We start from the raw sequence: 57,255 nt of genomic DNA on the forward strand, positions 1-57,255 counted from the left end.
TTCTTGGTCGGGTCCAGCTCGAAGCGGTCGATCAGCTCGGCGCGGCGCCGGGCGTCGAGTCCTCCGCGCAGGCGGCCGTAGAGGTCGATGACCTCGCCGCCGGAGAGGTTGCGCCACAGGGTCACGTCGCCGGGCACGTAGGCGATCCTGCGGTGCACCTCCACCGCGTCCCGCCACGGGTCGTGGCCCAGCACCTGGGCGGCGCCCGTGTCGGCGCGCAGCAGCCCGAGCAGCACCCGGATCGTGGTCGACTTGCCGGCGCCGTTCGGGCCGAGGAAGCCGTGCACCTCACCGGCCTCGACGTCCAGGTCGAGGCCGTCCAGCGCGTGGGTACGGCCGAAGGACTTGTGAAGCCCGGAGACCGTGATTGCCTTCGTCATGGCTCCGAACGTACGCTTCTTTCAGAAATTTGTGAAGTTAAGGAAGTGTGGAAACCCTCGGTTAGGGTGAGGGGCATGACGGAGTCGAGTACAGGAACGCCGGAGCGGGACCCGCAGTCGGTCTCGCGGTTCGTGGAGCACTTCGCGGCACAGCTGGTCGAGGCGGGCGTACCGCGCATGCCGGCCCGCGTCTTCGCCGCGCTCCTCGCCTCCGACACCGGCACCCTGACCTCCGCCGAGCTGGGGGAGCGACTGCGGATCAGTCCCGCCGCGGTGTCCGGCGCGGTCCGCTATCTCGCCCAGGTCCACCTGGTCTCCCGCGAACGCGAGCCGGGCTCACGCCGGGAGCGGTACCGGGTGCACAGCGACCAGTGGTACGAGGCGCTCACCAACCGCGAGGCGATCATCAAGCGCTGGGAGGAGGCCCTGCGGGAAGGTGTCTCCAGCCTCGGAGCCGACACCCCCGCGGGACGCCGGCTCGCCGAGACGCTGGACTTCTTCGAGTTCGTGGAGAGGGACGTGGCCCAGATGATGGAACGCTGGCGGGTGTACCGGGAGCGCAAGTACGGCCGCTGAACGCGGCGATCACGTGCTCGCCCTCACCGCGCGGGTCATGAAGGCAGCACCAGCCCCCAGGCCCCCTCCACCACCCGCCACGTCCTCCTCCGTACCGGCCCCGTCACCGCCGCGTCCGCCCGGTACCGGAAGTCCGCGCCGACCACCGTCACGGTCCGCCCGGCAGTCCGCAGCGGTGTCGCCTCCGCCCCGACCGACAGGGGCCGTACCTCCACCCGCGCCAACCCGCCCGGGCCCGGTGCGACCGTCACGGCCTCCACGGGCTGGCCGAGGTCGACCACCGTCTCCCCGTCGACCTCGACCCGGAACCGGGAGGGGCCCGGTGCCGGCACGGCGGCCAGCCGGGGCGGGCGAGGGGCGAGGGTGCGGACCAGGGAGCGGTACCAGGCCCGCCCGGCGGCGACCGGCACCGGCTCGGCGGCCGCCGCCCGCACCACCGGCTCCGGAGGAATGCCCAGCCCGCTCAGCACGACCCCGTCGCTGTCGTCGACCAGCAGGTCCAGGCGCCGCTCGGCCCCGTCCAGCACGGCGCGCGCCGCCGCCACCGCGCCGCCGGGCACGCCCAGCGACTCCGCGAGGCCGGTGTCACCCACCGGGACCACCGACAGTGCGCATCCGGCCAGCTCCCGCGCCCGGTGCAGCAGGGTCACGGCCCGCATCAGAGCGTGACCGTCGCCCACCACGACCGGCCGCCTCGAACCCCGCCGGTCCAGCGCGCGGGCGAATTCCTCCGGCCCGTCCGGCAGGCACACCTTGGCCGCCGCACCCGCGCTGAGCACGTCTTTCGCGATCCGTACGGACTCCCCGTCCGTCTGCCGTGCCGCCGGATCGATGATCACCAGCAGCTGTTCGGACATCGCGAAGGTCGCCACCTCGGTCCTGCCTCGCTTCCTCGGGTAGCATCTTTGTGCAAGAGCCCCTTGCGCTATTGCGCCAGGGGCTTCGTCTATTCCGGGGCATCCGGTCCGACGGTTGGCGACCAACGGCGGTCGCTGTGGTACGCGGCGGTGAACCTTACGCCCACGCCCCCGACCTTGGACATGCCCCGCCCGGAAGGGGTGTACGCGCGTGCCCGCACTTGTGCTGCTCGGTGCTCAGTGGGGTGACGAAGGCAAGGGAAAGGCGACCGACCTGCTCGGTGGCTCGGTGGACTATGTAGTGCGGTACCAGGGCGGCAACAACGCCGGCCACACGGTCGTCGTCGGCGACCAGAAGTACGCCCTCCACCTCCTCCCTTCCGGAATCCTGTCTCCCGGATGTACTCCGGTCATCGGTAACGGCGTCGTCGTCGACCCGTCGGTCCTGCTCTCCGAGCTGAGCGGTCTGAACGAGCGTGGCGTCGACACGTCCAAGCTCCTGATCAGCGGTAACGCGCACATCATCACGCCGTACAACGTGACCGTCGACAAGGTCACGGAGCGCTTCCTCGGAAAGCGGAAGATCGGTACGACGGGGCGCGGTATCGGCCCGACCTACGCCGACAAGATCAACCGTGTCGGCATCCGGGTCCAGGACCTGTACGACGAGTCGATCCTGACCCAGAAGGTCGAGGCGGCCCTCGACGTCAAGAACCAGATCCTCACCAAGCTCTACAACCGGCGCGCGATCGCCGTGAGCCAGGTGGTCGAGGAGCTGCTGGGCTACGCCGAGCAGATCAGGCCGTACGTCGCCGACACGGTGCTCGTCCTCAACCAGGCGCTGGAGCAGGACAAGGTCGTGCTCTTCGAGGGCGGCCAGGGCACGCTGCTGGACATCGACCACGGCACGTACCCCTTCGTCACCTCCTCGAACCCGACCGCCGGCGGCGCCTGCACCGGCGCCGGCGTGGGCCCCACGAAGATCAGCCGGGTCATCGGCATCCTCAAGGCCTACACGACCCGTGTCGGCGCCGGTCCCTTCCCGACCGAGCTGTTCGACGAGGACGGCGAGGCGCTGCGCCGGATCGGCGGCGAGCGGGGCGTGACGACGGGCCGTGACCGGCGCTGCGGCTGGTTCGACGCCGTCATCGCCCGGTACGCCACCCGCGTCAACGGCCTGACCGACTTCTTCCTCACCAAGCTGGACGTCCTCACCGGCTGGGAGCAGATCCCGGTCTGCGTGGCGTACGAGATCGACGGCAAGCGCGTCGAGGAACTGCCGTACTCCCAGACCGACTTCCACCACGCGAAGCCGGTCTACGAGACCCTGCCCGGCTGGTCCGAGGACATCACCAAGGCGAAGTCCTTCTCCGACCTGCCGAAGAACGCCCAGAACTACGTCAAGGCGCTGGAGGAGATGTCCGGCGCCCCGATCTCCGCGATCGGCGTGGGCCCGGGCCGGGACGAGACGATCGAGATCAACTCGTTCCTCTGAGCATCTCTTTCCCGAGGCCCGGGGATCTGATGGTATGGCCGGTGCGGTGAACCCGACCGGCCATCCCATCGTCTACAGCGCCGAGCGGGACGGGGAGACGACCACTGTGTCCGTCATAAAGGAAACGGGATGCTGCTGAGATTCCGAGTGGCCAACGTCCGGTCCCTGCGCGATGAGCAGGAACTGTCGTTCGTCGCGCCTGAGGACGACGAGACCGAGCGGGCCACGGCGCGCGAGACGGAACTCTCCGACGGCAGGCGGCTCCCGGTCCACACCGTCCTCGGCGTCTTCGGCGCCAACGCCTCCGGCAAGTCGAACGTGATCGCCGCCCTGCGGAACATGCGCCACTGCGTACTGCGGTCCTATGCCGACTGGACCTCGTACGACGGCATCCCCCGCGACGAGTTCGCCTTGGACCCCAAGGCGGCCGCCGAGACCTCGCTGTACGAGGCCGACTTCGTCCTTGCCGACGGGGTGCGCTGGACGTACGGCTTCGAACTCGGGCAGCGACGCGTGGAGGCCGAGTGGCTCTACGCCTACCCCAAAGGCCGCCGTCAGGTGTGGTTCGAGCGAGACGCCACCCGCGAGAAGGAATTCGACTTCCGCGGCGAGCGGCTCCGCGACCGCACTCGCCTGGCCCGCACCACCCGCCCGGACGCCCTGCTGCTGACCCGCGCCGCGAACGACGGACACGACCAGCTCACACCCGTCTTCGACTGGTTCAAGAACAACCTCTGGGACGTCACTCCCGAGACCGAGCGGAGCCAGCGCGAGGACTACACGGCTTTGAAGCTGCTGCGTGACGACGGCTTCCGGAAGCGTGCCGAGGAGCTGTTGAAGGTGGCCGATCTGGGCATCGCCGGAGTGGAGGTCGAGCAGACGTCCTCCGGCAGGCCTCTGGTACGGCTCGTCCACGAGGGCGGCGGCGAGAGGATCGCGCTCGACTGGGACGCCGAGTCCTGGGGGACCCGCTCCTGGTTTGCCCTGATCGGCCCACTTCTGCTCGCCCTCGACACCGGAGCGGTCCTCCTCGTCGACGAACTCGACGCCAGCCTGCACTCACGCTTCGCAGCCGAGGTCGTGCGCCTCTTCCAGGCTCCCTGGCTCAACCGCAAGGGCGCGCAACTCGTCTTCACCGCTCATGACCTCTCCCTCCTGCGGACCCCGGGCGGCGGCCGGCTGCTGCACCCGGGTCAGATCTGGCTCACCGAGAAGGACGAGCGGGGCGCCACCAGCCTGACCCCGGTCGCCGACTGGGAGCCGACGGCGGAGGAGGACCTGATGACGTCCTACCTGGCCGGATCCTTCGGGGCCGTGCCGAGGATGTCGGAGGGCCAGGTCGGCCGACGGCTGCTGCGCACGGAGGAGACGGCCGCGCTGGACGCCGAAAGAGCGGACAACGACGTACGGACGGGGACGGAAGGGCTCTGATGGCGAGGGCACGGGGAGGGGACAGCGTCTCCCGCAGGAAGGGCGGCGGCGCGAAGGGCCGGGCCGGCCGCGCACGTCAGGTGTACGTCTACACCGAGGGCGAGGTGACTGAGCCCGAGTACATCGACATCATCGTCCGCAGTGGCACGTGGGCTGAACCGGGTCGCACGGTGCAGCACCACATCGCAAACCCCAACGCCGAGGGCAAGCACCGCAAGCCGTTACGGATGGTCCAGGAGGCCGTCCGCACCCTGCGCAAGGTTGAGCGCGAGGCCAAGGACGCCGGGCTCAGGCGCGACAGGGACTGGAACTGGCCCCAGGTGTGGGTCCTCTTCGACCGCGACGACCACCAGGGCATCCGTGAGGCCCTGAGCCTCGCAGAGAAGGAGGGGGTCCGCGTCGCCTACTCGCACCCGTGCTTCGAGCTGTGGCGACTGCTGCACTACACCAACTACACGGCGACGTTCGGCGGGGTCTGCGGCGACGCCAACAGCCGTCTGCGCTCCCGCCCCGGCTTCGCCGCGACGTACGGACGCGGTGTGCGGACGGTCACCGAGCAGCAGTCGAAGCACGTTCGTGAGGGACAGGTACTGACCCCTGCCGCCGATGATGACCTCAGCCGTTACAGGACGGCCAAGAAGCACGCCCAGAAGATCAACGATGGTCATGCCACGGCCAATCCCAACGACTGGGACCCCTACACGGACATGTGGCGTTTCGTGGAAGATGGACTGCTTCTCAGCGGCTACTAGGCTGCACTGATGTATGCGCGGCGGACCGACGGTACCACCCGTCGGCCGCAGCCGCCCCCACCGCTCGTCACACGTGAACAGGGAGCCGGAACGTGGCCAGGATCACGCTCGAACAACTGGAGCGTCACCTCTTCGCCGCCGCGGACATCCTCCGCGGCACCATGGACGCCGCCGAATACCGCGACTTCCTGCTCGTCCTGCTCTTCCTCAAGCGGGCCAACGACGAGTTCGAGGCAGTCTGGGAGAAGATCGTCGCCGAGGAGATGGCGGCGGGCGCCACGCGCGAGGAGGCGGAGGAGGAGGCCGACGAGCCGGCCAAGTACACGGCCCGCAACGTGATGTACGTTCCCAAGGCCGCCCGCTGGGCGCGGCTGGCGGGTGCGGTGGACGACGTGGCGACGAAGCACCTCCAGCCCGCGCTCGACGCGATGGAGGCCGACAATCCCCGGCTGCGCCACCTCTTCGACCACGTAAACTTCAACCGCATCGGTGGCGGCGGAGGCACCGGCACGGCGGCGGCCAAGCTCGCCGACAAGCGGCTCCAAGGCCTTATCGAGCACTTCGGCAGCATGCGGCTGCGCGGTGAGGACTTCGAGTTCCCGGATGTCATCGGCGCCGCGTACGAGTACCTGCTGAAGGACTTCGCCGACTCGGCCGGCGCCAAGGGTGGTGAGTTCTACACCCCGCGTGCGGTAGTGCGGATGATGGTTGAGCTGGCGCGGCCCCGCGCGGGACAGCGGGTGTACGACCCTTGCGTCGGCTCGGGCGGCATGCTGATCCACGCCAAGGAGTACATCGAGGAGCACGGCGGCGACACCGAGGACCTGGCGCTCGCCGGCCAGGACGCCAACAACGGCTCCTGGGTCATGGCCACCATGAACATGCTGTTCCACGGTGCCGCCGACTTCAGCCTGCGCATCGGGGACACCCTGACCAGCCCCGCGCACCTGGACGAGTCGTACGACATCGTGCTCAGCAACCCGCCCTTCTCCATGGACTACAAGGCGGACCAGATCTCCGACATCGAGGAGCGGATGCCGTACGGCCAGACGTCCGAGAAGGGCAAGGCCGACCTGATGTTCCTCCAGCACATGCTGCACATGGTGGAGCGTCGGGGTGGCTCGGTCTTCACGGTCATGCCGCACGGTGTACTGTTCCGCGGCGGCGCGGAGGAGAGGATCCGCGCGAAGCTCATCGAGGCCGATCTGCTGGAGGCGGTCATCGGCCTGCCGTCGAACATCTTCTACGGCACCGGTATCCCGGCGTGCGTCCTGGTGCTGCGCTCGCGCGGCCGCAAGCGGGCGGGGCGCGACGACAAGGTCCTCTTCATCAACGCCGACCGCGAGTTCCACGCCGAGCGTGCGCAGAACATCCTGCTGCCGGAGCACGTGGAGAAGATCGTCTCTACCTTCCACAGCGGCGAGGAGGTGCCGCGCTTCGCGCGTTGGGTGAAGCGGCAGGAGCTGCAGGACAACGCCTACAACCTCAACATCCGCCGGTACGTGGACAACACCCCGCCGCCCGAGCCGCAGGACGTACGAGCCCACGTGGTGGGTGGGGTGCCGCGCGCGGAGATCGAGGCGGAGGACAAGAAGCAGCTGCTGGAGGCGTACGGCATCCAGATGACTGACCTGTTCGCCGAGCGTCCGGACGACCCCGCGTACGTGGACTTCCTGCCGGAGGAGCAGCGGCCGGATGCCGACCGCCTGACCACATTGGCCAGGGGCCGTGAGCAGGATCTGTGGCAAGCCTTCGACAAGTGGTGGGCGACGGAGACCGAGAAGATCGCCGCGCTGGCTCCCTGCAAGGGCGACGACCGGACCGAGTTCGAGAAGCGGGCGCAACTGGCCCGGCTGCGGGCCGATCTGATCGATTCCTTCCGTGAGACGCTGCTCGGCGTCGGCGTGCTGGACCGGTTCGCGCTCGCGGGGGCGGTCGCCGGCTGGTGGCAGGACGCGAAGAACGAGCTGAAGGCGCTGGCGGGGAACGGCTTCCGCGGAGTCGTCGACGGCTGGGTCGAGACGGTCGAGACCCTGCTGGAACCGGAGCCCGATCCTTGGACCGGTGGCGCGCGCAAGCGCTCGGCGGCGGAGCGACGCCAGGCGTACGCGCACAAGGTGGTCGCCCGTCTCGTCCCCGACTTCCTGAAGGAACTCGCGGAGGCGGACAAGCGGAAGGCCGATCTGGACGCCAAGGTGAAGGCAGCGGAGGAGGCAGAGGCCGCGCGGGCGGCTGTGGCGGCGCGGGTGTCGGAAGACGGCGAGCTGCCCGACGGCGCCGAGGCAGACGGCGACGGCGAGGGCCCGGCCCTCGACCCGGCGATCGTAGAGGCGCTGCTGAGCGAGGCGGACCTGAAGAAGCTGAAGCGGGAACGCACGGCGGCGAACAAGGCGGTGAAGACGCTGGAGGAGGACTTCTATCCCTTCGACGGGATGGGAGGTGCGTCGGTGGTTACCACGAAGAAGAAGCCCAAGGCGGCGGAGAGTTCTTCGGGACAGACGGAGTTGGCTGTGGCAGTGGAGGACGAGCCTGCACACCGCTCGACGCCTCGCCTGCACGAGGCCCGGAAGAACCTGAGCGACGACCGAGCCCGCGAGATCGTGCTGGGCATTCTCCGGGACGACCTGGCGTCCAAGCTGGAGGGGCATGTGGTGAGTCAGCGTCGAGACTTGATCGACGCATACCTGGGCTGGGAGCGGAAGTACCTGGTGTCATTGCGTGACATCAAGAAGCGCCGTGCGTCGGCGGAGGAGCGACTGGACAGCTTTTTGAAGGAATTGCGATATGCCATCTGAACTTCCTGCGGGTTGGATCAAGCGCAGACTCACCGACGTCGTAAGGTTCCCGGCAGGACAGGTTGACCCTCGTGAGTTGCCTTATAGGGAACAGCCGCTCCTTGCTCCGGATCACGTTGAATCTGGGACTGGAAGGGTTATTTCCCTTAGAACGGCACAGTCACAGGGGGCAACGAGCGGTAAATATATCGTCACCCCAGGCGATGTTGTCCTCAGTAAGATTCGGCCGGCTTTGAGGAAGGTTGCACTTGCAGAATTCACGGGTACATGTTCGGCGGACATGTACCCGTTGCGTTCGTGCCCCGACGTCTTGCCGGAATTTTTGCAAGCCGTCTTGTTGAGCGATCACTTTTCCTTGTTTGCGGGGAGTCTTTCCGGCAGGACTGGGATCCCCAAGGTGAATCGGGCGGACTTGGCGTCATACGAGATGCTAATTCCCCCAAAATCGGAGCAGCTGAAGATTGTCGATGTGTATGGCTCGCTAACCGAAGTGGAGCGGTCTACAGAGGTGACAATCGAAAAGCTGCAGGCGTTGCGGGCGGCTTTTCTTGAGCAGTTGCTGAGTGTCGGCCATCGTCCTCTTTCTGAGGTCATCGTCTCGGGCCCTCAGAATGGGTTGTATAAGCCTGCCGAATCATACGGGCAGACGGGCACTCCGATTGTTCGGATTAACAGCTTCTCTGGTGGGCCATCAGACCTCACTCGTGATCTATTGCGTGTCTCTGCATCGCCCGACGAAGTTCGTCGCTACCAGATTTCTGTTGGCGACCTGCTGGTAAATCGCGTGAACACGCAGGAGTTGGTCGGACGGTCAACGGTGGTTTCCCGGCTTGTTGAGCCGACAGTGTTTGAGTCGAACATTATGCGCTGTAAAATCGCGATCGGCGAGGTGAATCCAAGGTTTCTTGAAGCGTGGATGTCTACGTCGGCGGTCAAGGCGCACTTCTTGCGTCGCGCGAAACCTGCTGTTTCTCAAGCCAGTATCAATCGGTCAGACGTCTACTCTTGTCCGATCCCAAAGCTCGGAATCGATGAGCAAAATTCCTTTCTTTTGCGTCTGGATGCTCTCTCTGAGGAAGTCGTGGAGGAGCGTGTGAAGCTTGAAAAGCTGCACAGGTTGAAGCAAGGGTTGGTTGATGATCTGCTAAGTGGTCGAGCGATTAGCTCAACACAGTGATCAGTATTTATAGACTTACCAGCGCGTTCGCGATGCGAAGGATGGGAGGGAGATCTCATGCCCGTCAGGAAGCCGTCCACAGAGCGGCAGCGGCGCCTCGGAGCGGAGTTGCGCAGGATGCGCGAGCACATCGGCATGACGATCAACGAGGCCGCCACCATGCATCGCACCGATCGAACCACGGTGAGCAACACGGAGTCGGCTCGTTCGGGAGTGAGTAGCGACCGAGTCCGGGTGTGGGCCGCCAACTACCTGTGCCCGGACGTCGCGTACATCGACGCGCTCGCCGAGATGGCCAGGGAGCGGGGGCCGCACTGGTGGGACGAGTACCGGGACGTGCTGCCTGCCGGGCTGCTGGACATCGCCGAAATGGAGCACTACGCGACGGCGCTGCGTTCCGCCCAGATCATGCACATGCCTGGCCTGCTTCAATTGCCTGACTACATGCGAGGCATCTTCGCGGAAGCGGTTCCGACCATGTCGCCGGCTGATCTGGAACACCATGTCGCCTTCCGGTCGAGAAGGGCGGAGATCCTCGACCGCCCAGATCCGCCGCCGTGCGAGTTCCTGGTCCACGAATCAGCGCTGCGGATGCGGTTCGGAGACCGTCGGATCCTTCTACGGCAGATCATGCACCTGCTCAACCAGGCCGAGCGACCCAACGTCGCGGTACGGGTGGTCCCGTTCAGCGCCGGAGGCTTCGCCAACGCGGGAAGCTCGACGCTCTATGCCTGCGGCCCCGTGCCTGAGTTGGACACGGTGCAAATCGACGTGCCCACCGGTGTCACGTTCCTGCACGCCGAGACCTACTTGGTCAACTACCGTTCCGTACTCGACCGGATGCGTGAACGAGCCCTGGGTCCAGGCGAGTCCATCGACTTCATCCGGCAAGTTGCAGAAGAGATCTGAGGCAGGGATCGGTGGAACTTCACTGGCGCAAGTCGTCATTCTCGGCTGACACCGGGAGTTGTATAGAGGTCGCGGAACAGGACGGGTGGATCTTCCTGCGTGAGGGAGATGACCCGGATGTGGTGGTGCGGACTACGCGCCGGAAGTTGCGAGCCTTCCTGGAAGGAGCGAAGGCCGGCGAGTTCGACTGCTTCGTGTCGTAGCGCTTGAGGGAGCGGCATATGCCACTTCAGCAGCTTCGTGCAACATGTTGTGTCACGCATCATCGTGCGCGTACTGTGTGTAGTGCTCGACATCCGGTCTGTCACTGTCGGGCAAGGGTATGAACATATAAAGTGCCCCGGCGGTGAGCCACCACCCCGGGGCAGGCCAACGCTGCATAGGAGCGTCAGCATGTCCAAGCCTATCCGGCATGCCCTCGAACGAACACTTGCCCTCGTCCTCGCCCTCCTCCTTCCCGCGACCGGTCGGCGCCGGTGTCCGGGTCGGCCGAGGTGCGCCCACGCGGCCCCGCGCACTCTCTCCGGCCTGCGGTTGTTCGTCCACCGCGCCGCCGCACCCACCCTGAGCGGAGCCCTGCTGGTGAGGGTGAAGTCCCGCACCGCCAAGCGGACCCAACTCGCCACCCCCCTCCACGACACCGGCCCCCTCGTCCGCCCATACCTCCTCGCCCACGAACGACAGCAGCAGCAGACCGAACGCCGTGCCGCCCTCGTCCTCGCCCTCGAAGGGATCGACGTCGGGCCGTGGGTCATCCACGGACACCGCATCGGCAGCCCCGCCGTGTCCCTGGGGGTGGCGGCCTGATGAGTGCGACGCCGAACGCGCGGGTCCAGGTGAGCCGCGTGCCCAGCAAGCCCGTCCGGCGGCAGGACGACAAAACCCTGGCCATCGACCTCTGGCTGTCCCGTGACGGAGCCTTCGACTCGGACGCGGCACTGCGCCTGACCCCCGCTGAAGCCGAGATCCTGCACGCCCAACTCTGCTACGCCCTCGACGATGACACCGCCGCCCTCGGATGCGGCCACCGGCCGCAGGCGCCTGTAGGGACCCATAGGTCCCGAACCTGGCTGAAACACCCACGCTCCCCGAGCGCTCCGCTGGCCGAAACCCGTGCGTCAACCTCCCCCGGCGCACGGGCTTCTGGGCGTGCGCGCCACCAGTGGTCACAATGGTCTTCTACGGATCACCGTGACACTGGGGAGGCGCGGGGCATGGCTGCCGGAGCGATTGGGGGAACGGCCGAGAAGGACGAGGCCGAACGGCCGCTGCTGGAGCACCTCAAGGCGATGGGGTGGCAGCACATCGAGGGCGCGCGGCTCCAAGACGAGGGCAAACGGGCCGACTTCCGCGCCGTGCTGCTGGAGAAGCGGCTGAGCGCTGCCGTACGGCGCAACTCCCCCTGGATGACCAGTGACATACCGGCCGAACAAGCCGTCGCCCGGCTGCGTGCCGCCGCCCGACATGTGACCGCCGGATCGCTGGCCCAGGCCAACCGGGACGCCACCACGCTCCTCCTGCACGGCGTCCTGCAACCCGGACCGGGGGACAAGGACGTCAAGACGACGTTCGTGGACTGGTCGCAGGAGGCGATGGAGGGGAGCCGGGAGGAGATTCTCGCCCGCAACGACTACCTCGTCGTCGACCAGTTGCGGGTGCACGACGCCGACGGCAGGCCGGCGGTGCTGGACCTCGTTCTTTTCGTCAACGGCATCCCGCTGGTCGTGGTGGAGTGCAAGTCCCCGTACGTCCGTGATCCGATCGGCCGGGCCATCCGGGACCTGCGCGCCTACACCGGGCGGCCCCTGGACGACGACACCCGGCAGGGCATCGGTGCCCCGCGCGGCGTGCCGCACCTGTTCGCGCCGGTGCAGTTGCTCGTGGCCGCCGATGGGAAGGACGCTGCGCTCGGCACGTACTCCTCCTCTGAGGAGCACTACGCGCTGTGGCGCAGCCTGGCCCCCGACTACTCCGACCCGGACGTACCTGGTGATGACGGGACGGAGGCGCTGCGGCGCGAGCTGCGCGGCTGGGGCCTGCTTGGGCCGGAGGAGCAGCCCACGCTTCAGCACCGCCTGACGGCCATGGTGCTCCGACCCGGCAATCTGCTGAACATCGTGCGGCACTACGTGTTCGAGAAGCCGCTCAACGACGACGACGGACAGGACGGCGGCCAGGCCGGGAAGAAGGCGCAGCGGAAGTCCGGGACGGCGAAGGTCGTCTGCCGCCACCAGCAGTACCGGGCTACCGAGAAGATCGTCCACCGGCTGCGCACCCGCCCCAGCCGACGCGTCACCGGCCGCGACCCCGACAGGCGGGGCGGAGTCGTCTGGCACACTCAGGGCGCCGGCAAGAGCTTCACCATGCAGTTCCTCGCCCGTCGCCTGCACATGAGCGAGGACCCGGCGCTCAACGGCATCACGCTGGTCGCCGTCACCGACCGCACCGACCTGCAGCGGCAGTTGCGCAAGGCTGTGGAACTGAGTGACACCAGGGTGGTGCAGGCCAGGTCCCGTACCGATCTGGAGCGCCTGCTGACCAAGGCGGGCAAGCCCGGCGGCCGGATGGTGGTCTTCGCCACGATCCAGAAGTTCCTCGGCGATCTGGCGCCCGGCTCCGGCGACGGAGCGGGTGACACGGCCGACGGGGAGGACCGGGCGCTGACCGAGGACTTTGAGAAGGCACGGGAGCGCGTTGCGGCGGGGGAGGACGCCGAGGAGGTCGCCGACCCGAGCCCGGACGAGCGGACGCTGCGCCGGGCGGAACGGATCTTCCCTGAGTGCAGTGACGAGGACCGTGTCGTCGTCCTGGTCGACGAGGCCCACCGGTCCCACACCTCCGTCCTCCACGCCTGCCTGCGCAAGGCTCTTCCCAACGCCGCCCGGATCGGTTTCACCGGCACCCCGCTGATGCGGGGACGGCTCGACGACACTGGGCGCATCTTCGGGCTGGAACCCAGTAGCCGGCCCGGTGGGGGCCCCGAGTACCTCGACACGTACCGCATGGCCGAGGCCGAGCGCGACAGGGTCGTCGTCCCCGTGCGCTACGAGGGGCGGGCCACCACCGCCGAAGTGCGAGACCGGGAGCACATGGACGAGTGCTTCGAAGACCTGATCGAGCCGCTGGACGACGCCGAGCGCGAGCGGGTGCGCAAAAAGTACGGCACGCCGTCCGCGCGGGCCGTAGCCGAGTCCGTGCCGCTCATCCGCCGCAAGGCCGCCGACATGCTGGAGCACTACGTCATCGGGCCGCTGACCGGCGGATTCAAGGCGCAGGTGGCCGCTGTCAGCAGGCGTGCCGCGGTGCTGTACCGGGAGGCGCTGCGGGACGCGCGGGCCGACCTGCTGCACCGGGTGGCGGAGTTCGACGACAGCGGCCGACGGGAAGGCTTGCGCGAGCGGGCGCCGGAGACGTACACCCGGGACGAGACGCTGCTGCTGCGGGCCTGGCAGTACCAGGAGCTGCTGCGCCGCATCGACTTCGTGCCCGTGATCTCCGCCGGTTCCGAGCAGAAGGACGGACTGTGGCGGGAGTGGACCGACGAGGACCGGCAGCGGGACCACATCGCACGCTTCCTGGCGCCCTTCCCCGAGCTGCCGCCGGACAACCCGTGGGTCACCAAGCCGGTCACCGAGCCCGATCCCGTCCCCGCCGGGTCGGTGGGCGGGATGAACCCGTGGAGCGACCTCGTGTGGAGCGGGAACAAACCGGCCGAGCAGCCGCCGATCGCCTTCCTCATCGTGAAGTCCATGCTCCTCACCGGCTTCGACGCACCCATCGAGCAAGCCCTGTACCTGGACCGGCCAATCCGCGACGCGGAACTGCTCCAGGCCATCGCCCGTGTCAACCGCACCGCCCGCCGCAAGACCGAGGGCCTGGTGGTCGACTATTACGGCGTGCTCAACAACCTGGGCGTCACCCTGGCCGCGTACCGGGGTAACCCGCCCGCCCTGGACTCGCTGCACAGCATGGAGGAAGAGGTCCCCACGCTGAAGCGGACGGCGAAGGAGTTCCGGGCACTCCTCGGTCGGCTGGGCATCGACCCGGACGGCCTCACCACCCCCGCCGCCCTCGCCCGCGCCGTACTGGCCCTGGAGGACCCGGAACAGCGTGCCGGCTTCGACGCCTCCCTCGGTGAGTTCCTGGACGCCGTGAACCGCGTCCTGCCGCACCAGGACGCCCTGGAGTACCTGCCGGATCTGAGGGCGTGGAGCGTGCTGCAGATGCGGGTCCGTCGCCACTACCGGGACGACACCGGCGGCGGCTTCGCGATGCGCGGCTACGGTCGGAAGGTGCGGGCGCTGATCGCCGACCACCTTGAGGCCCAGGAGGTGGTCCAGAAGATCCCTCCGGTATCGATCCTTGCCCCCGACTTCGACGAGGTCGTCGGAACCCTCCCGGTACGCGAGGCCGCCGCAGAGCAGGTGCAGGCACTCCGCTACCACCTGGAGGAACGGCGCGCGGTGGAGGACCGGCCCGTCTACACCCAGCTCTCGAAGGAGCTGGAGCGGGTGCTGGAGGAGTTCGCCGGGCGCTGGGACGAGATCAGCACCAGGATCGGTCCGCTGGTCGAGCGGGCCCGGCAGGCGGAGCGGAGCGATCCCGCCGTGGCCGACCTGAGCCCCATGGAACGGCGGCTGTACGTACTGCTCGGCGAGAAGCTGACGGAGAGCGAGATCTTGGACAACCCCACCCCGGAGGATCTGCGCCGGCTCGTGGCCGAGGTGCATGACGAGATCACCGGCCAGGTCCGGCTGGCGTCCTTCGGCGGCGGCGAGGCGCACGTGACGAAGCTGGAGGCACGCCTGTACGAGCGCCTCCGCGCGGCCGGGTACCGGCTCGGCGGCGAGGGCCGCCAGGAGGTCAAGCGACTGGCCTCGACACTCGCGGGCTACGCCGTGGACCACCTGGACGAGTTCCGGGCGGAGGACCGGCGAGAATAGACCCGTGCCAGAGCATCCCGAGCCGTTGGAGAACCGCCCCGGCGAGCCGGTCCTCACCGAGGATGGCTCCCTGGTGGTGGACGGGTGCGAGCTGCGCGTGCGGATCAGTGCAAGGCGCCGCCGCATCGGCCTGACCGTGGAGCGCGACAGGACCCTCACCCTGCACGTTCCCCGAGGATGCGAACTCCGGCGGGTCAGGGAGTTCGTACGCGGAAGCAGCACCTGGATCGACGACAAGACGCGGCTCAGCGAGGAGCGTCGCCAGCTGCACCCGGTCCGCACCCTCCAGGACGGTGAGATCCACCGGTACCTCGGGCGGGACTATCGGCTGCTCATCACCGACGGGGAGCGGTCGGCCGGAAGGGAGCCGTCGAGACGGGGGAGCGGAGCCGAGGCGCCCACCGTGCGACTGGTCGCGGGACGGTTGCACGTCGACGGCTCGGTCGCCGAGTATCCGACACTCGTCCGTGCGGCTCTCGCGGACTGGTACACCCGGGCCGGGCAGCGATGGACGCGAGGTCGCCTTCAGCCATGGGCCGCGCGGATGGATGTCCCTGAGCCGGAGGTCCGTGTGCGCGATCTCGGCCACCGGTGGGGGAGCTTCCGTGCCGGACCGGGAAACGGGGTCATTTCTCTGCACTGGGCAACCTTCCAGCTGCCCATCCACCTGGTCGACTACGTGATCGCGCATGAGCTCGCCCACGTGAAGGTGTCCGGCCATGGCCCCAACTACTGGCGACTGCTGGGCCGGGCGTTGCCCGAGTGCCGACAGATCAAGGCGGAGCTGGACGAGCTGGGGCGGCGCGTCTGGATGGGCGATCTCTAGCGCTGACCTGCACCTTCCCTGCGGGTGCCCGGTGTCTCCCCGCCATAGGATCGGCGGGCGCTTCCTTCGTGCTGCGCGGTGCACAATCGGAATATGAGCACGCACCGGGACATGCGGTGCCGGGGACCGTACGGTGGCGAGGGCGACGACGCCGAGGGCACGGACTGCTCCGACCCCGCGATCTTCGAGGTCGCCCGGTACCACCGGCCCCCGCTTCATGTGTGCCCGGTGCACCTCGGCCCCTCCCTGCTGATGGCGAGCGGGGTGCTGTGGCCGCCGCAGATCAGGCTGGTCGGCCGTATCTGATCCCGGCGATTCCCGGTCGCGCCGCGGGCGTCCGGCAACGGCAATCAGCTCTGGCGGTACGTCGGTTGAGAGCGGGTGAACAGAGCCGGGCCGGTCATGGACATGAACTTCCTTGACCGGCCCTTGGGTTGTTCGTGGTTCTCAGCGGAACCGGAGTGAGGCAAGCATCTACGCGGGTAGTCCCGCACGTCTCGCGCACGCAATCTCCTCACCCCAGCCCTCTCCAGGAGCCTCGAATGCCCCTCAGTCCCATGAACCGCCGGGAGTTCGTGAAGAAGTCGGCCGTCACCGGGGCGGCGGTGGCCGCCGCCGGGACCGTCGGCACCGGCACCGCGCAGGCGGCCGAGGCCGGTCACCGTCCCGAAAAGACGCCGCGGACCTGGTCGTTCTCCATCCTCGGCACGACCGACCTGCACAGCCACGTCTTCGACTGGGACTACTACAAGGACGCCGCCTACACCGACAAGGCGGGCAACTCCGTGGGCGTGGCGCGCGTGGCCACCCTCATCAAGCAGCAGCGCGAGACGAAGGGCGAGGACCACGTCCTCCTCGTCGACGCCGGCGACATCATCCAGGGCACCTCCCTGGCCTACTACTTCGCGCGCATCGACCCGATCACGGGCACCGACGGCAAGAAGGGCCCCAAGCACCCGATGGCCGTGGCCATGAACCACATGCGCTACGACGCCGCCGCCCTCGGCAACCACGAGTTCAACTACGGCATCGAGGTACTGCGCAAGTTCGAGAGCCAGTGCCACTTCCCGCTGCTCGGCGCCAACGCCCTCGACGCGACGACCCTGCGCCCGGCCTTCGCCCCGTACACCGTGAAGCGTATCTGCGTGCCGGGCGCCCCGGACATCAAGGTCGGCATCCTCGGCCTGACCAACCCCGGCATCGCGCTGTGGGACAAGGACAACGTCAGCGGCAAGATGGTGTTCCCGGGCCTGGTGGAGCAGGCGAAGAAGTACGTGCCGAGGCTGCGCGCGCTGGGCTGCGACGTCGTCTTCCTGACGGACCACTCGGGCCTCGACGGCTCCTCGTCGTACGGCGATGAACTCCCGTACGTCGAGAACGCGTCGAACCTGGTGGCCGAGCAGGTGCCGGGCATCGACGCGATCCTGGTGGGCCACACGCACGTGGAGGTCCCGTCCTACACGGTGAAGAACGCGGAGACCGGCGAGGAAGTGCTCCTCTCGGAGCCGTACTGCTGGGGCTACCGGCTCAGCGTCTTCGACTTCGAGCTCGAACTGCACCACGGCCAGTGGAAGGTGACGAGCAAGAAGGCGCAGACCCTCAACCCCAACACCGTGGACGAGGACCCGGAGATCAAGAAGCTCCTGGAGGCCGACCACGAGCTGGTGGTCAAGTACGTCAACACGGCGGTCGGCACCTGCACGCAGGACCTCTCGGCGGCGGAGTCCTGCTGGAAGGACGTGCCGATCATGGACTTCATCCACAAGGTCCAGATGGAGAGCGTGAAGGCGGGCCTGTCCGCGTCCGACGCCGCGCTCCCCCTGATCTCGGTCGCGGCCCCCTTCTCCCGCACGGCCGACATCCCCCAGGGCAGCGTCACCATCAAGGACATCGCCGGCCTCTACATCTACGACAACACCCTGTACGGCAAGAAGCTGACGGGCGCCCAGCTCAAGGCGTACCTGGAGTACGCGGCGAAGTACTACCACCAGGTCCCGGCCGGCACGAAGGTCGACACCGCGACGCTGACCAACGCCAACAACTTCTGGGACTACATGTACGACACGGCGGCGGGCGTCGACTACGAGATCGACATCGCGCAGCCGGAGGGGTCGAGGATCAAGAACCTGACCTACAACGGCGCGCCGGTCGCCGACGACCAGGTGTTCGTCGTGGCGGTGAACAACTACCGCGCCAACGGCGGTTCGGGCTACCCCCACATCGCGTCCGCCCCCATCGCCTACAGCTCGACGAACGAGATCCGCCAGCTGATGATCGACTACGTGACCGCGAAGAAGAGCCTCGACCCCGCCGACTTCGCCGTCACCAACTGGAAGCTGACGCAGGCCGGTACGCCGGTCTTCTGAGAGCGGCGTCCTTGACGATGGGGGAGCGATGAGCACGGTGGACGACGACAAGAAGGTGGTCCGGGGCTTCTTCGAGGCGGTGAGCGAGGGCCGCCTCGAGGATCTGCCGCGGTACATGGCGGCGGACGTCGTGGACCACAACAAGATCATCCACGGTGAGGCGGACGAGCCGGGGGCGGCGTTCGAGGGCCTGCGCCGGCAGTCGGAGGCCCTCGCACCGCTCACGGTCCAGGTGGACGAGCTGATCGGCGAGGGCGGCCGGGTGGTGGCCCGCGTGACCCAGCGGGGCGTGCACAGCGCGGCCCACCCGCGCATGCCCGAGCCGACCGGCCGGTCCTTCGACATCGAGGCGATCTGGATCTTCACGCTGCGGGAGGGCAAGATCGCGGAGATCCGCGCGGTGAGCGACCGCCTCGGTCTGTTCGCACAGCTCGGCTGGCCGTTGCCGGTGGCCGACTGACCGCACGGCACCGAACCGGCCACCGGCCGGGGAGAGGGCGGGGACCGTCCCCTCCCCGGCCGGTGCCGTGTGTGCGCTGCGGATGATCACCCGGTGGTGAAGGGGGCGTACCCGGTCGGCACCTCGCTCACCCGCAGGTCCGAGAAGAGCAGGGTGAGCCGCTGTGCGCTGGTCTCGATCCGCACCTCATGAAAGTCGACCCCGACGGCTCGCGCCCACCGACGAGCCGCCTCCGACTCGGGCAGAACCTTCGCCCCCGGGTACAGGGCATGCCACCTGACGCCCCAGACGTATCCGTCGAGGCCGGCATCGGGTTCATGGTCGATGAGGCGGTCGTCCAGGGAGATCCGCCAGGTTTCGGGCGACACCGACGACTCGCACCGGGCCTCGACGCAGTGCCTGAAGAGATACCGCAGGTAGGCGGGCTGGACGCCGGTGCGGGGATCCGCGGTCGCGTGGACGATGACCTCGTAGTCGCGCAGGTAGCCGGTGAATCCGTGGTGCACGAGGGCCTGGTCGAAGACTTCGTCCAGCATGCGCTGGAGTGCTGCGGCGTCCATGCGGCCGTTCTATCCCACGCGGTCGGACGTCCGTCCGCGGGATTCGTCAGCCGGACGAGCGCGTGGCGCCGAAGTGTGTCTCGTGTGTCCAGACGTGGTGGCACGAGGGGCACTGCAGGTTCAGCAGGCTGCCGGTGTTGGAGAGCAGATAGCGCCAGTGCGCGGTGCAGGTGCTGCTGCCTCCCTGCCGGCACGTCTCGCAGCCGGCCCGGTCGTCACAGTTCGGGCACGCCACCCAGGCGCGCCGCCCTATGTCGGCCTGCGGATCAAGCGGCAGCATCGCCCGGTCCCGGGGGAAGCACACCGGCCGCCACCAGCTCGTCGTAGATGCGCTGCTGCTCGGCGTCCAGCCCGGAGTACAGCAGCGCACGCGCCTCCTCCTCACCGCGCAGCGCCGCCGCGGGGTCCCAGTCGGGGCCGAGGGAGGCCATGACGTGGGTACGCCGGAGCATCTCGTGCGAGCTCAGGTCGACGCTGAAGTCGAAGGTGGGGTCGTGGGGGGACATGCCACCGAACGTAGGGAGGCATTTCCCCCACGGCAAGAAGAGGTGGGTGAAATCACACAGTCCGGCCGACCGGCCGGTCAGCTGAAGACGATCATCGAGCCCTGGGCCAGGGAGCGTGTCGCCGCCGCGTGCAGGCCCAGCCACACGTGCCGTTCGCGGGCGAAGGGGCTGGGGTCGTACGGGGCCGGGACGGCCGGTTCCTCCAGTTCCGTGGGGGCCGTGGGCGGGGCCGGGGCGGCTGGAGGGTTGGCCGGGTCGATGCCGATCGAACCGGCGACGTACTCCAGCTCGCGCAGGAGAGACTGGGAGGAGCCCAACGGGCCGCCCCCGGCGAGCAGTTCGTCGTTGGACAGCGGGTTCGGGAAGTCGACCGGGACGTAGGCGCCCGCGTGGTCGTAGTGCCAGACCAGGTGGGACTGCTGGGCCGTCGACTCGAACATCTCCAGCAACTGCTCGTAGTCGCCGCCGAGTTCGTCGACGGGAGTCACCGGCAGGCCGCAGACCTGGAGCAGGTACGCGCGGCGCAGGAAGTGCAGCGCGTCGTAGTCGAAGCCGGCCACCGGCGCGACCTCGCCGGACAGGCCCGGCATGTACTGGTACACCGGCACCGCCGGGAGCCCGGCCTCGGCCAGTGCGTTGTTGTACTGCGCGAGTTCCTCGGCGAACGGGTTGTCGGGCGTGTGGCACAACACGTCCACGAGCGGTACCAGCCACAGGTCACAGGCCAAAGAGGGCTCCTCGCACACAGAAGGGGCCACCAAGGAGGTGGTTCGGGAAGGGTACTGGTCATTTACCCGTTGGTCAGGTGTTCCAGCAGCTGAAGCGAGTGGGCGTTGGAGGCGGCGACGATCCTGCGGGCGGTGTCGGTCTCGCGGCGGGCGAGTGCGTCGACCAGGTCCGTGTGCCCGGCCCACAGCCGGCCGCGCAGGTCGGGCAGGCGGAGCAGGTACTGCACCGCGCAGACCCAGGACTGCACGCGCAGCCGGTTGAGGAAGTCGCCGAGGTAGGGGTTGCCGAAGAGGGAGCTGAGCTCGCGCCAGAATCGCAGGTCGTAGCCGATGAGAACCGTCAGGTCGCCGGCCGCGGCGGCCCGCGCGGCCTCCTCGCCGCGGCGCCGCACCGTGGTCAGCGCGGCCTTCGTACGGGCGTCCTCGGGCGGGGTGCGGAAGGCGGGGTGGCCGGTGGTGAGGGCCTGGAACATGCCGTCGGTGACCAGGCTGCGGGCCTCGATCATGTTCCGGTAGTCGGTGACGGAGTACTCCGGCACGCGGAAGCCGCGGTGCTGGTCGGCCTCCAGGATGCCCTGCGCGGACAGGTCGACCAGCGCCTCGCGGACGGGGGTGGCGGAGACGCCGTACTGATCGGCGATCTCCTTGACCGTGAACGCCCGGCCCGGTCGCAGCCGCCCCGCCAGCACCTCGTCACGGAGCGCGTCCGCGATCTGCTGGCGCAGGGTGCTGCGGGTCACGGCGCCGGTGCCGGGCATGGGGGGCCTCTCCTCACGCGTCAGATGACGTGCTCGTACGCACACGCCCGTACGCGCGGTCTACGCGGGTACGTCATGTCTTACGAGCACGCCACCTTACGCGTTCGAATCGCCCCGGCGGCAGCCGTCGTACCGTTACGCGGTGTACGCGTCGGCCACGCTCAGCGCGGCGTCCAGGGCGGCGAGGCCCTCCTTCAGCTCGGCCTCCGTGACATTGCACGGCGGCACCACGTGGGTGCGGTTCATGTTCACGAAGGGCCACACGCCGTGCTGCTTGGCGGCGGCGGCGAACGCGGCCATCGGAGCGTTCGCCTCGCCGGCCGCGTTGTACGGCACCAGCGGCTCGCGGGTCTCCCGGTTCTTCACGAGGTCCAGCGCCCAGAACATGCCGACGCCGCGCACCTCGCCGACGCTCGGGTGGCGCTCGGCCAGCTCGGCGAGGGCGGGGGCGAGGACGGTCCCGCCGAGCCGCCGGGCGTTTTCCACCACGCCCTCCTCCGCCATCACGTTGATCGTGGCGACGGCGGCGGCACAGGCCAGCGGGTGCCCGGAGTACGTCAGACCGCCGGGGTAGGGCCGCTTGCCGAAGGTCTCGGCGATCGCCCCCGAGATGGCGACACCGCCCAGCGGGACATAACCCGAGTTCACACCCTTGGCGAAGGTCATCAGGTCGGGTACGACACCGAAGAGGTCGGCGGCGAACCACTCGCCCGTGCGCCCGAAGCCGGCCATGACCTCGTCCAGGATGAAGACGATGCCGTGGCGGTCGCAGATCTCACGGACTCCGGCCAGATAGCCGGGCGGCGGGATCATGATCCCGGCCGTGCCCGGGATGGTCTCCAGGATGATCGCCGCGACCGTGCCCGGCCCCTCGAAGGCGATCGTCGTCTCCAGGTGCTCCAGGGCGCGCGCGGTCTCCTGCTCCTCGCTCTCGGCGTAGAAGCGGGAGCGGTAGAGGAACGGCGCCCAGAAGTGGACGACGCCGTTCGTGGCGCCGTCGCTCGCCCAGCGGCGCGGGTCGCCGGTGATGTTGATCGCCTGCTGGGTGCCGCCGTGGTACGAGCGGTAGGCCGAGAGCACCTTCGGGCGGCCCGTGTGCAGCCGGGCCATGCGCACCGCGTGCTCGACCGCGTCGGCGCCACCGTTGGTGAAGAAGATCTTGTCCAGGTCGCCGGGGGTCCGCTCGGCGATCAGCCGGGCCGCCTCCGAGCGGGCCTCGATCGCGAAGGCGGGCGCGAAGGTCGTCATCCGCGCCGCCTGCTCCTGGATGGCCGCGACGACCTTCGGGTGCTGGTAGCCGATGTTCGTGTACACCAGCCCGCTGGTGAAGTCCAGGTACCGCTTGCCGTCGTAGTCCCAGAAGTACGACCCGTCGGCGCCGGCGACGGCAAGCGGGTCGATGAGGTCCTGTGCGGACCAGGAGTGGAAGACGTGCGCGCGGTCCGCTGCCTTGACTGCGGCGCCGGCGTCGGGGTTGGGCTGAGGGGTCATGCGGGTGAGGGTAAATGTCCGCGATGCGGAAGGCCTATCGGCGTCTTGTTCCGTGGACGGGGGCTTTCCGCGACAGGTTGTCGAAGGGGTGGGTTCCGGGTGACCCGTACGAACCCCTGTCCTGCCCGCGCCGGGTATGACGGAACCGTAGGCGGCGGGCCGCGCGACTCATCGGTAGGGCCGCATTATTCTCGGTCCGTCGCAGACGTGTGCGTCGTAGTCGTATGCGTTGCGTATATGGGGTGCATGGGGCGTGCGGGGCGTACCGGGGGGAAGGCGGGGCGGCCATGGAGAAGCTGGGGGCGAGGGATCCGCTGGGGGTCCCCCCGGGCGAAGCCTGGGGGAGTATCGGCGGCTACCGGCTGCTGGCGCGGCTGGGCGCGGGCGGCATGGGGCACGTGTATCTGGCCCGGTCGGACCGGGGCCGTACCGTCGCCGTGAAACTGGTCCGTGAGGAGCTCGCCACACAGGAGGAGTTCCGGGCCCGGTTCCGGCAGGAGGTGCAGGCCGCGCGGCGGGTCGGCGGGTACTGGACCGCGCCCGTGCTGGACGCGGACACCGAGGCGGCGGTGCCGTGGGTGGCCACCGGGTACGTGGCCGGGCCGAGCCTGCAACAGGTGGTCGGGCACGATCACGGGGCGCTGCCGGAGAGGTCCGTACGGATCCTGGCGGCCGGGCTCGCGCACGCGCTGAAGGACATCCACGCGGCGGGGATCGTGCACCGGGATCTGAAGCCGTCGAACGTGCTCGTCACCATCGACGGTCCGCGTGTCATCGACTTCGGGATCGCCCGGGCGCTGGAGACGACCTCGCCGGGCGGGGAGGGGCTGACCCGGACCGGGTCGCTGGTCGGGTCGCCGGGGTTCATGGCGCCCGAGCAGGTACGGGGGGACCGGATCACGTCGGCGTGTGACGTCTTCTGCCTGGGGTCCGTGCTGGCGTACGCGGCGACGGGGACGCTGCCCTTCGGGACCGCCACCAGTGGTGTGCACGCGTTGATGTTCCGGATCGCCCAGGAGGAGCCGGATCTGGCGGGGGTGCCGGAGGGGATCGCCGACCTGGTGCGGGAGTGCCTGCGCAAGGATCCGGGGGCCCGGCCTTCGCTGGACGCGGTGCTGGAGCGGACGGGGGCGGGGGACACCGTGACCGGGGGGCGGTCCAGAGACCCCTGGCTGCCGGGGGCGCTGGTCGCGCAACTGGGCAGACATGCCGTGCAGTTGCTGGAGGTCGAGGATCCGGAGGGGGACGGGGCGCCGTCTTCGGGGGCGGGGGCGTCTTCGGGTGCGGGTGCGGGTGCGGGTGCGGGTGCGTCGGGGGGCACCCGGCCTTCGGCCGGGTCTGGGTTCCCACCCGCACCACCCGTGCAGCAATCGTCGTCGGGTGCGGGTGCGGGTGCGGGTGCGGGTGGCTCTGGCGGGGCGGATTCGCCGTCGGCGGGTGCGGGTGGTGCCGGAGGCGGTGCTGCCCCGTCGGCCGACGGTGGCTCGGCGCCGGCCGATGCCGGTGGTCCCGGTTCGGGCGCTCGGGACAGCGTGGCGTCGGCCGAGCACGCTGCCGTCGCCGATGACGGGAGCGGGTCCGGAGCCGTGGGGGAGCCGGGGGACGGGGGTGGGGTGAGTCATCATCTGCCCACCGTCGTGGCGGGGCAGACTCCGCCGCCCGGAGCGCTGCCGGCGTCGCCGCGGTTCGGGGCCCCGCCGGAGGCGTACGGGTATGCGCAGCAGCATCCGCAATCTCAGCCTCAGCCTCAGCCCCAGCCGTATGCGCCGGCGGTCGCTGCCTACGGCTATCCGCAGCAGGGCGCGGTCCAGCCGCCGTACAACCCCTATGGCGGGCTCGGGTCCACGCCGCCGTACGGGCCGCCGCCCGTCGGCGGGGCGCCGGAGCCGGAGCGGCGGGGTGGGCGGTCGACCGCGCTGCTCGTCGTGCTCGCGCTGGTGGTGGCGCTGGGCGCGGGTGGCTCGGTGTACGCGTTGATGAGGAACGGCGGCGGGAACGACGACAAGGGCGGCGGGACCGTCAGCCCGACGCCCACCGTCGGCAGTCCCGGTACGTCGGGGGCGCCCAGCACGGCGGGGCCGACGCCGTCCGACTCCGACTCCGCGTCCGCCTCCTCGGACGGGGCCGTGCCGGCCGCCTATCTGGGCACCTGGGAGACGACCATCGACAACGCCAACGGAACCAGCACCCGCCGACTGACCATCCGGCAGGGCGAGGTGGGCGACAGCGTGCTGACCCTGGTCGCGGACGGGCCGATGGCGAGCGGTGGCACCTACCACTGCGTCTTCGACGCCGAGCTCACCGAACAGCCCGGCACCGACGGGCCGTTGGAGATCGGGCCGTCCACCGTCACCAGCGGCGAGCCCGCCTCCTCGTGCACGCCGGGCGAGGCCACCGAGGTCACCCTGCTGCCGGACGGCAGGCTGAAGCGGAGGAAGGCGGGCGGCGGGGAGAGCCTGACGTACACCAGGCGGTGAGGCCCGCCCGGGACTGTTGAACGTCAGACGAACTTCACCGAACACATCCGGTTCGTCCCCTTGTCCGCGCGTACCGTGACTCCACCATCCGACTCCGGTCAGTGGCGGGGGCATCCACATGCAGTGGCTGAACGCGGAGAACGTGGTCGCCATCGGCACGGCGCTGCTGGGTATCGCCGCGTCCGCGGGCATGGTCTGGTACGAGCGCCGGGTGCCGCGCCGCAAGCGGCTCGGCTATCGCGTGCAGATGGACAACGCCATCGGCGACGACGCGCGTTCGGGGCGGGTCAACCGGCGGCTCGGGATCTTCCTCGAGATGCCGGGGATGGAGGACGCCACGCTCGTCCTGCTGCGCATCGAGAACGACGGCTCGCAGGGCATCGACCGCGACGACTACACCGGCCCCGAACGCCACGGCCTCACCGCCGTGTTCACCGACCGGACCATCCGCGGTGTCTCGGTGACCCAGCCGAGCGACGCCGACCATCTGATGGACCACTTCACCGCCGACCGCGGCTTCGGCTACGAGGGCAACACCCTGCGCATCCCCCGCGTCCCGCTCAACAGGGGCGACCACTTCAAGCTGCTGGTGCTGCTGTCGGGCGGCGACGTGGGGCGGGGCATACGGCTGAGCGGCGGCATCCGGGACGGCGAGGTCCACACCAACCGCAGCGCCACCCCGGACGACAAGCCGCCGCTGTTCAGCGCCGCGTCCCGGCTCATCACGGTCATGCTCACGGTGTGCGTGGTGACCCTCGCGGCGATCGTCGTGGCCCGCGACGACACCCGGCCCCCGATCGGCTGCGAGAAGGGCGCGCTGACCGTGATCGGGTCGACGGCCTTCGCGCCGGTGATACGGGACGCGGCAGCGCAGTACGAGAAGGACTGCGAGGGCTCCCGCATCACGGTCGATCCGCACGGTTCGACCGCGGGTGTACGGGAGCTGGCGGCGGACGGGGCCGCGCGCAGGAGCGGCGGGGCGCCCCCGGTCGTCGCCCTGTCGGACGGACCGAAGCCCGACGACATGCCCGAACTGCGGGAGACCAGGGTGGCGCTTTCCGTCTTCGCGCTCGTCGTCAACGACGACGTGGGCGTGCGCGACCTGTCCGCGGCGGACCTGCGCCGGCTGTACCAGGGCCGGATCACCGACTGGGCGCAGCTCGGCGGGCGTTCGCTTCCGGTGCACCTGGTCAGCCGCGACGCCAACTCCGGGACGCGGCAGGTGTTCCAGCGGCGGGTGCTCGGGCAGGGCGAGATGGCGAACTCGTCCGTCGACTGCGTCCACAAGGACTATCCGTCGGCACCGGTGACCCGGTGCGAGCTGGACTCGACCGACCAGGTGCTGGCGGAGGTGGCGCGGCTGCCCGGTGCTATCGGTTACAGCGAGCTGAATCTGGCGACGCGGGAGAAGGGGCTGCGGGTGCTGGGCATCGACGGCAACGCGCCCTCGGTGGACGCCATCGAGCACGGGCACAGTGGCTACCCGTACCGCGAGATCGAGTACGCCTACACCTACGGCAAGCCTCCGGCGGACTCGCTGGCCTCCAGCTTCCTGACCTATCTGTCACGCGGGCAGGGCCAGGAGATCATCCGCACCCATGGGCACGTGCCGTGCTGGACACCGGAGGGCATGAAGCTCTGCGCGTAGGGGCTCCCGCACCGGCGGCAGCCCCTACCGCGGCTCCGGCGGCCGCTGGCGCGGCATGTTCGGGCGGGTCCCGTTCGCGGGCGGCACCGAGAAGCGGCCCAGCGGGCCGCCGGCCTCCTGCCGCGGCACGTACGTCACCGCCGCCTGCATGCCCAGCGGTGCGGAACCGGTGCGGAACTCGACCATCCAGTCGGTCGTCTCGGTGCGCACGAGCTCCGTGACGTCCTCCGCGAAGCGCCGCAGCACCCCCAGGCACCGCTCGGCGGCCTCGCTCGCCGTGCCCTCCGCCGGGCCCAGCACCTCCCGGATGCTCTCGGAGGCCCAGTCGAACTGCAGGGCCTGCAGCCGTCGCTGCACCGCCTGAGCGGTGGCCACGTCCCTTATCCAGCCCGACGTCACGCCGAAGAACCGGTCGATGCCGACACAGGCGACCCCGAGCAGCAGCGCCAGGCAGCCCCAGGGCGCGACGCCGTGGGCCGCCCCGGCGAGGTCGAGCAGGGGGAGTGCCGCCCCGGCCACCGCGCCCGCCGCCGCGCCGGAGCGCAGTATGCGGGCGCCGCGCCGCTTCCAGACCCGGTCCCGCAGATACCAGGACGCCGTCTGCAGTGCCCCGTCCTCCACCCACCGGTACAGCTCGTCGAGCCGCTCGGCGGGCTCGCCCCAGTCCCCGAGCGGAAAGGTCCGCCCGGTCAGATCGCCCGGCCGCAGCCCGGCCGCGCCCTCGCCCCGCCCGTCCTGAGGCGGACCCTCGGGCTGCATCTCCGGCTGACCCACCCGGCACTCCCTACTGATCCTTGATCACTTGTCGCGGCCCGGTCACGTCGCGTGACAGCCCACGCCGATGCCATGCCGATTCCATGCCGACGCGCGGCACCCTTCCTACCGCCCAATGGGTGGCGATGAAGAAGCTTTCCCGGCTTTTCCGCCCGGAAGAGGGTCTTGATCAGGTATAGGGCTGCCGCGCTTGTCACTCGAAAGAGTGGCGGGGCGACGGGGGCGTGGACCACGTAGGCTCGTGCCCAAGGAGAAGTACGCAAAGGAGCTGATCGTGATCCCCGGTGGTGGCCAGCCCAACATGCAGCAGTTGCTCCAGCAGGCCCAGAAGATGCAGCAGGATCTCCAGCGGGCGCAGGAGGAACTGGCGAACACGGAGGTCGACGGGCAGGCGGGCGGCGGCCTGGTCAGGGCCACCGTGACCGGCGCCGGCGAGCTGCGCGCGCTGAAGATCGACCCGAAGGCGGTCGACCCGGAGGCTGCCTCCCCCGAAGAGACGGCCGAGACCCTCGCCGACCTGATCGTGGCGGCCGTACAGGCGGCGAACGAGAACGCGCAGACGCTCCAGCAGCAGAAGCTCGGCCCGCTGGCGCAGGGCCTCGGCGGCGGTACGGGCATCCCTGGTCTGCCGTTCTGAGGCCGGGCCAACTACGGTACGTACCGACAGGTCTCAAGGAAGGGCAGTCCGGTGTACGAAGGCGTGGTCCAGGACCTCATCGACGAGCTGGGGCGGCTGCCCGGCGTCGGTCCCAAGAGCGCGCAGCGGATCGCCTTCCACATCCTGCAGGCCGAGCCGACGGACGTGAAGCGGCTCGCGCAGGCGCTCCTGGAGGTCAAGGCGAAGGTCCGCTTCTGCGCGACCTGCGGCAACGTGGCACAGGAGGAGCTGTGCAACATCTGCCGTGACCCGCGCCGGGATCCCTCCGTCATCTGCGTGGTGGAGGAGCCCAAGGACGTCGTCGCCATCGAGCGCACCCGTGAGTTCCGCGGCCGCTACCACGTGCTCGGCGGCGCCATCAGCCCGATCGAGGGTGTGGGCCCCGACGACCTGCGTATACGAGAACTTCTCGCGCGGTTGGCCGACGGGACGGTCACGGAGCTGATCCTGGCGACGGACCCCAACCTGGAGGGCGAGGCCACGGCCACCTACCTCGCCCGGATGATCAAACCCATGGGCCTGAAGGTCACCCGCCTGGCCAGCGGCCTCCCGGTGGGTGGCGACCTGGAATACGCGGACGAGGTCACCCTCGGCCGCGCCTTCGAGGGGAGACGACTCCTAGATGTCTGACGCCACACTGCACGCGACCGGTCATGACCCGGACGATTTCGCGGTCCAGATCGCGGACCAGATCGAGAGCTTCCTGGTGGCGGTCACGGAGCTGGCGAGGGGCGACGAGCCCGGCTCGACCGTGCCCTTCCTCCTCCTGGAGGTCTCCCAGCTGCTGCTGGCCGGCGGCCGCCTGGGCGCCCACGAGGACCTGGTCCCCGAGGAGCGCTACGAGCCGGACCCGGGCCCCGACGCCGACGTGGACGAACTCCGCGAGAACCTGGGCCGCCTGCTGGAGCCGGTCGACGTCTACTCCGAGGTCTTCGACCCGTACGAGCCCCGCAAGGCCCCGGTGCCGGCCCGGATCTCCGACGACCTCGCCGACGTCATCACCGACCTCCGCCACGGCATGGCCCACTACCGCGCGGGCCGCACCACGGAGGCGCTGTGGTGGTGGCAGTTCTCCTACTTCTCCAACTGGGGCCCCACCGCTTCCGCCGTCCTGCGCGCCCTGCAGTCGGTCCTCATCCACGTCCGCCTCAACCAGCCCCTGGAAGAACTGGACGGCCTCGACACCGACCAGTCCGACATGGGCGACGACACCCTGGAGTTCGAGGCGGGCCGCGTCATGGCGCAGGAGATCGGCGGACCCCTGGGGATCCGGCAGGGGCGGTGACCGCGAGCCGCGCCTCCGCTCTCGCGCACGATCGGTCCCGCATCCCTGTCGCCCCGCTCGATCAGCCGGTCGGTGACGCGGTCGCGCGGCAGCCGGCGGTCCCGTTCGGGTTCAGCGACTGAGCCACACCCCCCACAGCCCCTTGGTCATGGCCGTGCCGCCGCCCACCAGGGCCAGCAGCAGGACCAGGCGCCGGGCCCGGTGCTCCGGGATGCGGCCGGCGATCGCGTTGCCGATCAGCGCACCGCCCGCCATCGCGGCGCAGACGAGGGCCCAATCCGGCCCGGTCAGGCGGGGCATGCCGTTCGCGGCGATCGAGAACGCGTTGACGGCGACGCCGTAGAACTGGGCGTTGGGCACGAACTCCCGTACCGTCCAGCCCGCGTTGAGGGCGTACAGGGACACCGGTGGGCCGCCCACGCCCGCAGCCGCGTTCATGAAACCGCCCAACGCCCCCGCCGTCACCGCCCCCTTGCCGCCGCGCAGGGCCGGGACCCGGGCGCCGCGCATCACGAGCAGGACCGCCGCCGTCACCAGGGCGCCCATCGCCAACAGCAGGACGGGCCGCGGGAGTTGGCGGGTCATCCAGGCGCCCAGCGGTACCGTGCAGGCCGCCGCGGCACACAGGGGGACCATCGCCGCCGGGCGGACCCGGCGCCAGCCGCCCGCGAGGCCCACGACGCTGATGGCGCCGGCCGCGCAGTTGGCGAGCACCACCCCGTCCGCGGGGCCGAGCAGCAGCACCAGCGCCGGCACGGCGACCAGGGCGAAGCCCATGCCGGTCAGCCACTGCACGCTCGCGCCGAGCAGGACGATCGCCGCGAGCAGCGTCTCCGTCATGTCGCCCCCGTACGTCGCCCCGCATGGAGCGCCCCTGTCGTTGAAAACTAATGCAGTGGCGACTGTGACGCGGGGCACTTTCCCGCGTGGTCCGCTGGCGGCTGGGCAGGTGCCGGAACGCGGACGTCACGATGACTCACCGGTCCGATGTCTCACCATGCGGGAGCAGGGTGGTGGAATTCGGGCGCTCGTTAGACTGAGCCGACACAAACGAACCGAGCGAGGAGCGCACGTGGGCCTTGTCGTGCAGAAGTACGGAGGCTCCTCCGTAGCCGATGCCGAGGGCATCAAGCGCGTCGCCAAGCGGATCGTGGAAGCGAAGAAGAACGGCAACCAGGTTGTCGTCGTCGTTTCCGCGATGGGCGACACGACGGACGAGCTGATCGATCTCGCCGAGCAGGTTTCTCCGATGCCTGCGGGGCGTGAATTCGACATGCTGCTGACCGCCGGAGAGCGGATCTCCATGGCCCTGCTGGCGATGGCGATCAAAAACCTGGGTCACGAGGCCCAGTCCTTCACCGGCAGCCAGGCAGGCGTCATCACCGACTCGGTCCACAACAAAGCCCGGATCATCGACGTCACGCCGGGCCGGATCCGCGAGTCGCTGGACAAGGGCAACATCGCGATCGTCGCCGGTTTCCAGGGCGTGAGCCAGGACAAGAAGGACATCACCACGCTCGGTCGCGGTGGGTCCGACACCACGGCCGTGGCGCTCGCCGCCGCGCTCGACGCCGAGGTCTGCGAGATCTACACCGACGTCGACGGCGTGTTCACCGCCGACCCGCGTGTGGTGAAGAAGGCGAAGAAGATCGACTGGATCTCCTTCGAGGACATGCTGGAGCTCGCGGCCTCCGGCTCCAAGGTGCTGCTCCACCGCTGTGTGGAGTACGCCCGCCGCTACAACATCCCGATCCACGTCCGGTCCAGCTTCAGCGGACTGCAGGGCACCTGGGTCAGCAGTGAGCCGATTGGGGACAAGAAGGTGGAGCAGGCCATCATCTCCGGTGTCGCGCACGACACCTCCGAGGCCAAGATCACGGTCGTCGGCGTGCCGGACAAGCCGGGTGAGGCGGCCGCGATCTTCCGGGCCATCGCCGATGCCGAGATCAACATCGACATGGTCGTGCAGAACGTGTCCGCCGCCTCCACCGGGCTGACGGACATCTCCTTCACGCTGCCGAAGACCGAGGGCCGCAAGGCGATCGACGCACTGGAGAAGAGCCGGTCGGGCATCGGCTTCGACTCGCTGCGCTACGACGACCAGATCGGCAAGATCTCCCTGGTCGGCGCCGGCATGAAGACCAACCCGGGCGTCACCGCCTCCTTCTTCGAGGCGCTGAGCGACGCGGGCGTGAACATCGAGCTCATCTCGACCTCCGAGATCCGCATCTCGGTCGTCACCCGCAAGGACGACGTGCCGGAGGCCGTGCGCGCCGTGCACACCGCCTTCGGGCTCGACTCCGACACCGACGAGGCCGTCGTCTACGGCGGCACCGGCCGATGACCGTCTCCACCGCGACGTACGGAGGCGTACGACGATGACCGGCAAGCCGACGCTCGCGGTCGTGGGAGCGACCGGAGCCGTCGGCGCGGTGATGCTCCAGATCCTGTCCCAGCGCGCGGACGTCTGGGGCGAGATCCGCCTGGTCGCCTCCGCGCGCTCGGCCGGCCGCAAGCTGGCCGTGCGCGGGGAGGAGGTCGAGGTGGTGGCCCTGAGCGAGGAGGCCTTCGACGGGGTCGACATCGCCATGTTCGACGTCCCGGACGAGGTCGCCGCGCACTGGGCGCCGATCGCCGCCGCGCGCGGCGCGGTCGTCGTCGACAACTCCGCCGCGTTCCGGCTGGACCCCGAGGTGCCACTCGTGGTGCCCGAGGTCAACCCGCACGCCGTACGGACCCGGCCGCGCGGGATCGTCGCCAACCCCAACTGCACGACCCTGACGATGATCGTCGCCCTGGGCGCGCTGCACGCCGAGTTCGGCCTGCGCGAGCTGGTGGTGTCGTCGTACCAGGCGGTGAGCGGGGCCGGGCGGGCCGGGGTGGACACGCTGCGGGCCCAGCTGTCCCTGGTGGCCGGGACGGAGCTGGGCACCAAGCCCGGCGACGTACGGCGGGCCGTCGGGGAGGACACCGGGCCGTTCCCGGAGCCGGTCGCGCTGAACGTCGTGCCGTGGGCCGGGTCGCTGCGGGAGGACGGCTGGTCGTCGGAGGAGATGAAGGTCCGCGACGAGTCCCGCAAGATTCTCGGGCTGCCGCGGCTGCCGGTCGCCGTGACCTGTGTGCGCGTCCCGGTGGTCACCACCCACTCCCTGACGGTGCACGCGCGCTTCCAGGGCGAGGTGACGGTCGACCGCGCCCGGGAGATCCTCGCGACCGCGCCCGGCGTGGTGCTGTGCGACGATCCGGCCGCCGGCGAGTACCCCACCCCCGCGGACGTCGTGGGCACCGACCCGACCTGGGTGGGCCGGCTGCGGCGGGCCCTGGACGACCCGACCGCGCTCGAACTCTTCGTGTGCGGAGACAACCTCCGCAAGGGTGCCGCGCTGAACACCGCGCAGATCGCGGAGCTGGTCGCGGCCGAATGGGCCGGCCACTGATACAGGTCTTACAAGACCTTTGTAGGATCCATGTAAGAAGTGTGGCAGGGAGCATGGTCCAAACCACTTGAACCATTGCTCTAGGCAACAGAGGATTTCCCTCCCCGTCCCCGCAACCACGCGGTGGGCGGGGAGCGTCTTTGCGGTCACTCTTCGGGCGTGGGGACGCCGTGATCGGGTGGGTATGGGGATACCCGCCCATATCGGACATAGGGGAAGAGCGGGACGCATGACGGCACTTGAGGCACAGCCGGTTGTCGCACATGTGACGCCCGGCACGTACAACCCTGGCGGGGGCAGACGTGTCCAACTGGCGTGGCAGAGGTACTCGAATTCAGCGCGGCCCGCGGCGCGGCGGCCCTACGGCCGCCCCGTACGGCGCTCCGGCCCCGTACGCCCGGCGGCATGCCGGTGATCGCGCCCATGCCCGCAGCGCGGCCCGCCCGCATACCCAGTCAGCGTGACGGTGCCGAGGAGGCCGCGACCACCGCGGCGACCGAGGCCGCCGGAACGACCGTCGACCACCTCACCGAGACCTACCGGGCGCACTACCGCTCGCTGCTCGGCCTCGCCGCGCTGCTCCTGGACGACACCGCGTCCTGCGAGGACGTGGTGCAGGAGGCCTTCATCCGCGTGCACTCGGCCCGCAAGCGCGTCCGCGACCCCGAGAAGACCCTCGCCTACCTGCGGCAGACGGTCGTCAACCTGTCCCGGTCCACGCTGCGCCGCCGCATCCTCGGCCTGAAGCTTCTCTCCAAGCCGATGCCCGACATGGCGAGCGCGGAGGAGGGCGCCTACGACCAGCTGGAGCGCCGCGACCTCATCAAGGCGATGAAGGGCCTGCAGCGCCGCCAGCGCGAGGTCCTCGTCCTGCGCTACTTCGCGGACATGACCGAGGCCCAGGTCGCCGAGAGCCTCGGGATCTCCCTGGGCTCGGTGAAGGCGTACGGGTCGCGGGGCATCGCCGCGCTGCGGGTGGCCATGGAGGCACCGGCATGAGCGAGCGCGCCCAAGGGGGCGATTCCGATGAACGCCATTCCCACGAACGTCACGAGCCCTTCGCCTGGCACGAGCCGACGAGGCGGGATGAGCAAGAGCACACGCAATCGCACGCTGGGAACGGAACTGTGAACCACCGACCCGACGAGCAGGGCCCGAAGGGCCTCGACCAGGGTCCCGAGGGCCGCGAGCAGGGTTCGGGCGCCGATTCCGACGGCCTCGGGTTCGATCTCGGCGGCCTCGGCGGCCTCGGCGACGACGAGCTGGCCCTGCGCCGGATGCTGCACTCCGCCGTCGACGGCATCGAGCCGCGCACCGGCACGCTGGATCACCTGCGCCGGGCCGTGCCCGCGCGGCGGGCCCGCAAGCGGCAGGCCGTCGTCGGCATGGCCGCCGCGGCCCTGTTCATCGGCACCGCGATCCCGGCTCTCGTGCACGTCTCCGAGTCCGGCGGCACCGACCCCAACACGGCCATGGCCGGCCAGTCCTCGCAGGCCCAGGGCGGCACCGGGCAGGGCAAGGACAAGGGCGGCGACAAGGGCAGCGGCAAGGGCGGCGGCAGTACGACCGTCAAGCCCGGCACGGGGCCCGGCAAGCCCGGAGAGAAGGGCAAGGGCGGCGGTGGCGGCGGCGGCGCTTCCACCGGCGGAGCCAACCCGACCTCCACCGTCGCCTCCAGCGGCGTCCCGGTGTGTACGACGGCCCAGCTGGGCTCGGCCACCGGCACCGCCGACGCCCCCGACACCGCGGGCGTGGTCTACGGCACCTTCCGCGTCGTCAACATCTCCGCCGCCGCCTGCTCCGTCGCAGGTGCGGGCACCATCACCCCGACCGCCGTGGGCGCGGCCGACGCGACCAAGATCAGCACCGCCCGGCATGTGGCCGGGGACGCGGCCACCAGTCTGCCCGACCCCTCGCTGGAGGTGACCGGGCTGGTCCTGCAGCCGGGCGCGGCCTACGAGGAGAAGTTCGCCTTCGTACCCTCCGAGACGTGTCCCACCAACGGCGGCGGCACCAGCACCACGGGCGGCTCGGACGCCGGTGGCCCGACGGCGGATCCGACGCCGACCCAGGAAGCGAGTGCCGCCGGCGGTTCGGCGGACAGCGGGGGCTCGGCGGGCACCACGACCCAGCTGATGACCGAGGACGGCACGGCCGACGGCAGCGTGGAGATCACCCACACCGCGCAGGGGGGCTCGCCCTCGGCGACGGCGACGGTGACGGGGGAGTGCGCGGGGACGGTCATCTACACCGGGGTGCTGGCGGGGGCGTAGCAGCCGGCGCGGGTGCTCAGCTGCTGGTCACCGGCTCCGGAGTCTCCTCCGGCACCAGGCCCAGCGCAGCGTCCCGCGCGGCCTCGGCCTCGCGTCGCAGCAGCCGGAACCACATGAACACCACGAAGCCGGCGAAGACGAACCACTCCCCGGTGTAGCCGAGGTTCTGGAACGCCTTCAGGTCCAGCCCGGTGCCGTCCGGCGCCGTCGCGGGCACGGCCCTCATCCCGGCGTCGGCCTTGTCGAGGGTCACCCAGGCGTCGTACAGCCGGTACGGCACCAGGTTGACCAGTGACGCCGAGCTGATCGCCGCCGTCTGCCCGGCCGGCAGTCCGCCGGCCGCGCTGACCCCGTTGTCCCCGGGCGTCTCGGACGCCTGCAGTGCACCGGTGACGGTGACCTCACCGCTCGGCGGCGCGGGCGCCTTCGCCCGGTCCGCCGTGCCGGGCAGCCAGCCCCGTACCACCGGCAGCGCCTTGCCGGAGTCGGTGCGCAGCAGGGTGAGGACATAGAAGCCGTTCTTGCCGTCGAGCTGCCGATTCGGCACCAGCAGCTGTGTGCCGTAGTGCCCGCTCGCGGTGACCCGGCGGCCCGAGGTGGCCTTGTCGACGGGCAGCATCGACGCCAGCGGGCGGGCGGCCTCCTGCTGGTCCGACGCGGCCTGCTCGGTCGCGCTGCGATGCTCCTGCACCCGCCCCTCGAACCGGCTCAGCTGCCAGGACCCCATGAAGACGCAGAACGGGATGGCGAGCAGCACGAAGACGTTGATGCCCCACCAGCGGGGTGTCAGCAGAAACCGGTACACGCCCTCCACGGTACGGCGCCGCCGCCGGGCGTCCGCCCGCGGGTCAGCTCTTGCTCGCCTTGAGGGAGTAGATCAGCGGGATGCGCGGGTGGTCCGCGGGGAAGCGGTGGTAGCCGCCTCGGACCTCGAAGTTCGCGAAGCGCGGGAACAGCGACACGTCGTGCTCGTGCAGGAACTCGATGCGCAGCCCGGTCGCGGCGAGCGCGGAGACGACGTCGCCGAGGGTGTGCTGCCACTGGACGCTGCGGTTGTGCACCGTGGGGGCGCTCAGGTCGGCGTAGGTGCCGGGCTCGTCCCACACCTGGGCGTCGCGGGCGAAGTAGTCGCGCACGATCCGGGTGCCGGTCGCGTCGTCCAGGGACTCGGTGATCGGGTGGAACTCGGCGAGGTACAGGAACCCGCCGGGGGCGACGAGGGAGGCGGCCGTCCTCGCCCAGCGGCGGATGTCGGGCAGCCAGCACAGCGCGCCGAGCCCGGTGTAGACGATGTCGTACGACGGCTCGGGCACGGTGTCGGCCGCGTCGTACACGTCGCCGGTGACGAAGGCGGCGCGCTCGGGACCGTGGCCGAGGCCGGCGGCGAGGGAGCGGGCGGCCTCGACGGCCGGGGCGGAGAAGTCCAGGCCGACGACGCGTGCGGCGCCCCGGTGGACCCAGGAGAGGGTGTCGGTCCCGATGTGGCACTGCAGGTGGAGGAGCGTCCTGCCGGTGACGTCGCCGACCTCGGCCGTCTCGAAGTCCCGCAGGACGTCCGGGTGGGCGCGGAAGCCGTCGAGGTCGTAGTACTCACCGGCGACGTGCACCGGCACGCGCTCGTCCCACATGGCGCGGTTGTCCTCGCGCCAGCCGTCGGGGGCGGAGTGATGGCCGGCCTGGGTACTCATGATCGGGAAGTTATCCACAGGCTGCGCACACCCGCCACCCAATTGTCGGTGCGACCAGGCAGTATGGGCGCATGACTGGGGCGATGAGTGAGAGCAACGAGCCGGGCGCGCGGGACGCGGCCGGCATGCCGGACTGGGAGAAGCGCTTCCGGGCGCCGCGGGTGTCGCTGCCCGACTGGGCGGAGGACGCACCGGACCGCTCCCTGTTCGTGTCGAACGCGACGGGCACCTACGAGCTGTACGCCTGGGACCGCGCGACGGGCGGACAGCGGCAGGCGACGCACCGGCCGAACGGCACGACGGACGGCGCGCTCTCCCCGGACGGCGCCTGGATCTGGTGGTTCGACGACAAGGACGGCGACGAGTTCGGCATCTGGCGCCGCCAGCCCTTCGAGGGAGGGCAGGACGAGCCGGCCGTCCCCGGCCTCGAGCCGTCCTACCCGGCCGGGCTCGCCCTGTCCCGGGACGGGCGCACGGCGGTCGTCGGCCGCTCCACGGACGACGAGGGCACCACGATCCACCTGGCGCGCGAGGGCGAGGACCCGGTCGAGATCTACCGGCACCGCGAGTCGGCGGGCGTCGGCGACCTCTCGCACGACGGCTCCCTGATCGCGATCGAGCACACCGAGCACGGCGACGCCATGCACGCGGCGCTGCGCGTGCTGCGCCCGGACGGCACGCCGGTCGCCGAGCTGGACGACACCGAGGGCGGCACCGAGGAGCTGGGCCTGGAGGTGCTGGGCTTCGCCCCGGTCGACGGCGACACCCGGCTGCTCATCGGCCATCAGCGCCGGGGCCGCTGGGAGCCCCTGGTGTGGGACGTGGCGACGGGCGAGGAGACCGACCTCGCGCTGGACCTGCCGGGCGACGTAGGCGCGGAGTGGTACCCGGACGGCTCGGCGCTGCTCATCGCCCACGGCTTCGAGGCCCGCAGCGAGCTGTTCCGCTACGACCTGGCGAGCCGTGAGCTGACCCGCATCCCCACCCCGCCCGGCACGGTCTCCGGTCACACGGCACGCCCCGACGGCAGCGTGGAGTACCTGTGGTCGTCGGCCGCCGAGCCGCCCGCGGTCCGCTCGACGTCCGGCGGCGTCGTCCTGGACCCTCCCGGCATGGCCTGCCCGCCGTCGGTGCCCGTGGAGGACGCGTGGGTGGAGGGCCCCGGCGGCCGCATCCACGCCCTGATCCAGCGGCCGGCGGGCGCGAGCGGCCCCCTGCCGACGGTCTTCGACCTGCACGGCGGTCCGACCTGGCACGACAGCGACTCCTTCGCCGCCGGCCCGGCCGCCTGGGTCGACCAGGGGTACGCGGTGATCCGCATCAACTACCGCGGCTCCACCGGCTACGGCCGCGCCTGGACCGACGCCCTGAAGCACCGGGTCGGCCTGATCGAGCTGGAGGACGTGGCCGCGGTCCGCGACTGGGCGGTCGCCTCGGGCCTCGCCGACCCCGCCCGGCTGGTCCTCACCGGCGCCTCCTGGGGCGGCTATCTCACCCTGCTCGGCCTGGGCACCCAGCCCGAGGCGTGGACGGTGGGCATCGCGGTCGTGCCCGTCGCGGACTACGTCACCGCGTACCACGACGAGATGGAGGCCCTGAAGGCCATGGACCGCACCCTGCTGGGCGGCACCCCCGAGGAGGTCCCCGAGCGCTTCGAGGCCTCCTCCCCGCTCACGTACGTCGACGCGGTCAAGGCCCCGGTCTACATCTCGGCGGGTGTCAACGACCCCCGCTGCCCGATCCGCCAGATCGACAACTACGTCAAGCGCCTGGAGGCCAGAGGCGCGACCCACGAGGTGTACCGCTACGACGCCGGTCACGGCTCCCTGGTGGTGGACGAGCGGATCAAGCAGGTGAGACTGGAGATGGACTTCGCGGCCCGGCACCTGGGCGCTTCCTGAGCAGCGGCGCCTGGCGCGCGTCCGGGCTCAGCGGAGCTCCGCCAGGCCCCTGCGGGTGGCGGCGACGACGACCCGGTCCCCCTTGTCCAGCACATGGTCGGGGGCCGTGTCCGCCCGCCCCTCCAGGGCCAGCACCCGCCAGGACCCGGCCCGGAAGGCGTCCCGTACGGTCCGGCCCTCCAACTGGGGATGCCCGGAGACGTCGACCGCGGCGAACAGCAGCACCCTGCGCTCCACCGCGATGGCGCCCACCACCTGCCGCCCCAGCATCGCCCCGGCGAACGCGGGAGCGGCCAGGTGCGTGACGCTCCGGCTCCGGGTGAGGGCGTGCGGGTACGCGGCCCGCAGGGTGCGGTACACCGCGGTGGCGAAGTCGTCGTCGTACAGCCGCAGCACCACCCGCAGGTCGGGCCGTACGTTCCGGGCGTACAGCACGGCCTCCAGGTTGGTGGTGTCCGCGCTGGTCACCGCGAGCAGCGCGTACGCCCGGTGGATCTTCGCGGACTCCAGCACGCCTTCCTGGGTGACGTCCCCGAGCACCACCGGCACCCGCAGCCGCCGGGCGGTCGCGAGTCCGCGCGCCTCCGGGTCGGACTCGACGCACACGACGGGGATGTTCAGTTCACGTAGCCGGGTCAGCACCCGGGTGCCGATCTTCCCCAGCCCGAGCAGCACCACGTGCCCGCCGAGACCGCGCGGCGGTTTGCGCAGGGCGGAGGCGGTGCGGAAGGTGCCCAGCGCCTCCAGCACGGCCGCCAGCAGCACCGGCAGCAGCAGCAACCCGACCAGCCCGGACAGGAGTTGGAGGATCTGCCGGCCGAGCGACGCCCCGAGGGCGGGGTCGTCGATCGCGAACAGGTCCAGCAGCGTCAGATAGAAGGCGCGCAGCGGATGGATCCCGGTGACCACCCACAGCGCGACGGCGAGCGCGACCACGCACGCCACCATGCCCGCCAGCGACCACCGCAGCCGCCGGGAGAACAGCGAGGCGAGCGGCGGCACCCCACCGCGGCCGGGCGCGGCCGACTCCCCGCCGCCCGCCGAGGACACCTGCTCCAGCACGACGGCCGCCCTACCGGCGGCCTGCCGTACCTCGTCGTCGTCCGGCAGCAGCCGGGGTTCCAGGTCGGCGCCGCCCCCGGGATCCGCGCCCGGCGGGGAGAGCAGGGCGAGCGTGCACAGTCCGGTGCCGGCCGTCGGCCGTTCGACGGCCCGCAGCAGCAGCCCCTCGGTCTGGACGACCTTGCTGGTGCCGGCGACCGCGGTGGCGGCCAGTGCGGGCGCGGCGGTGTCGGCGTCGGACAGCACGGTGGTGGACGCGTCGGTGCCGCCCTCGCCGTTGCCGGCGGCCAACGCAGCGGCCTGGTCGAGGAGTTCCTCGATGTGCTGGCCCAGCCGCCGGTTGTACAGCCTGAGGACGAGCCGCAGCCGCGGGTTGAGCCGACGCGCGGTCAGCGCGGCCCGGATGTTGGTCTCGTCGTCGTCGAAGACGAGGGCGAGCGCGGCGGCCCGTTCCACTCCGGCCTGGGCGAGCACGGACTCGGTGATCTCGGCGGCTTCCAGCACCCGTTCGGCGTCACCGCCGGTGCCGCCGCCGGCCGTGCTGCTGGTGCCGCCGGTGTTCGTGGCGGTCGCGGTCGGTCCCGAGCCGGCCCTCGATCCGGGGCCCGGTCCGGAGCCGGCTCCGGGTCCGTTGCCGCCGCGGCCGACCGTGGCGCTCACCACGCGGTCGAACAGCGTGGCCGAAGCGGACCGGGCCCGTCCGACCACCGGAGGCCTGGCGGTGCGCTCGTTCGGCGGTACCACAAGGGTGACCTGCTCGCCGTAGACTCCGCGCAGCTCGGCGGCCAGCCGGTGCGCGAGCCCGTCGTCACCGCACACCACCATGTGCGGGGCACTGGGCCCACCTTGATACGGAACGCTCCCCACGGGGGAAAAGACTGCCCCAAGGAGAGGAGTGGTTCCAGCAAGGATGTGAACACCCGGGGGACGACTCACGTACCGAAGGGGAGGGAGCGAACCAGGACAGCCGGCCGGAGGTAACCGCACGTGGCCATCACCGAAGACGCCCCGCCCGGCGCGGAGACCGGCCCCGCCGGCGAGCCGGGCGGCCGGGAGGGCCGCAGGCTCAGCTCCCCCCTCGTGCTGACGCTGACCCTGCTCCTCGCGGTGCTCGCCCAGTCCCCGATCCGCGGGCTCCTCGGCACCCCGCTGATGCAGAGCTGGATGACGGTGTTCGTCGCGGTGACGGTCCAGGCCCTGCCCTTCCTCGTCCTCGGGGTGCTGCTGTCGGCGGCGATCGCGGTGTTCGTGCCGCCGTCCTTCTTCGCCCGCGCCCTCCCGCGCCGCCCCGCCCTGGCCGTCCCGGTCGCCGGGGTCGCGGGCGCGATCCTGCCGGGCTGCGAGTGCGCTTCGGTCCCGGTGGCCGGCGCCCTCGTCCGCAGGGGCGTCACCCCGGCCGCCGCCCTCGCCTTCCTGCTCTCCGCCCCCGCGATCAACCCGATCGTGCTGACGGCCACCGCCGTCGCCTTCCCCGGCCGGCCCGAGATGGTCCTGGCCCGGTTTCTGGCGAGCCTGCTGGTGGCGTGCGCGATGGGCTGGCTGTGGCAGCGGCTGGGCCGCACCGACTGGCTGCGCCCGCCGGCCCACGGCGCGCACGAGGGAGCGACCAAGGGCGAGGCGTTCTGGAGCTCGGTGCGGCACGACACCATGCACGCGGGCGGCTTCCTGGTGCTCGGGGCGATGGCCGCGGCCACGCTGAAGGCGGCGACCCCGGCGGACTGGCTGCGCACGGCGGCCGGAAACCCGGCGTTCTCGGTGCTCGCCCTGGCCGTCCTCGCCGTCCTGCTCTCCATCTGCTCGGAGGCCGACGCGTTCGTCGCGGCCTCCCTCACCCAGTTCTCCCTGACGGCCAAGCTGGTGTTCCTGGTGGTGGGCCCGATGATCGACCTCAAACTGTTCGCGATGCAGGCCGGCACCTTCGGCCGCACCTTCGCCCTCCGCTTCGCGCCCGCCACCTTCGCGCTGGCGATCGCGGGCGCGCTCGTGACCGGGACGGTGCTGCTGTGAACCGCCAGTCCCAGGCCGCCGTCATGTTCCTGCTCGGCGCCGCCCTCCTCCACGCGGGCAGCACCGACCTCTACCTCCGGTACGTCAAGCAGGGCCTGCGCCCGCTGCTGCTGGCCTCGGGCGCGGTACTGATCGCGGCGGCGCTGGCGACCGTCTGGTACGAACGCCGGCGCAACCGCCGCCCGGGGCACACCCACGAGCACCCCGAACCGAAGGTGTCCTGGCTCCTGTTGCTCCCCCTCCTCGCCCTCATCCTCGTCGCCCCGCCCGCCCTCGGCTCCTACAGCGCCCTGCGCTCCGGCACGGCCCTGCAGAAGCCGTTCTCCTACGGCAGGCTGCCCGCCGCCGACCCGGCCCCGCTCTCCGTGATCGACTACGCCTCCCGCGCGGCCTACGGCCACGGCCGCTCCCTGCACGGCCGTACGGTCCGCGTCACCGGGTTCCTCGCCCTGGACCACTCGGGCGCGCCGTACCTGGTCCGCATGGCCCTCAACTGCTGTGCCGCGGACGCCCAGCCGGTCAAGATCGCCCTCACCGGCACGCTGCCCCCGGTGCTGCGCCCGGACGCCTGGCTGGAGGTGACCGGCACGTACACGCCCAGGCTCACACGGGACCCCGTCAACAACGGCCCCATTCCCTACCTGAAGGTCACCTCGGCGAAGCCGGTCCCGGTGCCGCACGATCCGTACGACGAGAGCTGGAACAACTGACGCCGGATCACGGCAGTTCCGGCCGGCCCTTCGTTGCCGGACCCGGTACAAGACCGGCCGGTCCGGCGCGGTGACAATCCCGGGCATGAACAGCAGGATCGGTCAACTCGTGGTCTGCGCGCTGCTGCTGGTGTCCGCGGGGGTGGCCGCCTGGTTCGTGCCGGCCGTCACCGCGGACGAGCGGGCCTGGCGCGCGGCCCGGCCCTGCGCCGCCGCCACACGCGGGAACGACTGTCTGCGCACCCTCCCGGCCGTGATCGAGCGGACCGATCCGCGCTCGCCCAAGCAGGGCGGCCGCCTGTACTTCGCCGAGGGCCGCCCGATGTCCCGGGTGAGGGTGTCGTACGACGCCGCCGAGGCCTTCGGGGCCGGTGACCGGGTGCGGCTGACCGTGTGGCGGGGCCAGGTGATGAAGGTCGCCGGGGCGCGGTACGTGTGGCACGAACATGTGGCCACCGGCGGCAGCCAGGCGGTCGTCGCTGCCCTGTGCGCGCTGGCCGCGGGCTGGCCGGGAGCCCGGCTGCTGCTGCGGGCGCGCGGGCGCCGGCGGCCGAAGGACGAGGTCCAGCCGTCGGCGCTGCCGTTCCTCGTCCCGCTCCTCGGCACGGCGGTGTGGCTCCTGCCGCTGTGCTACCGGCACCCCGTGTCCCTGTTCGGCTCGACGGCCACGATCGCCTGGTGGGTGGTGGGCGCGCTGGTCAGCGTGGTGCTGTCCGGCTGGGCGTGGCGGGCGACGCGGATCCGCATGCCCGGTGAGGCCACGGCGGCCGAACTCGCCGCGGACGGCGAGGTGTTCCTGCCCGCGCGCTTTCTGGAGCACACCGGCTACAACCCGCACGGCTTCGGTACCCACATCGTGCTCGGCGCGGACGGGCCCGCGGTGACGCCCCACGCGGGGCCGGGACGGTTCGCGGCGAAGCGGATCCCGGCGGGGCGGCTCACCGTTCGTGGCGTGCGGCGGCCGCGGGGTGAGGAGGGCGGCCTCGTCCCGCACAGCTGGCACATCGCCGAACTCGACGACGCGGGCCGCTCGGTGCGGTTGGCCGCCGCGCCGGACGACCTCGCGCGCATCCTTCGCGCGCTTTCAGCGGTGCGGGTCTGAGCCGATCGCCGGGCGGCTCGGGGCGCCTACGCCTCCGCCTCCTTCGGATCGACCCGCTCCAGATCCCGCAGCCACGCCTGCGCCGTGCCGTCCGACGGGGCCCGCCAGTCGCCGCGCGGGGAGAGGGAGCCGCCCGCCGAGACCTTCGGGCCGTTCGGCATGGCCGAGCGCTTGAACTGGGAGAAGGCGAAGAAGCGGCGGATGAAGACCTCCAGCCAGTGGCGGATGGCAGCGAGGTCGTACGTGCCGCGCTCCTCCTCCGGGAAGCCGGGGGGCCAGGCGCCGTTGTCCCGGTCGTGCCAGGCGTGCCAGGCGAGGAAGGCGATCTTGGACGGGCGGAAGCCGTAGCGCAGCACGTGGAAGAGGGTGAAGTCGTGCAGCGCGTACGGGCCGATCTTCGACTCGGTGGACTGCATCTCCTCACCGGGTACGAGCTCGGGGCTGATCTCCGTGTCGAGGATCGCCGTGAGGATCTTGCCGGTCTCCTCGTCGAACTGCTCGCTGCCGACGACCCAGCGGATGAGGTGCTGGATCAGTGTCTTTGGCACGCCGGAGTTGACGTTGTAGTGGCTCATCTGGTCGCCGACGCCGTACGTCGACCAGCCGAGCGCCAGCTCGGAGAGGTCGCCGGTGCCGAGCACGATGCCGCCGCGCTGGTTGGCGAGGCGGAACAGGTAGTCGGTGCGCAGGCCCGCCTGGACGTTCTCGAAGGTGACGTCGTACACCGGCTCGCCGGAGGCGAAGGGGTGGCCGATCTCCTTCAGCATCAGCCGTGCGGTCGGGGTGATGTCCAGCTCGGCCGCGGTGACGCCGAGGGCGCGCATCAGCCGGTGGGCGTTGTCCTTGGTGTGGTCGCTGGTGGCGAAGCCGGGCAGGGTGAAGGCCAGGATGTCGCTGCGCGGGCGGCCGGCGCGGTCCATCGCCCGGGCGGCGACGATCAGCGCGTGCGTGGAGTCCAGGCCGCCGGAGACGCCGATGACGACCTTGGGGCCGCCGATCGACGCGAGGCGCTGCTGCAACCCCGCGACCTGGATGTTGTACGCCTCGTAGCAGTCGAGGGCGAGGCGCTCGGCGTCGGCGGGGACGAAGGGGAAGCGTTCGACGCGGCGGCGCAGGCCGAGGTCGGCGGTGGCCGGCGGGGCGAGCTCGAAGGAGACGGTCCTGAAGTCGGCGGTGCGTGCGGCGTGGGTGCGGCGGTTGTCGCCGAAGGTGCCCATCCGCTGCCGCTCCTGCCGCAGCAGGTCGAGGTCCACGTCGGCGACCGCGTACTGCTCGCCGAGCGGGAAGCGGTCGGTCTCGGCCAGCAGCGCCCCGTTCTCGTAGATCAGGGTCTGGCCGTCCCAGGACAGGTCGGTGGTCGACTCGCCGAGTCCGGCCGCCGCGTAGACGTACGCGGCGAGGCAGCGCGAGGACGCCGAGCGGCACAGCAGCTTGCGGTCCTCGGCCCGGCCGACCGTGATCGGGCTGCCCGAGAGGTTGAGCAGGACGGTCGCCCCGGCGAGCGCCGCCTCCGCGCTCGGCGGCACCGGCACCCACATGTCCTCGCAGACCTCGGCGTGCAGCACGAGACCGGGCACGTCCGCCGCCGCGAAGAGCAGGTCCACGCCGAACGGCACGTCCGCGCCGCCGAGCCGGATCGTGCCGCCGCGCTCGTCGTCGCCGCCCGCGATCTGCCGGCGCTCGTAGAACTCGCGGTAGTTCGGCGGGTACGACTTCGGTACGACGCCCAGGATCCGGCCGCGGTGCACGAGCACCGCGCAGTTGAAGATCCGGTCGCGGTGGCGCAGCGGGGCGCCGACGACGAGCACCGGCAGCAGGTCCGCCGACTCGGCGACGATCGTGGCGAGCGCCGTCTCGACGTCGTCGAGCAGGGCGTCCTGCAGCAGCAGGTCGTCGATCGCGTACCCGGTCAGGCCCAGCTCCGGGAACACGGCGACGGCGACACCCTCCTCCGCGCACCGGCGTGCGTGCCGCAGGAGCGCCTCGGCGTTGGCGGGCGGGTCGGCGATGACGGTGTGGCCCGTGCACGCGGCGACGCGCGCGAAGCCGTGCTGGTAGATCGACCAGAAGCTCAACGGGACCTCTTTCCGAAGCGACTTTCCCACAACACGAAGCCTAAAGGCCGGGCCGCCCATCACCGCCACCTGCGGGTTTCAGCGTTCGCCGGCCCTTCCCGCCGGGCTGAAACCCGGCTGAAGCCGCGCTGAACCGCCCCGGCGGCACGCTCTGGGGCATGACGACATCGGAACAAGAACTCGCGATCGCGGCCACCGGGCTGCGCAAGGCCTACGGGGACAAGACGGTCCTCGACGGCATCGACATCCAGGTCCCCGCGGGCACGATCTTCTCCCTGCTCGGGCCGAACGGCGCGGGCAAGACCACGGCGGTCGGCATCCTGTCCACGCTGATCTCCGCCGACGGCGGCCGGGCGCGGATCGCCGGGCACGACCTCACCGCCGAGGCCCAGGCGGTCCGGGCGGCCATCGGGGTCACCGGGCAGTTCTCCGCCGTGGACGGGCTGATCACCGGCGAGGAGAACATGCTGCTGATGGCGGACCTGCACCACCTGTCCAAGCGGGAGGGACGGCAGGTCGTCGCCGGTCTGCTGGAGCGCTTCGACCTGGTCGAGGCCGCGAAGAAGCCCGCCTCCACCTACTCCGGCGGCATGAAGCGCCGCCTCGACATCGCCATGACCCTGGTCGGCGACCCGCGGATCATCTTCCTCGACGAGCCGACCACCGGCCTCGACCCGCGCTCCCGCCACACCATGTGGCAGATCATCCGGGAGCTGGTCTCCGGGGGCACGACCGTGTTCCTCACCACCCAGTACCTGGACGAGGCCGACCAGCTCGCCGACCGCATCGCGGTGCTCAACGGCGGCAAGATCGTCGCCGAGGGCAGCGCGGCCGAGCTCAAGCGGCTCGTGCCCGGCGGCCATGTGCGGCTGCGGTTCTCCGACCCGGTGGCGTACGAGCGGGCGGCGACCGCGCTGCGCGAGACCACCCGCGACGACGAGGCGCTCAGCCTCCAGATCCCCAGCGACGGAAGCCAGCGCGAGCTGCGCGCCGTCCTCGACTGGCTCGACGGCGCCGGCATCGAGGCCGACGAGCTGTCCGTGCACACCCCGGACCTGGACGACGTGTTCTTCGCCCTGACCGGAAGTTCCGTACCCGCTCAGACCGCTCAGACCACCGACAAGGAGACCGTCCGATGAGCACCGCCGGCTACGCCTTCCGCGACCACCTCACCATGCTGCGGCGCAACCTCCTGCACGCGCGCCGCTACCCGTCCCTCACCCTGAACCTCCTGCTCACCCCGGTCATCCTGCTGCTGTTGTTCGTCTACGTCTTCGGCAACGTGATGAGCGCCGGCATCAACGGCGGCCACGCGGACCGGGCCGACTACGTCGCCTACCTCGTCCCGGGCATCCTCTTCCTGACCGTGGCCATGACCTCGCTCGGCACCGCGGTGTCCGTGTGCACCGACATGACCGAGGGCATCATGGCCCGGTTCCGCACCATGGCGATCTCCCGCACCTCCGTGCTGATCGGCCATGTGATCGGCAGCGTGATCAAGACGTTGGCGGCCCTGGTGCTCGTCCTGGGCATCGGACTGGCCATCGGCTTCCGGCCGAACGCGACGCCGGTGGAGTGGATCGCGGCGGTCGGACTGATGGCGCTGGTCAGCCTCGCGCTGGTCTGGATCGCGGTCGGCATGGGCCTGGTGAGTCCCAACCCCGAGGGGGCCAGCAACATCGGGACCCCGCTGGTCATGCTGCCGTTCCTGTCCAGCGCGTTCGTACCGGTGGACGCCATGCCGGGCTGGTTCCGCTGGTTCGCCGAGTACCAGCCGTTCTCGCCCTTCATCGAGACGCTGCGCGGACTGCTGCTGGGCAGCGGGATCGGCACGAAGAACGCTGTGCTGGCCCTCGCGTGGTGCGTGGGGCTGACGGTGCTGGGCTATCTGTGGTCCAAGGCGCAGTTCAACCGCGAACCGAAGCGGTGAGTCCGGCCGGCCGGCGGGTGCGGGCCGGTGGGCGGCCCCCGTCAGCCCGTCAGCTCGCGCAGCGCCTCCGCCCGCAACTCCTCCCGCCCCAGGGCGGCGTACCTCGACCTCGCGTCGGTGTACGCCGCCCTGTCGGCGTGCTCGGCCGCTTCCCGGGAGCGGGTCAGGGACAGGGTGGGGAACTCCCGTACCACCGGCATCCGTTCGGCCAGCGCCACCAGCCGTACGGCGGCCGGGTCGCCCTGGGCCAGCCGGGCGTGTCCGAGCGCCAGCAGCAGCGTGCCGTACACCGGCAGTTCCACCGGGGCCCCGTCGCCCGGCGAGCCGTCGGCCAGGGCACCGGACAGCAGCCCGAGCAGCCGGGCCCGCAACTCCTCGGTGAGCCGGGCGACCGGGTCGGGCCGGCCGTGCAGCGCGTGCGCGGCCACGGCGGCCGACTGCAGCTGCAGCGCCCACGGGTCCACGAACGGATCGTCGGCGGCGTACAGGGCACTGATCTGCCGTACCCGCTCCGCCGCCCGGCGCCACAGTCCGAGCCCGAGCTCGGTCAGTCCGCGGGCCAGCGCGATCTCCGCCCTGGCCGGCAGCTCGGGGCTGAACGTCCCGTCCGTCTCCGGCGGCTGGTCCAGGGTGGCGCGGTCCAGCCAGTACTCGGCCTCCTCGACCTCGCCCTTGTGCAGACAGGCCAGCGCCAGCCCCCAGCGGACGCCGATCGTGTCCTGCCAGTCGCCGAACGCGTCCAGCGCGCTCAGGGCGGCGCGCAGATGGTCGTACGCCTCCGCGCCCCGCTCGGTCTGCAGGCACAGCTCGCTGACCCGGCCGTGGCTGAGCAGGTGCATGGCCGGGTTGTTCAGCGGGGCCAGCGCGTCGACCATCCGGCGGGCGCTGGCCAGCGCCCGCTCCACGTCGTGCCCCGACTCCCAGACGTAGCTGGCGACGCCCGCGGCGATGCCCGCCAGCAGCGGCTCGTCGGCCTCGCACAGCTCCTGGAGCCGGTCGAACTCCGGCGGCCGTATCTCCGGTACGGCGCACAGCACGACGGACAGGGCCCGCAGCACGGTGTCCGGCGGGGCGGGCGGCAGCCTGCGCAGGGTCACCAACTGGCGTACGGCGTGCGGGCCGTGGCCCATGAAGAGGCTCGCCGCGCACACCGCCGCCGCGCTGCGGGCCGGTTCCACGTCCTCGGGGTTCTCGGGCCGGAAGTGGGACAGGGGGCCCGCGGTGTCGGCGGCCAGCGAGGCCAGCCGGGCGTAGTTGGAGCCGGTGGACCACAGGGAGGACAGCACGGCGGTGACGGCCGCGGTGGTGGGTCCGTCGGCGCGGGCCAGCGCGTGCCGCAGGGCGAGGACGAGGTTGTCCTGCTCGGCGCGGATGCGGGACCAGGCGGGCACCGGATCGTGGCTGAACAGCTGGTCGTGGTGGGCGCGGCCGAAGTCCCGGGCCCAGGCGAGGTACCGGTCGGTCACCGTCCCCTCCTCGCCGGCCTCGGCGCGCTTGGCGGAGCCGAACTCGCGCAGTGTCTCCAGCATGCGGAAGCGCACTCCGGAGGGGCTGTCGTCGACCTTGATCAGGGACTGCCCGGCCAGCTGTTCCAGCAGGGTCAGTGCGTCCGCTCGCTCACCGAGGACGTACTCCGCCGCGTCCTCGGTGAAGCCCCCGGGGAACACGGACAGGGCGCGCAGGGCGGCCTGGCCGTCGGGTTCCAGGAGGTTCCAGCTCCAGTCGACCACGGCGCGCAGCGTGCGGTGCCGCTCGGGTGCGTCGCGGGCGCCGCCGCGCAGCAGCGCGAACCGGTCCCTGAGGCGGCTGGAGATGTCGGCCACGGAGAGCACCCGTACCCGGGCCGCGGCGAGTTCCACGGCGAGCGGCAGCCCGTCCAGGTGCCGGCAGATCTCGGCGACCGGACCCGGGGGCAGCTCCACGCCGGGCCGGGCGGCGCGGGCCCGCTGGGTGAAGAGTTCCACCGAGGTCGCCTGGGACAGCTCCGGCAGGGCGTAGACGGACTCCGAGCTCAGCCCGAGCGGGGCCCGGCTGGTGGCCAGGACCCGCAGCTTGCCCGACCGCGACACCAGCGCCTGGACGAGGGCGGCCGCACCGGCGATGACCTGCTCGCAGTTGTCCAGCACCAGCAGCACCGGCCCGGCGCCCAGCGCGCCCACGATGCCGCTCACCACGTCCGTGCCGCCGGCGAACTGCCGGCCCTCCCCGGCGCCGACCGCCGAGGCCACCTCACCGGGCACGTCGTCGTCGTCGGTGACACCGGCCAGCGGCACGAAGTGCACCACGGGCTGCTCGGCCGCCCGGCTCACCGCGTGGGAGAGCCGCGTCTTGCCCAGTCCGCCGGGACCGACGACGGTGACCACCCGGGCCTCGCGCAGCAGCCCGGTCACGGCGGCGAGGTCGGCGTCCCGGCCCAGCAGCGGGTTCGGCTCGTGCGGCACGCCGTGGCGCACCGGCGCCGCGTCCGCGCTCAGCAGGTCCTGGTAGACGGCCTTGAGGCCGGGGCCGGGATCGGTCCCCAGCTCGTCGCGCAGCCTGCGCCGGTAGGTGTCGTACCGGGTCAGCGCGGCGGCCCGGCCGGCGGTGGCGGCCTCGCAGCGCAGCAGTTCCGCCAGCACCTCCTCGTCCTGCGGCAGCTCCTGCGCCAGCTCGGCCAGGGGCGCGGCGGCCTCCTCCCGCCGCCCCAGCCGGGCGAGCGCGAGCGCGCGGGAGCGGACCAGCGAGCGGTGCGCCCTCAGCCGTCCGGCGCGCAACGCCACCACCGGGTCGTGCAGGTCCTCGCCGGCTCCGGCGCCCACGTTCCCGTCCCACAGGGCCAGCCCGGCCTCGGCCTCGGCCAGCGCGCCCTCGTGCTGCCCGGCCCGTGCGCGCTCGGCGGCCGCCGCCTCGTGCAGCAGCAGCGTGGAGCTGTCGACCTGCGTCTCGTCCAGCGTCAGCCGGTAGCCGGACGGGGTGCTCGCTACCAGGTCGGTGCCCAGCTGCGCCCGCAGCCGCGAGACGAGGATCTGCACCGCCTTGCCGGGCCGTTCGGGCAGGTCCTCCGCCCACAGTCCCTCCACGAGCCGGCCCGTGCTGCATCCGGTGCGCAGATCCTCCGCGAGCAGGGCGAGGAGCCCGCGCAGCCGGGGCGCGGTGATCTCCCGCCCACGACAGGCGACGCGGGGCAGCAGTGTCAACTCGGTGGTCACCCGTGCAGGTTAGCCAGAGTCACGACAGCCCCGAAGCCCGGAGCACCGCCCGTACGGTCTCGTCGTCGATGCGCCGGCCCAGGCGGTGCAGGACGTCCGTACCCCGCAGCAGGGTCCCGCGTTCCAGGGAACGGCGGACGCCGGTGTCGAGCTCGTGCCAGAGCAGGGGGTTGGCGGTGAGGACGCGGGGGTCGAGTTCCAGGCGGTGACCGTGGGCGTCCCGCAGGACCAGGTGGGAGGAGACGCCGTCGTACTGCCGCACGGAGACCAGCGCGTCCGTACGGACCACGTGCCGGCGCCAGGATGTGCGCACCGCGAGCCAGCCGGGGCCCGCGCTCAGCCGCTGGGGGAGCAGCACGGCGCACACCGCGGCCGACAGGGTGACCCAGAGCAGGGCGCGCAGGGGGGTCAGACTGCCCGCGTCCCAGTCGACCAGGAGGCTCAGGGCGCAGAACAGCAGGGCACAGGTGAGCGCGAGCCGGGCGCTGCCGCGCCAGTGGCGGTCGCCGGCCGGGCCTGGCGGTCCGCTCCGTCGCATGGCGCCGACGCTAGGCGGCCGCACGGGACACGGCAGCCGCTGCATACGGGGTCCTAGCGCCGTAGGGGCGCATCTTGACGGGATCCTGACGCCGGCCGGCGCGGCCGGTCCTCAGCCGGTGTGCACGCGGGGGCGCAGCGGCCGGTTCGGTTCCGCCTCGCGCAGGACCTCGCGGGTGACCGGGGCGACCTCGCCCTGGCCGAAGAGGAAGAAGCGCAGGAAGTTGGCGAAGGGGTTGCCCTCGGTCCACTCGAAGTAGATGTGCGGGGTGCAGCCGGTCACGTCGCGGGCGTGCAGGAGAAGTGCGGCGAGGGCGTTGGGGATGGAGGAGGACTCCAGGGTCAGGACGCGGTAGCGGTTGTGCAGGACCTCGCCGCGCACGGCCATGCCGGACTCGAACTCGGACGGGTCGGTGACCGTGACCTCGACGAAGACGAAGTCCTCCGTGCTCGGGACGTCGTTGTCGGCCCGGATCTGCTCGATCTTGTCGCGGTACTCGGCCATGTCTCGGTGTCCGGGCTTGTTCGCGATGAAGCGGATGCGGCGGTGGGACATGTCCCGGATGAATCGCTGCGCCATGTCGTCCAGCTCGACATGGGTGACGCGCAGCTCGAAGGCGCGGGCCAGCCGGGAGAGGAAGGAGACGAGCATGATGCCGACGATGAAGCAGGCACCGATCTTCACACCGTCCGGGCGTTCGATGACGTTGGCGACGGTGACGTAGAGCAGGACGGCCGAGACGATGGCGAAGCCGATGGTCCAGCCGCGCTGGCGGGCCCTGCGGGCGGCGATGGTCACCGCGATCGCCGCCGAGGACATCAGGACCAGCACGCCGGTGGCGTAGGCGCCGCCCTGCTTGTCGACGTTGGCGTCGAAGATCCAGGTCACCAGGAAGGCGACCAGCGTGAAGACCATGACCATCGGGCGCACGGCGCGGGCCCAGTGCGGGGCCATGCCGTAGCGGGGCAGATAGCGCGGCATGAGGTTGAGCAGGCCGGCCATCGCGGAGGCGCCGGCGAACCAGAGGATCGCGATGGTCGACAGGTCGTAGACCGTGCCGAAGGCGCCGCCGAGGTACGCGTGCGCCAGGTAGGCCAGCGCACGGCCGTTGGCCTTGCCGCCCGGCTTGAACTCGTCGGCCGGGATCAGCACCGTGGTGATGAAGCTGGTGGTGATCAGGAAGGCGCTCATGATCAGCGCGGCCGTGGTGAGCAGCTTCTTGGTGTCCCGGATCCGGCCGGTCGGCTTCTCCTCGGTGTCGTCCGGGTCGCCGCGCACGTGCGGCATGACGGCGACGCCGGTCTCGAAGCCTGACAGGCCGAGGGCGAGCTTGGGGAAGACCAGCAGGGACACACCGATCATGGCGAAGACGTTGCCGTGCTGGGTGATCAGGGCGCTGGTCCAGTCGGTGACCAGGTTCTCGGCGGTCAGCACGTGCCACAGTCCGGCCACCACGACCACGGCGTTCAGGGCGAGATAGACCGCCACCAGGGCGAACGCGACACCGATCGCCTCCAGGAAGCCCTTGAGGAACACCGCGCCCAGCAGGGCCACCAGCAGCAGCGTGATCAGCATCTGCTGTCCGTGCAGCGTGCTCGTCAGGTGCGGGTTCTCGATCAGGTGGGTGGAGGCGTCGGCGGCCGACAGGGTGATGGTGATCAGGAAGTCGGTGGCGGCGAAGCCCAGCAGGGTCAGGACGAACAGCTTGCCCTTCCAGAAGGACAGCAGCCGCTCCAGCATGGCGATGGAGCCCTCGCCGTGCGGGCTCTCCTCGGACACCCTGCGGTAGACGGGGAGGGCGCCGGCCAGGGTGACGGCGACGAGGACGAGGGTGGCGACCGGGGAGAGCAGTCCGGCCGCCAGGGCCGCGATACCGGGCTGGTAGCCGAGGGTCGAGAAGTAGTCGACACCGGTCAGGCACATCACCCGGTACCAGCGCTGGCCCTTGTGCGGGGGTTCCGGCTCGGCGTGCGGTCCGGTGTGGCCGCCGGCCTTCCCCATGTCGGACAGGCCCTCCAGCATCCAGGCGCGCAGCCGGCCGGTATGCGCAGGGTGCTCGGTCGCCATCGGCGTGCTCCTGAGGTGCGGCTCAGCGTGGGGTTCCGGCTATCACGCGTACGGCGACACCAGCGTAGGCAGACGGTGGAGCACGGGCCCATGGGTCGTTCCGCAGGGGGCGTCAAGCTTGCGTTAAGACGGGCCGGGCGAGCGCTGGCCGGACGTCGAGGTCGGAGGCTTTCGCTGGCGCGGGGGGCGGTTGCGCCGTATGGGGGAGCGGGCGCCGGTCGGGCGGTGAGGTGGGGGGCAGGAGCGGCCCTGTTCGCCGTCGGTTCCGGCCGGCTTCGCTGCCGTGGGACTTCTTCGAGCGGTCCGGCCGGCCAGCAGGTCCGCCGGCTTGTTGAGGCGCCTGATCGCGCGGTCCCGGTCGCGGCCGGGGCCGGGTCGGCCCGCTCGTCGCGGTCGGCGTGAGCTGGGGCCGGGCGTGGGCGGCGGGCGCGGTCGGGGTCGGCCCGCTGGATCGACCGGGTGCGGTGCGGGGAGGACGAGACGCTGACGACCCGTTGACGACCGTCCGCCCGGGGCGCTGGTGGCGCCGGTGGGGAGGCCATGCCCACCGCCCCGCACACCGCCCGAGGTCGGCGGAATTCGACCGAGGTACGGAGCGAGGAAAGCGCTCCGCGAACCGGCCGTCGAGGCCCTTCACGCGTCGGACAGGCGGGCCTCCTCGAGGTCCAAGGCGCGCTGCAACCGCCGCCGCGTGGTGTCACTGATCGCGTGCGCGTCGTACAGCCGCTGGAGTTCACCGGTCTCGACGGCGATCAGATCGCGCCGCAGCTGGCGGTAGACCCGGTCGGCGGACTCGGTGGCGACGCCGCCGTTGCCCTGGGCGAGGCGGTCGCGGGCGTCGTCGAGGCGGGCGGTCAGGCCGCGGCGGAGCCGGTCCAGGACGACCTCGGGCACGACCTCCAGTTCCGCGAGCTCCTCCAGGCGGGCGAGGCCGGCGTGGGCGAGGTGGGAGCGGGCCTCGGCCTCCTCGCGCGCGGTGTGGGCGGGCTCCAGGGCGATGCCGGAGGCGCGGACGACCGGGGCGAGGGTGAAGCCCTGGACGACGAGGGTGACCACCACGACCGAGGTGGTCAGGACCAGCACGAGCGGGCGGTCGGCGAGCGGGCTGCCGTTCTTCGCGACCTCCGGGATGGACAGCGCGGCGGCGAGCGGCATCACGCCGCGTGTCCCCGCCCACGTCAGCACCATGGGCACCCGCCAGTTCAGCCGGCCGACCCCGCCCTCGCGCTGCACGACCGCCGACAGCGGCGCCAGCCACAGCAGACGTACGGCGACGAGGGTGACGGCGACGGCGAGGGCGTACAGCGGCCAGGCACGGTCGCCGTCCGCCAGGTCCCGCACCTCGCCGGGGAGAGCCAGCCCTATCAGGCTGAAGACGACGCTCTCCAGGAGGAACACGACCGTGCCGTACACCGCGTGCAGCTGGAGCCGGATGCGGGCGTTGGTCAGGCGGTCGCCCCGGCCGCCCAGCACCACCCCGGCGACCACGCAGGACGTCACTCCGGAGGTGTGCGCGACCTCGGCCAGCAGGTAGGCGGCGTACGGGGTGACCAGGGCGATCACCGTCTCCAGGATCGGGTCCTCGGTGCGGCGCCGGATCAGGGTGATCACTCCGGCCACCGCCGTCCCGATCACCGTGCCGCCGCCCGCGAGCAGAAAGAACTGGCCGCTCGCCGCGCCCCAGCTCGCCGCGGCCGAGGCGACGGCGATGCCCGCCGCCACCCGGACCAGCACCAGGGAGGTCGCGTCGTTGAACAGGCTCTCCGCCTGGACGAGGACCTGGACCCGGGGCGGCAGGGCGAGCCGGCGGCCGAGCGCGGTCACCGCCACCGGGTCGGTGCTGGCCAGCACCGCGCCCAGGACGAACGCCATCTCCCAGGACAGCGGAGTGACCAGGGCGGCCACGGCCGCGACGGCCGCCGCCGAGGCCAGCACCAGGCCGATGGCGAGGATGCCGACCGGCTTCCACACCGCCCGCAGCTCCCGCCAGGGCATGTCCTCGGCGCTCGCGTACAGCAGGGGCGGCAGGACGACGAGACCGATGATCTCGGGGCTGATCTCGATCCGCGGGGTGCCCGGGAGCAGGGCCACCGCGAGACCGGCGACCACGAGCAGGGAGGGAGCGGGGATGCGCCAGCGGCGCGCGAAGGTGGCGACCACCGTGGCGAGGACCACGAGGGCGAGAACCGTACCGACGCTGCGCATGCCGTCCCCCTGGGATTGCGGAAGCCGCTCCGGCTCCCGGCCGACCAGACTTCCCGGCACACCTGCTCTCACCCTATCGGGCCAGGTCACGTCAAGACAGTGTCAAGGTCCCCGGTGTGGGTGTGGCTGTCCTGTGGGCGGCGCCGGGGGGGCTGCCCACGGGGATGGATCAGGGGTCGTAAGAGACCCGTCAAAGCCGTGAGCGCGGCCGTAAGAGGGTCGTCAACGGGTGGCCGGATCCGGCCGGACAGGCGCTTTCCTCGTACACGTCCGTTTCAACCGAACCTCACTCCAGGAGTTCGCGATGGCCGATCTGGCCTTCGTCGTCACCGTGCTCGCGGGTTTCGCGCTGGTGGCCCTTGTCGCCAAGGGGGTGACGAAGCTGTGACCGCCGAAAACGTCGTCGGTCTGGTCGTGGCCGTCGCCCTGCTGGGCTATCTCGTCCTCGCCCTGATCTTCCCGGAGAGGTTCTGAGAGCAGACATGAGTCCCGTACTCGCCGGCGTGCTCCAACTGCTCGCACTGATAGGCGCGCTGGCGCTCGTCTACGTTCCCGTCGGCAACTACATGGCCAGGGTCTACTCCTCGAAGCGGCACCTGCGCGTCGAGAAGTGGGTCTACAAGGCCATCGGCGCCAACCCCGACGCCGAGATGACCTGGCCCGCGTACCTGCGCGGTGTGCTGGCCTTCTCCGCCGTCAGCGTCCTCTTCCTCTACCTGCTGCAGCGGCTGCAGGGCGTGCTGCCCGGTTCGCTGCACTTCTCCGCGGTCGACCCGGCGCAGTCGTTCAATACGGCCGTGTCCTTCGTGACCAACACCAACTGGCAGTCGTACTACGGCGAGCAGACCATGGGTCACGTCGTGCAGACCGCCGGGCTGGCCGTGCAGAACTTCGTCTCGGCGGCCGTCGGCATCGCCGTCGCGGTGGCGCTGGTGCGCGGCTTCGCCCGCTCGCGCACCGGTGAACTGGGCAACTTCTGGGCCGACCTGGTGCGCGGCACGCTGCGCATCCTGGTGCCCGGTGCGGCGGTCGCCGCGGTGATCCTGGTCGCCTGCGGCGCCATCCAGAACTTCTCCGGCATCCACGAGGTCGGCCAGTTCATGGGCGGCTCGCAGCAGTGGAACGGCGGTGCGGTCGCCTCCCAGGAGGCCATCAAGGAACTGGGCACCAACGGTGGCGGCTACTTCAACGCCAACTCCGCCCACCCCTTCGAGAACCCG

Annotated in this window: 50 protein-coding genes (2 of these 50 cut by a window edge); 32 read left to right on the forward strand and 18 right to left on the reverse strand. The window is 71.0% G+C overall.

Annotation, left to right across the window (positions count from 1 at the left end):
- On the reverse strand, positions 1-380 hold the beginning of the coding sequence (locus ACQPXS_RS25430) for an ABC transporter ATP-binding protein (protein WP_433451563.1). It extends 523 nt beyond the left edge of the window; the window shows 380 of its 903 coding nt (coding positions 1-380); it begins with the start codon at positions 378-380; its stop codon lies off the left edge, out of view.
- A gap of 75 nt (positions 381-455) precedes the next feature.
- Between ACQPXS_RS25430 and ACQPXS_RS25435 the strand changes: the two genes are divergently transcribed.
- On the forward strand, positions 456-956 hold the full coding sequence (locus ACQPXS_RS25435; protein ID WP_365327854.1) for a GbsR/MarR family transcriptional regulator: 501 nt from the start codon (positions 456-458) through the stop codon (positions 954-956).
- 35 nt (positions 957-991) lie between these two features.
- On the opposite strand, the gene ACQPXS_RS25440 is transcribed toward ACQPXS_RS25435, so the two are convergent.
- The gene (locus ACQPXS_RS25440; RefSeq protein WP_356300243.1) at positions 992-1,813 is read right to left on the reverse strand and encodes a diacylglycerol kinase; all 822 of its coding nucleotides are present in this window, start codon (positions 1,811-1,813) and stop codon (positions 992-994) included.
- A gap of 211 nt (positions 1,814-2,024) precedes the next feature.
- On the opposite strand from ACQPXS_RS25440, the gene ACQPXS_RS25445 reads away from it, so the two are divergent.
- The 13 genes from ACQPXS_RS25445 (at position 2,025) to ACQPXS_RS25505 (ending at position 18,967) form a co-directional block, all read left to right on the forward strand.
- Positions 2,025-3,308, forward strand: a complete 1,284-nt coding sequence (locus tag ACQPXS_RS25445) for an adenylosuccinate synthase (RefSeq protein WP_356300241.1) — start codon at positions 2,025-2,027, stop codon at positions 3,306-3,308.
- A gap of 129 nt (positions 3,309-3,437) precedes the next feature.
- Positions 3,438-4,739: an AAA family ATPase gene (locus tag ACQPXS_RS25450; protein ID WP_433451565.1), complete on the forward strand. Its 1,302-nt coding sequence runs from the start codon at positions 3,438-3,440 to the stop codon at positions 4,737-4,739.
- On the forward strand, positions 4,739-5,491 hold the full coding sequence (locus ACQPXS_RS25455) for an RloB family protein (RefSeq protein WP_433451567.1): 753 nt from the start codon (positions 4,739-4,741) through the stop codon (positions 5,489-5,491). Before ACQPXS_RS25450 ends, ACQPXS_RS25455 begins: the two co-directional genes overlap by 1 nt.
- Before the next feature lie 92 nt (positions 5,492-5,583).
- The gene (locus ACQPXS_RS25460) at positions 5,584-8,286 is read left to right on the forward strand and encodes an N-6 DNA methylase (RefSeq protein ID WP_433451568.1); all 2,703 of its coding nucleotides are present in this window, start codon (positions 5,584-5,586) and stop codon (positions 8,284-8,286) included.
- Entirely contained in the window at positions 8,276-9,463 is a 1,188-nt protein-coding gene (locus tag ACQPXS_RS25465) for a restriction endonuclease subunit S (RefSeq protein WP_433451569.1), read from the forward strand. The genes ACQPXS_RS25460 and ACQPXS_RS25465 overlap by 11 nt, the downstream gene beginning before the upstream one ends.
- A 57-nt stretch (positions 9,464-9,520) precedes the next feature.
- Positions 9,521-10,372: a helix-turn-helix domain-containing protein gene (locus tag ACQPXS_RS25470; RefSeq protein WP_433451570.1), complete on the forward strand. Its 852-nt coding sequence runs from the start codon at positions 9,521-9,523 to the stop codon at positions 10,370-10,372.
- Positions 10,373-10,383: 11 nt separating this feature from the next.
- Complete coding sequence (locus ACQPXS_RS25475) at positions 10,384-10,575, forward strand: DUF397 domain-containing protein (RefSeq protein WP_433451571.1); 192 nt, start codon at positions 10,384-10,386, stop codon at positions 10,573-10,575.
- A 190-nt stretch (positions 10,576-10,765) separates the two neighbouring features.
- Positions 10,766-11,179: a hypothetical protein gene (locus ACQPXS_RS25480; protein WP_433451572.1), complete on the forward strand. Its 414-nt coding sequence runs from the start codon at positions 10,766-10,768 to the stop codon at positions 11,177-11,179.
- A 407-nt stretch (positions 11,180-11,586) separates the two neighbouring features.
- Positions 11,587-15,315, forward strand: a complete 3,729-nt coding sequence (locus ACQPXS_RS25485; RefSeq protein ID WP_433451574.1) for a type I restriction endonuclease subunit R — start codon at positions 11,587-11,589, stop codon at positions 15,313-15,315.
- A 4-nt stretch (positions 15,316-15,319) separates the two neighbouring features.
- The gene (locus ACQPXS_RS25490) at positions 15,320-16,141 is read left to right on the forward strand and encodes a M48 family metallopeptidase (RefSeq protein WP_433451575.1); all 822 of its coding nucleotides are present in this window, start codon (positions 15,320-15,322) and stop codon (positions 16,139-16,141) included.
- A gap of 93 nt (positions 16,142-16,234) precedes the next feature.
- The gene (locus tag ACQPXS_RS25495; protein ID WP_433451576.1) at positions 16,235-16,447 is read left to right on the forward strand and encodes a hypothetical protein; all 213 of its coding nucleotides are present in this window, start codon (positions 16,235-16,237) and stop codon (positions 16,445-16,447) included.
- Positions 16,448-16,683: 236 nt separating this feature from the next.
- Positions 16,684-18,507 (forward strand): bifunctional metallophosphatase/5'-nucleotidase, encoded by a 1,824-nt coding sequence (locus tag ACQPXS_RS25500; RefSeq protein WP_433451577.1) that lies wholly within the window; start codon positions 16,684-16,686, stop codon positions 18,505-18,507.
- Between the two features lie 28 nt (positions 18,508-18,535).
- Entirely contained in the window at positions 18,536-18,967 is a 432-nt protein-coding gene (locus ACQPXS_RS25505) for an ester cyclase (RefSeq protein WP_433451578.1), read from the forward strand.
- 86 nt (positions 18,968-19,053) lie between these two features.
- On the opposite strand, the gene ACQPXS_RS25510 is transcribed toward ACQPXS_RS25505, so the two are convergent.
- The 6 genes from ACQPXS_RS25510 to ACQPXS_RS25535 all read right to left on the reverse strand — a co-directional run bounded on the left by ACQPXS_RS25510 (position 19,054) and on the right by ACQPXS_RS25535 (position 23,010).
- A complete protein-coding gene (locus ACQPXS_RS25510; protein WP_433451580.1) occupies positions 19,054-19,527 on the reverse strand; it encodes a HalD/BesD family halogenase in 474 nt (157 codons plus the stop codon).
- Positions 19,528-19,573: 46 nt separating this feature from the next.
- A complete protein-coding gene (locus tag ACQPXS_RS25515) occupies positions 19,574-19,807 on the reverse strand; it encodes a hypothetical protein (protein ID WP_351807544.1) in 234 nt (77 codons plus the stop codon).
- Positions 19,794-20,033 carry a DUF6400 family protein gene (locus ACQPXS_RS25520; protein ID WP_351807545.1) on the reverse strand — a complete coding sequence of 80 codons (240 nt, stop codon included), beginning with the start codon at positions 20,031-20,033 and terminating at the stop codon, positions 19,794-19,796. Before ACQPXS_RS25520 ends, ACQPXS_RS25515 begins: the two co-directional genes overlap by 14 nt.
- A 77-nt stretch (positions 20,034-20,110) precedes the next feature.
- The gene (locus ACQPXS_RS25525) at positions 20,111-20,761 is read right to left on the reverse strand and encodes a hypothetical protein (protein ID WP_351807546.1); all 651 of its coding nucleotides are present in this window, start codon (positions 20,759-20,761) and stop codon (positions 20,111-20,113) included.
- A 62-nt stretch (positions 20,762-20,823) separates the two neighbouring features.
- Entirely contained in the window at positions 20,824-21,519 is a 696-nt protein-coding gene (locus tag ACQPXS_RS25530) for a GntR family transcriptional regulator (RefSeq protein ID WP_433451582.1), read from the reverse strand.
- A 135-nt stretch (positions 21,520-21,654) separates the two neighbouring features.
- Entirely contained in the window at positions 21,655-23,010 is a 1,356-nt protein-coding gene (locus tag ACQPXS_RS25535; RefSeq protein ID WP_433451584.1) for an aspartate aminotransferase family protein, read from the reverse strand.
- Between the two features lie 287 nt (positions 23,011-23,297).
- Between ACQPXS_RS25535 and ACQPXS_RS25540 the strand changes: the two genes are divergently transcribed.
- Positions 23,298-25,487: a serine/threonine-protein kinase gene (locus ACQPXS_RS25540; protein WP_433451586.1), complete on the forward strand. Its 2,190-nt coding sequence runs from the start codon at positions 23,298-23,300 to the stop codon at positions 25,485-25,487.
- A gap of 118 nt (positions 25,488-25,605) precedes the next feature.
- Complete coding sequence (locus tag ACQPXS_RS25545; RefSeq protein ID WP_433451587.1) at positions 25,606-27,135, forward strand: substrate-binding domain-containing protein; 1,530 nt, start codon at positions 25,606-25,608, stop codon at positions 27,133-27,135.
- Between the two features lie 24 nt (positions 27,136-27,159).
- On the opposite strand, the gene ACQPXS_RS25550 is transcribed toward ACQPXS_RS25545, so the two are convergent.
- The gene (locus ACQPXS_RS25550; RefSeq protein ID WP_351807551.1) at positions 27,160-27,909 is read right to left on the reverse strand and encodes an SLATT domain-containing protein; all 750 of its coding nucleotides are present in this window, start codon (positions 27,907-27,909) and stop codon (positions 27,160-27,162) included.
- Between the two features lie 274 nt (positions 27,910-28,183).
- Here ACQPXS_RS25550 and ACQPXS_RS25555 point away from each other — a divergent pair, with 274 nt between their 5' ends.
- From ACQPXS_RS25555 to ACQPXS_RS25565, 3 genes are read left to right on the forward strand one after another with little or no spacing between them, the layout of a single operon-like run.
- Entirely contained in the window at positions 28,184-28,546 is a 363-nt protein-coding gene (locus ACQPXS_RS25555; RefSeq protein ID WP_433455936.1) for a YbaB/EbfC family nucleoid-associated protein, read from the forward strand.
- Between the two features lie 51 nt (positions 28,547-28,597).
- Positions 28,598-29,197, forward strand: coding sequence for a recombination mediator RecR (gene recR, locus ACQPXS_RS25560; protein ID WP_031164801.1), 600 nt, complete (start codon positions 28,598-28,600; stop codon positions 29,195-29,197).
- On the forward strand, positions 29,190-29,852 hold the full coding sequence (locus ACQPXS_RS25565; protein ID WP_433451590.1) for a DUF5063 domain-containing protein: 663 nt from the start codon (positions 29,190-29,192) through the stop codon (positions 29,850-29,852). Before recR ends, ACQPXS_RS25565 begins: the two co-directional genes overlap by 8 nt.
- A 111-nt stretch (positions 29,853-29,963) precedes the next feature.
- Here the strand turns inward: ACQPXS_RS25565 and ACQPXS_RS25570 are convergent, their stop codons facing one another.
- On the reverse strand, positions 29,964-30,692 hold the full coding sequence (locus ACQPXS_RS25570; protein ID WP_433451592.1) for a sulfite exporter TauE/SafE family protein: 729 nt from the start codon (positions 30,690-30,692) through the stop codon (positions 29,964-29,966).
- A gap of 232 nt (positions 30,693-30,924) precedes the next feature.
- Here ACQPXS_RS25570 and ACQPXS_RS25575 point away from each other — a divergent pair, with 232 nt between their 5' ends.
- The 4 genes from ACQPXS_RS25575 (at position 30,925) to ACQPXS_RS25590 (ending at position 35,562) form a co-directional block, all read left to right on the forward strand.
- On the forward strand, positions 30,925-32,196 hold the full coding sequence (locus ACQPXS_RS25575) for an aspartate kinase (protein WP_351807554.1): 1,272 nt from the start codon (positions 30,925-30,927) through the stop codon (positions 32,194-32,196).
- Between the two features lie 34 nt (positions 32,197-32,230).
- Entirely contained in the window at positions 32,231-33,289 is a 1,059-nt protein-coding gene (locus tag ACQPXS_RS25580; protein ID WP_351807555.1) for an aspartate-semialdehyde dehydrogenase, read from the forward strand.
- A gap of 315 nt (positions 33,290-33,604) precedes the next feature.
- Complete coding sequence (locus ACQPXS_RS25585; protein WP_399176472.1) at positions 33,605-34,288, forward strand: SigE family RNA polymerase sigma factor; 684 nt, start codon at positions 33,605-33,607, stop codon at positions 34,286-34,288.
- Between the two features lie 128 nt (positions 34,289-34,416).
- Entirely contained in the window at positions 34,417-35,562 is a 1,146-nt protein-coding gene (locus ACQPXS_RS25590; RefSeq protein ID WP_433451593.1) for a hypothetical protein, read from the forward strand.
- Positions 35,563-35,578: 16 nt separating this feature from the next.
- Here ACQPXS_RS25590 and ACQPXS_RS25595 read toward each other — a convergent pair whose 3' ends face one another.
- Complete coding sequence (locus ACQPXS_RS25595) at positions 35,579-36,367, reverse strand: SURF1 family protein (RefSeq protein ID WP_433451594.1); 789 nt, start codon at positions 36,365-36,367, stop codon at positions 35,579-35,581.
- A gap of 43 nt (positions 36,368-36,410) precedes the next feature.
- On the reverse strand, positions 36,411-37,250 hold the full coding sequence (locus ACQPXS_RS25600) for a class I SAM-dependent methyltransferase (RefSeq protein WP_433451596.1): 840 nt from the start codon (positions 37,248-37,250) through the stop codon (positions 36,411-36,413).
- Positions 37,251-37,333: 83 nt separating this feature from the next.
- On the opposite strand from ACQPXS_RS25600, the gene ACQPXS_RS25605 reads away from it, so the two are divergent.
- Positions 37,334-39,151 carry a prolyl oligopeptidase family serine peptidase gene (locus tag ACQPXS_RS25605; protein ID WP_433451598.1) on the forward strand — a complete coding sequence of 606 codons (1,818 nt, stop codon included), beginning with the start codon at positions 37,334-37,336 and terminating at the stop codon, positions 39,149-39,151.
- Between the two features lie 27 nt (positions 39,152-39,178).
- Here the strand turns inward: ACQPXS_RS25605 and ACQPXS_RS25610 are convergent, their stop codons facing one another.
- Positions 39,179-41,038, reverse strand: a complete 1,860-nt coding sequence (locus ACQPXS_RS25610; protein ID WP_433451599.1) for an NAD-binding protein — start codon at positions 41,036-41,038, stop codon at positions 39,179-39,181.
- A gap of 162 nt (positions 41,039-41,200) precedes the next feature.
- Here ACQPXS_RS25610 and ACQPXS_RS25615 point away from each other — a divergent pair, with 162 nt between their 5' ends.
- The 3 genes from ACQPXS_RS25615 (at position 41,201) to ACQPXS_RS25625 (ending at position 44,032) form a co-directional block, all read left to right on the forward strand.
- Entirely contained in the window at positions 41,201-42,220 is a 1,020-nt protein-coding gene (locus ACQPXS_RS25615; protein WP_356300197.1) for a permease, read from the forward strand.
- Positions 42,217-42,930, forward strand: a complete 714-nt coding sequence (locus tag ACQPXS_RS25620; protein WP_433451601.1) for a TIGR03943 family putative permease subunit — start codon at positions 42,217-42,219, stop codon at positions 42,928-42,930. The genes ACQPXS_RS25615 and ACQPXS_RS25620 overlap by 4 nt, the downstream gene beginning before the upstream one ends.
- Before the next feature lie 85 nt (positions 42,931-43,015).
- On the forward strand, positions 43,016-44,032 hold the full coding sequence (locus ACQPXS_RS25625; RefSeq protein WP_433451602.1) for a hypothetical protein: 1,017 nt from the start codon (positions 43,016-43,018) through the stop codon (positions 44,030-44,032).
- Between the two features lie 26 nt (positions 44,033-44,058).
- Here ACQPXS_RS25625 and ACQPXS_RS25630 read toward each other — a convergent pair whose 3' ends face one another.
- The gene (locus tag ACQPXS_RS25630) at positions 44,059-46,107 is read right to left on the reverse strand and encodes an NAD(+) synthase (protein WP_433451603.1); all 2,049 of its coding nucleotides are present in this window, start codon (positions 46,105-46,107) and stop codon (positions 44,059-44,061) included.
- A gap of 158 nt (positions 46,108-46,265) precedes the next feature.
- On the opposite strand from ACQPXS_RS25630, the gene ACQPXS_RS25635 reads away from it, so the two are divergent.
- Both ACQPXS_RS25635 and ACQPXS_RS25640 read left to right on the forward strand, forming a co-directional pair.
- Complete coding sequence (locus tag ACQPXS_RS25635) at positions 46,266-47,246, forward strand: ATP-binding cassette domain-containing protein (protein WP_433451604.1); 981 nt, start codon at positions 46,266-46,268, stop codon at positions 47,244-47,246.
- A complete protein-coding gene (locus ACQPXS_RS25640; RefSeq protein WP_351807567.1) occupies positions 47,243-48,037 on the forward strand; it encodes an ABC transporter permease in 795 nt (264 codons plus the stop codon). The genes ACQPXS_RS25635 and ACQPXS_RS25640 overlap by 4 nt, the downstream gene beginning before the upstream one ends.
- A gap of 41 nt (positions 48,038-48,078) precedes the next feature.
- Here the strand turns inward: ACQPXS_RS25640 and ACQPXS_RS25645 are convergent, their stop codons facing one another.
- The 4 genes from ACQPXS_RS25645 to ACQPXS_RS25660 all read right to left on the reverse strand — a co-directional run bounded on the left by ACQPXS_RS25645 (position 48,079) and on the right by ACQPXS_RS25660 (position 56,035).
- Complete coding sequence (locus tag ACQPXS_RS25645; protein WP_433451605.1) at positions 48,079-51,225, reverse strand: ATP-binding protein; 3,147 nt, start codon at positions 51,223-51,225, stop codon at positions 48,079-48,081.
- A gap of 19 nt (positions 51,226-51,244) precedes the next feature.
- Positions 51,245-51,763: a hypothetical protein gene (locus tag ACQPXS_RS25650; protein WP_433451606.1), complete on the reverse strand. Its 519-nt coding sequence runs from the start codon at positions 51,761-51,763 to the stop codon at positions 51,245-51,247.
- 111 nt (positions 51,764-51,874) lie between these two features.
- Positions 51,875-53,830: an amino acid transporter gene (locus ACQPXS_RS25655; protein ID WP_433451607.1), complete on the reverse strand. Its 1,956-nt coding sequence runs from the start codon at positions 53,828-53,830 to the stop codon at positions 51,875-51,877.
- 633 nt (positions 53,831-54,463) lie between these two features.
- A complete protein-coding gene (locus tag ACQPXS_RS25660; RefSeq protein ID WP_433451608.1) occupies positions 54,464-56,035 on the reverse strand; it encodes a Na+/H+ antiporter in 1,572 nt (523 codons plus the stop codon).
- Positions 56,036-56,264: 229 nt separating this feature from the next.
- On the opposite strand from ACQPXS_RS25660, the gene ACQPXS_RS25665 reads away from it, so the two are divergent.
- The 3 genes in view from ACQPXS_RS25665 to kdpA are tightly spaced (at most 8 nt apart) and all read left to right on the forward strand, a layout consistent with a single transcriptional unit that may run on beyond the window.
- Complete coding sequence (locus ACQPXS_RS25665) at positions 56,265-56,423, forward strand: hypothetical protein (RefSeq protein WP_356300167.1); 159 nt, start codon at positions 56,265-56,267, stop codon at positions 56,421-56,423.
- Positions 56,420-56,509: a K(+)-transporting ATPase subunit F gene (kdpF, locus tag ACQPXS_RS25670; RefSeq protein ID WP_009326374.1), complete on the forward strand. Its 90-nt coding sequence runs from the start codon at positions 56,420-56,422 to the stop codon at positions 56,507-56,509. The genes ACQPXS_RS25665 and kdpF overlap by 4 nt, the downstream gene beginning before the upstream one ends.
- An 8-nt stretch (positions 56,510-56,517) precedes the next feature.
- Positions 56,518-57,255: the 5' portion of a potassium-transporting ATPase subunit KdpA gene (kdpA, locus tag ACQPXS_RS25675; RefSeq protein WP_433451611.1), read on the forward strand. It continues 927 nt past the right edge of the window; 738 of the gene's 1,665 nt are visible here — the first part of the coding sequence; the start codon lies at positions 56,518-56,520; its stop codon lies beyond the right edge, outside the window.

This window comes from Streptomyces sp. CA-142005, from assembly GCF_050942335.1.
Lineage (GTDB): Bacteria > Actinomycetota > Actinomycetes > Streptomycetales > Streptomycetaceae > Streptomyces.

Bases quoted from the DNA above. Each gene is read 5' to 3' on its own strand.
- ACQPXS_RS25515 (WP_351807544.1), bottom strand. From the start codon at position 19,807: ATGCTGCCGCTTGATCCGCAGGCCGACATAGGGCGGCGCGCCTGGGTG.
- ACQPXS_RS25495 (WP_433451576.1), top strand. From the start codon at position 16,235: ATGAGCACGCACCGGGACATGCGGTGCCGGGGACCGTACGGTGGCGAG.
- ACQPXS_RS25600 (WP_433451596.1), bottom strand. From the start codon at position 37,250: ATGAGTACCCAGGCCGGCCATCACTCCGCCCCCGACGGCTGGCGCGAG.
- ACQPXS_RS25500 (WP_433451577.1), top strand. From the start codon at position 16,684: ATGCCCCTCAGTCCCATGAACCGCCGGGAGTTCGTGAAGAAGTCGGCC.
- ACQPXS_RS25640 (WP_351807567.1), top strand. From the start codon at position 47,243: ATGAGCACCGCCGGCTACGCCTTCCGCGACCACCTCACCATGCTGCGG.
- ACQPXS_RS25485 (WP_433451574.1), top strand. From the start codon at position 11,587: ATGGCTGCCGGAGCGATTGGGGGAACGGCCGAGAAGGACGAGGCCGAA.
- ACQPXS_RS25570 (WP_433451592.1), bottom strand. From the start codon at position 30,692: ATGACGGAGACGCTGCTCGCGGCGATCGTCCTGCTCGGCGCGAGCGTG.
- ACQPXS_RS25535 (WP_433451584.1), bottom strand. From the start codon at position 23,010: ATGACCCCTCAGCCCAACCCCGACGCCGGCGCCGCAGTCAAGGCAGCG.
- ACQPXS_RS25605 (WP_433451598.1), top strand. From the start codon at position 37,334: ATGAGTGAGAGCAACGAGCCGGGCGCGCGGGACGCGGCCGGCATGCCG.
- ACQPXS_RS25465 (WP_433451569.1), top strand. From the start codon at position 8,276: ATGCCATCTGAACTTCCTGCGGGTTGGATCAAGCGCAGACTCACCGAC.
- ACQPXS_RS25480 (WP_433451572.1), top strand. From the start codon at position 10,766: ATGTCCAAGCCTATCCGGCATGCCCTCGAACGAACACTTGCCCTCGTC.
- ACQPXS_RS25510 (WP_433451580.1), bottom strand. From the start codon at position 19,527: ATGGACGCCGCAGCACTCCAGCGCATGCTGGACGAAGTCTTCGACCAG.
- ACQPXS_RS25650 (WP_433451606.1), bottom strand. From the start codon at position 51,763: ATGCGACGGAGCGGACCGCCAGGCCCGGCCGGCGACCGCCACTGGCGC.
- ACQPXS_RS25540 (WP_433451586.1), top strand. From the start codon at position 23,298: ATGGAGAAGCTGGGGGCGAGGGATCCGCTGGGGGTCCCCCCGGGCGAA.
- ACQPXS_RS25625 (WP_433451602.1), top strand. From the start codon at position 43,016: ATGAACAGCAGGATCGGTCAACTCGTGGTCTGCGCGCTGCTGCTGGTG.
- ACQPXS_RS25545 (WP_433451587.1), top strand. From the start codon at position 25,606: ATGCAGTGGCTGAACGCGGAGAACGTGGTCGCCATCGGCACGGCGCTG.
- ACQPXS_RS25450 (WP_433451565.1), top strand. From the start codon at position 3,438: ATGCTGCTGAGATTCCGAGTGGCCAACGTCCGGTCCCTGCGCGATGAG.
- ACQPXS_RS25655 (WP_433451607.1), bottom strand. From the start codon at position 53,830: ATGGCGACCGAGCACCCTGCGCATACCGGCCGGCTGCGCGCCTGGATG.
- ACQPXS_RS25580 (WP_351807555.1), top strand. From the start codon at position 32,231: ATGACCGGCAAGCCGACGCTCGCGGTCGTGGGAGCGACCGGAGCCGTC.
- ACQPXS_RS25455 (WP_433451567.1), top strand. From the start codon at position 4,739: ATGGCGAGGGCACGGGGAGGGGACAGCGTCTCCCGCAGGAAGGGCGGC.
- ACQPXS_RS25530 (WP_433451582.1), bottom strand. From the start codon at position 21,519: ATGCCCGGCACCGGCGCCGTGACCCGCAGCACCCTGCGCCAGCAGATC.
- ACQPXS_RS25470 (WP_433451570.1), top strand. From the start codon at position 9,521: ATGCCCGTCAGGAAGCCGTCCACAGAGCGGCAGCGGCGCCTCGGAGCG.
- ACQPXS_RS25505 (WP_433451578.1), top strand. From the start codon at position 18,536: ATGAGCACGGTGGACGACGACAAGAAGGTGGTCCGGGGCTTCTTCGAG.
- ACQPXS_RS25610 (WP_433451599.1), bottom strand. From the start codon at position 41,038: ATGGTGGTGTGCGGTGACGACGGGCTCGCGCACCGGCTGGCCGCCGAG.
- ACQPXS_RS25635 (WP_433451604.1), top strand. From the start codon at position 46,266: ATGACGACATCGGAACAAGAACTCGCGATCGCGGCCACCGGGCTGCGC.
- ACQPXS_RS25440 (WP_356300243.1), bottom strand. From the start codon at position 1,813: ATGTCCGAACAGCTGCTGGTGATCATCGATCCGGCGGCACGGCAGACG.
- ACQPXS_RS25435 (WP_365327854.1), top strand. From the start codon at position 456: ATGACGGAGTCGAGTACAGGAACGCCGGAGCGGGACCCGCAGTCGGTC.
- ACQPXS_RS25565 (WP_433451590.1), top strand. From the start codon at position 29,190: ATGTCTGACGCCACACTGCACGCGACCGGTCATGACCCGGACGATTTC.
- ACQPXS_RS25520 (WP_351807545.1), bottom strand. From the start codon at position 20,033: ATGTCCCCCCACGACCCCACCTTCGACTTCAGCGTCGACCTGAGCTCG.
- ACQPXS_RS25660 (WP_433451608.1), bottom strand. From the start codon at position 56,035: ATGCGCAGCGTCGGTACGGTTCTCGCCCTCGTGGTCCTCGCCACGGTG.